Origin of the sequence: Paenibacillus hexagrammi (genome assembly GCF_021513275.1) — a bacterium.
Taxonomy (GTDB): domain Bacteria; phylum Bacillota; class Bacilli; order Paenibacillales; family NBRC-103111; genus Paenibacillus_E; species Paenibacillus_E hexagrammi.
This window is the reverse complement of record NZ_CP090978.1, coordinates 5528530-5585056: the sequence shown is the minus strand read 5'-3', so window position 1 is coordinate 5585056 and position 56527 is coordinate 5528530. Positions and strand designations below refer to the sequence as shown.

The 56527-nt window shown below is 49.5% G+C and carries 60 protein-coding genes, 2 pseudogenes and 1 riboswitch (1 of these 63 cut by a window edge); of the genes and pseudogenes, 51 read left to right on the top strand and 11 right to left on the bottom strand.

The window, feature by feature from the left end; all coding sequences use genetic code 11:
* The 8 genes in view from L0M14_RS25455 to L0M14_RS32090 are tightly spaced (at most 51 nt apart) and all read left to right on the top strand, a layout consistent with a single transcriptional unit that may run on beyond the window.
* Window positions 1-269 carry the 3' portion of a methyl-accepting chemotaxis protein gene (locus L0M14_RS25455; RefSeq protein WP_235119229.1) on the top strand. It extends 1306 nt beyond the left edge of the window, so the window shows 269 of its 1575 coding nt (coding positions 1307-1575); the start codon falls outside the window, past its left edge; the stop codon is at window positions 267-269.
* A 39-nt stretch (window positions 270-308) separates the two neighbouring features.
* Entirely contained in the window at window positions 309-725 is a 417-nt protein-coding gene (locus tag L0M14_RS25450; protein WP_235119228.1) for a chemotaxis protein CheW, read from the top strand.
* Window positions 726-733: 8 nt separating this feature from the next.
* Window positions 734-3358 carry a chemotaxis protein CheW gene (locus L0M14_RS25445; RefSeq protein WP_235119227.1) on the top strand — a complete coding sequence of 875 codons (2625 nt, stop codon included), beginning with the start codon at window positions 734-736 and terminating at the stop codon, window positions 3356-3358.
* Between the two features lie 21 nt (window positions 3359-3379).
* Complete coding sequence (locus L0M14_RS25440) at window positions 3380-3532, top strand: hypothetical protein (protein WP_235119226.1); 153 nt, start codon at window positions 3380-3382, stop codon at window positions 3530-3532.
* A 17-nt stretch (window positions 3533-3549) separates the two neighbouring features.
* Complete coding sequence (locus tag L0M14_RS25435; RefSeq protein ID WP_235119225.1) at window positions 3550-3720, top strand: STAS domain-containing protein; 171 nt, start codon at window positions 3550-3552, stop codon at window positions 3718-3720.
* Between the two features lie 8 nt (window positions 3721-3728).
* Window positions 3729-4073 (top strand): ATP-binding protein, encoded by a 345-nt coding sequence (locus L0M14_RS25430; protein WP_235119224.1) that lies wholly within the window; start codon window positions 3729-3731, stop codon window positions 4071-4073.
* Between the two features lie 51 nt (window positions 4074-4124).
* The gene (locus L0M14_RS25425; protein WP_235119223.1) at window positions 4125-4970 is read left to right on the top strand and encodes a PP2C family protein-serine/threonine phosphatase; all 846 of its coding nucleotides are present in this window, start codon (window positions 4125-4127) and stop codon (window positions 4968-4970) included.
* Complete coding sequence (locus tag L0M14_RS32090) at window positions 4889-5083, top strand: SpoIIE family protein phosphatase (RefSeq protein ID WP_350340483.1); 195 nt, start codon at window positions 4889-4891, stop codon at window positions 5081-5083. Before L0M14_RS25425 ends, L0M14_RS32090 begins: the two co-directional genes overlap by 82 nt.
* A gap of 118 nt (window positions 5084-5201) precedes the next feature.
* Here L0M14_RS32090 and L0M14_RS25420 read toward each other — a convergent pair whose 3' ends face one another.
* The gene (locus L0M14_RS25420; protein ID WP_235119222.1) at window positions 5202-5717 is read right to left on the bottom strand and encodes a WGxxGxxG family protein; all 516 of its coding nucleotides are present in this window, start codon (window positions 5715-5717) and stop codon (window positions 5202-5204) included.
* A gap of 240 nt (window positions 5718-5957) precedes the next feature.
* Between L0M14_RS25420 and L0M14_RS25415 the strand changes: the two genes are divergently transcribed.
* Complete coding sequence (locus L0M14_RS25415) at window positions 5958-6278, top strand: hypothetical protein (protein ID WP_235119221.1); 321 nt, start codon at window positions 5958-5960, stop codon at window positions 6276-6278.
* A 157-nt stretch (window positions 6279-6435) separates the two neighbouring features.
* Here the strand turns inward: L0M14_RS25415 and L0M14_RS25410 are convergent, their stop codons facing one another.
* A complete protein-coding gene (locus L0M14_RS25410; RefSeq protein WP_235119220.1) occupies window positions 6436-7401 on the bottom strand; it encodes an aldolase catalytic domain-containing protein in 966 nt (321 codons plus the stop codon).
* Window positions 7402-7611: 210 nt separating this feature from the next.
* Here L0M14_RS25410 and L0M14_RS25405 point away from each other — a divergent pair, with 210 nt between their 5' ends.
* From L0M14_RS25405 to L0M14_RS25395, 3 genes are all read left to right on the top strand, one after another.
* Window positions 7612-8430 carry an inositol monophosphatase family protein gene (locus L0M14_RS25405; protein ID WP_235119219.1) on the top strand — a complete coding sequence of 273 codons (819 nt, stop codon included), beginning with the start codon at window positions 7612-7614 and terminating at the stop codon, window positions 8428-8430.
* Window positions 8431-8493: 63 nt separating this feature from the next.
* On the top strand, window positions 8494-8913 hold the full coding sequence (locus L0M14_RS25400; protein ID WP_235119218.1) for a hypothetical protein: 420 nt from the start codon (window positions 8494-8496) through the stop codon (window positions 8911-8913).
* A 158-nt stretch (window positions 8914-9071) separates the two neighbouring features.
* Entirely contained in the window at window positions 9072-9902 is an 831-nt protein-coding gene (locus L0M14_RS25395) for a hypothetical protein (protein ID WP_235119217.1), read from the top strand.
* Between the two features lie 544 nt (window positions 9903-10446).
* On the opposite strand, the gene L0M14_RS25390 is transcribed toward L0M14_RS25395, so the two are convergent.
* Entirely contained in the window at window positions 10447-10611 is a 165-nt protein-coding gene (locus tag L0M14_RS25390; RefSeq protein ID WP_235119216.1) for a hypothetical protein, read from the bottom strand.
* A 1152-nt stretch (window positions 10612-11763) separates the two neighbouring features.
* Between L0M14_RS25390 and L0M14_RS25385 the strand changes: the two genes are divergently transcribed.
* Entirely contained in the window at window positions 11764-13041 is a 1278-nt protein-coding gene (locus L0M14_RS25385; protein ID WP_235119215.1) for a C39 family peptidase, read from the top strand.
* Between the two features lie 67 nt (window positions 13042-13108).
* On the top strand, window positions 13109-13579 hold the full coding sequence (locus L0M14_RS25380) for a hypothetical protein (protein ID WP_235119214.1): 471 nt from the start codon (window positions 13109-13111) through the stop codon (window positions 13577-13579).
* An 89-nt stretch (window positions 13580-13668) separates the two neighbouring features.
* On the opposite strand, the gene L0M14_RS25375 is transcribed toward L0M14_RS25380, so the two are convergent.
* Window positions 13669-14946 (bottom strand): BaiN/RdsA family NAD(P)/FAD-dependent oxidoreductase, encoded by a 1278-nt coding sequence (locus tag L0M14_RS25375; RefSeq protein WP_235119213.1) that lies wholly within the window; start codon window positions 14944-14946, stop codon window positions 13669-13671.
* 341 nt (window positions 14947-15287) lie between these two features.
* Between L0M14_RS25375 and L0M14_RS25370 the strand changes: the two genes are divergently transcribed.
* Complete coding sequence (locus tag L0M14_RS25370) at window positions 15288-15863, top strand: hypothetical protein (RefSeq protein ID WP_235119212.1); 576 nt, start codon at window positions 15288-15290, stop codon at window positions 15861-15863.
* A 111-nt stretch (window positions 15864-15974) separates the two neighbouring features.
* Here the strand turns inward: L0M14_RS25370 and L0M14_RS25365 are convergent, their stop codons facing one another.
* Window positions 15975-16832, bottom strand: coding sequence for an FAD:protein FMN transferase (locus L0M14_RS25365; protein WP_235119211.1), 858 nt, complete (start codon window positions 16830-16832; stop codon window positions 15975-15977).
* A gap of 266 nt (window positions 16833-17098) precedes the next feature.
* On the opposite strand from L0M14_RS25365, the gene L0M14_RS25360 reads away from it, so the two are divergent.
* Together L0M14_RS25360 and L0M14_RS25355 are read left to right on the top strand one after the other, a co-directional pair.
* Entirely contained in the window at window positions 17099-17782 is a 684-nt protein-coding gene (locus tag L0M14_RS25360; RefSeq protein ID WP_235119210.1) for a response regulator transcription factor, read from the top strand.
* Entirely contained in the window at window positions 17779-19326 is a 1548-nt protein-coding gene (locus L0M14_RS25355) for a sensor histidine kinase (protein ID WP_235119209.1), read from the top strand. Before L0M14_RS25360 ends, L0M14_RS25355 begins: the two co-directional genes overlap by 4 nt.
* A 23-nt stretch (window positions 19327-19349) precedes the next feature.
* Here L0M14_RS25355 and L0M14_RS25350 read toward each other — a convergent pair whose 3' ends face one another.
* The gene (locus L0M14_RS25350) at window positions 19350-19982 is read right to left on the bottom strand and encodes a DUF421 domain-containing protein (protein WP_235119208.1); all 633 of its coding nucleotides are present in this window, start codon (window positions 19980-19982) and stop codon (window positions 19350-19352) included.
* 173 nt (window positions 19983-20155) lie between these two features.
* On the opposite strand from L0M14_RS25350, the gene L0M14_RS25345 reads away from it, so the two are divergent.
* The 6 genes from L0M14_RS25345 to L0M14_RS25320 all read left to right on the top strand — a co-directional run bounded on the left by L0M14_RS25345 (window position 20156) and on the right by L0M14_RS25320 (window position 24335).
* Window positions 20156-20485: a hypothetical protein gene (locus L0M14_RS25345; RefSeq protein WP_235119207.1), complete on the top strand. Its 330-nt coding sequence runs from the start codon at window positions 20156-20158 to the stop codon at window positions 20483-20485.
* A gap of 82 nt (window positions 20486-20567) precedes the next feature.
* Window positions 20568-20813, top strand: coding sequence for a spore germination protein (locus tag L0M14_RS25340; RefSeq protein WP_235119206.1), 246 nt, complete (start codon window positions 20568-20570; stop codon window positions 20811-20813).
* Between the two features lie 13 nt (window positions 20814-20826).
* On the top strand, window positions 20827-21321 hold the full coding sequence (locus L0M14_RS25335) for a spore germination protein (RefSeq protein WP_235119205.1): 495 nt from the start codon (window positions 20827-20829) through the stop codon (window positions 21319-21321).
* Window positions 21322-21722: 401 nt separating this feature from the next.
* Entirely contained in the window at window positions 21723-22685 is a 963-nt protein-coding gene (locus L0M14_RS25330; protein WP_235119204.1) for a hypothetical protein, read from the top strand.
* A gap of 244 nt (window positions 22686-22929) precedes the next feature.
* The gene (locus L0M14_RS25325; protein ID WP_235119203.1) at window positions 22930-23433 is read left to right on the top strand and encodes a helix-turn-helix domain-containing protein; all 504 of its coding nucleotides are present in this window, start codon (window positions 22930-22932) and stop codon (window positions 23431-23433) included.
* 2 nt (window positions 23434-23435) lie between these two features.
* The gene (locus L0M14_RS25320; RefSeq protein WP_311198926.1) at window positions 23436-24335 is read left to right on the top strand and encodes an alpha/beta fold hydrolase; all 900 of its coding nucleotides are present in this window, start codon (window positions 23436-23438) and stop codon (window positions 24333-24335) included.
* Window positions 24336-24440: 105 nt separating this feature from the next.
* Here L0M14_RS25320 and L0M14_RS25315 read toward each other — a convergent pair whose 3' ends face one another.
* The gene (locus L0M14_RS25315) at window positions 24441-24845 is read right to left on the bottom strand and encodes a VOC family protein (protein WP_235119201.1); all 405 of its coding nucleotides are present in this window, start codon (window positions 24843-24845) and stop codon (window positions 24441-24443) included.
* Between the two features lie 266 nt (window positions 24846-25111).
* On the opposite strand from L0M14_RS25315, the gene L0M14_RS25310 reads away from it, so the two are divergent.
* The 7 genes from L0M14_RS25310 to L0M14_RS25280 all read left to right on the top strand — a co-directional run bounded on the left by L0M14_RS25310 (window position 25112) and on the right by L0M14_RS25280 (window position 35295).
* Complete coding sequence (locus L0M14_RS25310; RefSeq protein WP_235119200.1) at window positions 25112-26773, top strand: efflux RND transporter periplasmic adaptor subunit; 1662 nt, start codon at window positions 25112-25114, stop codon at window positions 26771-26773.
* A 27-nt stretch (window positions 26774-26800) separates the two neighbouring features.
* Entirely contained in the window at window positions 26801-27523 is a 723-nt protein-coding gene (locus L0M14_RS25305; RefSeq protein ID WP_311198783.1) for an ABC transporter ATP-binding protein, read from the top strand.
* Window positions 27520-28698: an ABC transporter permease gene (locus tag L0M14_RS25300; RefSeq protein ID WP_235119199.1), complete on the top strand. Its 1179-nt coding sequence runs from the start codon at window positions 27520-27522 to the stop codon at window positions 28696-28698. Before L0M14_RS25305 ends, L0M14_RS25300 begins: the two co-directional genes overlap by 4 nt.
* A gap of 306 nt (window positions 28699-29004) precedes the next feature.
* Complete coding sequence (locus tag L0M14_RS25295) at window positions 29005-31011, top strand: hypothetical protein (protein ID WP_235119198.1); 2007 nt, start codon at window positions 29005-29007, stop codon at window positions 31009-31011.
* A 95-nt stretch (window positions 31012-31106) separates the two neighbouring features.
* Window positions 31107-31793: a response regulator transcription factor gene (locus L0M14_RS25290; RefSeq protein WP_235119197.1), complete on the top strand. Its 687-nt coding sequence runs from the start codon at window positions 31107-31109 to the stop codon at window positions 31791-31793.
* Between the two features lie 140 nt (window positions 31794-31933).
* Window positions 31934-33997 carry an Ig-like domain-containing protein gene (locus tag L0M14_RS25285; RefSeq protein ID WP_235119196.1) on the top strand — a complete coding sequence of 688 codons (2064 nt, stop codon included), beginning with the start codon at window positions 31934-31936 and terminating at the stop codon, window positions 33995-33997.
* Window positions 33964-35295, top strand: coding sequence for an Ig-like domain-containing protein (locus L0M14_RS25280; protein ID WP_235119195.1), 1332 nt, complete (start codon window positions 33964-33966; stop codon window positions 35293-35295). Before L0M14_RS25285 ends, L0M14_RS25280 begins: the two co-directional genes overlap by 34 nt.
* A gap of 158 nt (window positions 35296-35453) precedes the next feature.
* On the opposite strand, the gene L0M14_RS25275 is transcribed toward L0M14_RS25280, so the two are convergent.
* Window positions 35454-36524, bottom strand: a complete 1071-nt coding sequence (locus tag L0M14_RS25275; RefSeq protein ID WP_235119194.1) for a metallophosphoesterase family protein — start codon at window positions 36522-36524, stop codon at window positions 35454-35456.
* A 101-nt stretch (window positions 36525-36625) separates the two neighbouring features.
* Window positions 36626-38071: an ABC transporter substrate-binding protein gene (locus L0M14_RS25270; protein ID WP_235119193.1), complete on the bottom strand. Its 1446-nt coding sequence runs from the start codon at window positions 38069-38071 to the stop codon at window positions 36626-36628.
* Between the two features lie 253 nt (window positions 38072-38324).
* On the opposite strand from L0M14_RS25270, the gene L0M14_RS25265 reads away from it, so the two are divergent.
* From L0M14_RS25265 to L0M14_RS25230, 8 genes are all read left to right on the top strand, one after another.
* On the top strand, window positions 38325-38624 hold the full coding sequence (locus tag L0M14_RS25265) for a LiaF transmembrane domain-containing protein (RefSeq protein ID WP_235119192.1): 300 nt from the start codon (window positions 38325-38327) through the stop codon (window positions 38622-38624).
* 42 nt (window positions 38625-38666) lie between these two features.
* Window positions 38667-39326 carry a PspA/IM30 family protein gene (locus L0M14_RS25260; RefSeq protein ID WP_235119191.1) on the top strand — a complete coding sequence of 220 codons (660 nt, stop codon included), beginning with the start codon at window positions 38667-38669 and terminating at the stop codon, window positions 39324-39326.
* Between the two features lie 8 nt (window positions 39327-39334).
* On the top strand, window positions 39335-39787 hold the full coding sequence (locus L0M14_RS25255) for a PspC domain-containing protein (RefSeq protein WP_235119190.1): 453 nt from the start codon (window positions 39335-39337) through the stop codon (window positions 39785-39787).
* Window positions 39788-39790: 3 nt separating this feature from the next.
* A complete protein-coding gene (locus L0M14_RS25250) occupies window positions 39791-40477 on the top strand; it encodes a PspA/IM30 family protein (RefSeq protein WP_235119189.1) in 687 nt (228 codons plus the stop codon).
* Between the two features lie 242 nt (window positions 40478-40719).
* Window positions 40720-42513, top strand: a complete 1794-nt coding sequence (locus L0M14_RS25245) for a GGDEF domain-containing protein (RefSeq protein ID WP_235119188.1) — start codon at window positions 40720-40722, stop codon at window positions 42511-42513.
* Between the two features lie 19 nt (window positions 42514-42532).
* Window positions 42533-43327 carry an extracellular solute-binding protein gene (locus L0M14_RS25240; RefSeq protein WP_235119187.1) on the top strand — a complete coding sequence of 265 codons (795 nt, stop codon included), beginning with the start codon at window positions 42533-42535 and terminating at the stop codon, window positions 43325-43327.
* Between the two features lie 17 nt (window positions 43328-43344).
* The gene (locus L0M14_RS25235; RefSeq protein WP_235119186.1) at window positions 43345-43809 is read left to right on the top strand and encodes a type 2 periplasmic-binding domain-containing protein; all 465 of its coding nucleotides are present in this window, start codon (window positions 43345-43347) and stop codon (window positions 43807-43809) included.
* 256 nt (window positions 43810-44065) lie between these two features.
* The gene (locus tag L0M14_RS25230; RefSeq protein WP_235119185.1) at window positions 44066-46180 is read left to right on the top strand and encodes a methyl-accepting chemotaxis protein; all 2115 of its coding nucleotides are present in this window, start codon (window positions 44066-44068) and stop codon (window positions 46178-46180) included.
* A 35-nt stretch (window positions 46181-46215) separates the two neighbouring features.
* Here the strand turns inward: L0M14_RS25230 and L0M14_RS32085 are convergent, their stop codons facing one another.
* Together L0M14_RS32085 and L0M14_RS25225 are read right to left on the bottom strand one after the other, a co-directional pair.
* On the bottom strand, window positions 46216-46335 hold the full coding sequence (locus L0M14_RS32085) for an IS3 family transposase (RefSeq protein ID WP_350340527.1): 120 nt from the start codon (window positions 46333-46335) through the stop codon (window positions 46216-46218).
* A gap of 20 nt (window positions 46336-46355) precedes the next feature.
* A pseudogene (locus tag L0M14_RS25225) lies at window positions 46356-46481 on the bottom strand (transposase); the annotation flags it as partial.
* 313 nt (window positions 46482-46794) lie between these two features.
* A riboswitch (cyclic di-GMP riboswitch) is annotated at window positions 46795-46886 on the top strand.
* Window positions 46887-46979: 93 nt separating this feature from the next.
* Here L0M14_RS25225 and L0M14_RS25220 point away from each other — a divergent pair.
* The 13 genes and pseudogenes from L0M14_RS25220 (at window position 46980) to L0M14_RS25165 (ending at window position 56402) form a co-directional block, all read left to right on the top strand.
* Entirely contained in the window at window positions 46980-47324 is a 345-nt protein-coding gene (locus tag L0M14_RS25220) for a DUF192 domain-containing protein (RefSeq protein WP_235119184.1), read from the top strand.
* Window positions 47325-47379: 55 nt separating this feature from the next.
* Window positions 47380-47562: a Flp family type IVb pilin gene (locus L0M14_RS25215; RefSeq protein WP_235119183.1), complete on the top strand. Its 183-nt coding sequence runs from the start codon at window positions 47380-47382 to the stop codon at window positions 47560-47562.
* Between the two features lie 120 nt (window positions 47563-47682).
* Entirely contained in the window at window positions 47683-48192 is a 510-nt protein-coding gene (locus L0M14_RS25210; RefSeq protein WP_235119182.1) for an A24 family peptidase, read from the top strand.
* Window positions 48193-48197: 5 nt separating this feature from the next.
* A complete protein-coding gene (locus L0M14_RS25205) occupies window positions 48198-48614 on the top strand; it encodes a TadE/TadG family type IV pilus assembly protein (RefSeq protein ID WP_235119181.1) in 417 nt (138 codons plus the stop codon).
* Between the two features lie 10 nt (window positions 48615-48624).
* Complete coding sequence (locus L0M14_RS25200; RefSeq protein WP_235119180.1) at window positions 48625-49557, top strand: pilus assembly protein TadG-related protein; 933 nt, start codon at window positions 48625-48627, stop codon at window positions 49555-49557.
* A gap of 11 nt (window positions 49558-49568) precedes the next feature.
* On the top strand, window positions 49569-50273 hold the full coding sequence (cpaB, locus tag L0M14_RS25195) for a Flp pilus assembly protein CpaB (protein ID WP_235119179.1): 705 nt from the start codon (window positions 49569-49571) through the stop codon (window positions 50271-50273).
* Window positions 50263-51114, top strand: coding sequence for a CpaE/TadZ family protein (locus L0M14_RS25190; protein WP_235119178.1), 852 nt, complete (start codon window positions 50263-50265; stop codon window positions 51112-51114). The genes cpaB and L0M14_RS25190 overlap by 11 nt, the downstream gene beginning before the upstream one ends.
* Before the next feature lie 14 nt (window positions 51115-51128).
* Window positions 51129-52567: pseudogene (locus L0M14_RS25185) on the top strand (CpaF family protein).
* A 1-nt stretch (window position 52568) separates the two neighbouring features.
* Window positions 52569-53525 (top strand): type II secretion system F family protein, encoded by a 957-nt coding sequence (locus L0M14_RS25180; protein ID WP_235119177.1) that lies wholly within the window; start codon window positions 52569-52571, stop codon window positions 53523-53525.
* Window positions 53526-53528: 3 nt separating this feature from the next.
* Window positions 53529-54449: a type II secretion system F family protein gene (locus tag L0M14_RS25175; protein ID WP_235119176.1), complete on the top strand. Its 921-nt coding sequence runs from the start codon at window positions 53529-53531 to the stop codon at window positions 54447-54449.
* Window positions 54450-54671: 222 nt separating this feature from the next.
* A complete protein-coding gene (locus L0M14_RS25170; protein ID WP_235119175.1) occupies window positions 54672-55568 on the top strand; it encodes a polysaccharide deacetylase family protein in 897 nt (298 codons plus the stop codon).
* Window positions 55569-55795: 227 nt separating this feature from the next.
* A complete protein-coding gene (locus L0M14_RS31260) occupies window positions 55796-55930 on the top strand; it encodes a hypothetical protein (protein ID WP_260115396.1) in 135 nt (44 codons plus the stop codon).
* A 52-nt stretch (window positions 55931-55982) separates the two neighbouring features.
* Window positions 55983-56402 carry a DUF3905 domain-containing protein gene (locus L0M14_RS25165; protein WP_235119174.1) on the top strand — a complete coding sequence of 140 codons (420 nt, stop codon included), beginning with the start codon at window positions 55983-55985 and terminating at the stop codon, window positions 56400-56402.
* Window positions 56403-56527 lie beyond the last annotated feature (125 nt).

Genomic DNA, 56527 nt, shown 5'->3' with positions numbered 1-56527 from the left:
CTGATACCGTTGAGATGTCGCAGCAGACAGGCGAAGCGCTGGACAGCATCATCGGCAAGGTCAACGAAACTGCGCAGCAGGTGTCGGAGATTGCGGCAGCCAGCGAGGAGCAGGCGGCTCAATCTAGCGAAGTGCTCTCCGCAATCGAAGCCATTGCTTCGGCTAGTGAAGAGGCAGCGGCTGCTGCGGAAGAGACAGCTTCTTCTTCCCAGTCGCTAGCCATGCTGGCTGAAGACCTGAACCGTTCCGTGTCCTTGTTCAAGATCTAGCAATATGGAAGTTCGGTTAGGTAAGGGGTGAACGTGTACGTGACAGGACAATATATTGAGTTTGCCGTCCAAGAAGAGAAGTATGGGATAGGTCTGGAGCACATTCACGAAATCATCCGCATGCAGGAAATCACACATGTGCCAGGAGCCAGGCCTTATATGGAAGGGGTTATCAATCTGCGGGGAAGCATTATCCCGATTATCTCTCTGCGAAGCCGCTTCAACATGGAGAAGATTTCATATTCAAAATCAACAAGAATTATCGTGGTCCATCGGGATGACATGCTGGTGGGGCTAATTGTAGACATGGTTCTTCAGGTGGTAGCCTTGACGGATATTGGTCCTCCTCCGGAGAGGATGGGGGTTATGGATGGCTGCTTGATCAGCGGTGTCGGGCAATCCGGCGGCGAGTTAGTCGGCATTTTGAAAGTGGAACAGATACTGGAGACGGGGTAGGGGAGAACATGACGACAGACCATACGAACTCAGCTTACCTCGGAGTGTATCTGGACGAGCTTGAGGAGCAGCTGCAAATTCTCGACGAGGAATGCTTGCGGCTGGAGCAGGAAGGCGCAATGGCGGAGACGATCCAGCGGATGTTCCGGGCGGCCCACACGCTGAAGGGCTCATCCGCGGCCATGGGTTTTCATTCCATCCAAGATATTACGCATAAAGTGGAGACGGTATTCGACGGGATCCGAAGCGGCCGTTTGGCTGTCGAATCCAAGCTGATCGACACGGTGTTTGCCGCACTGGATGTGCTGCGGCTGCTGAAAGGAGCGATCCTTACCGGCAACATGCATGAAGTTGATGCGAGTGCGGTTGTGCAGCGGTTAGAGCACTTTGCCAGAGCAATCGAGAACGGCGGCTCTGAAGGCTCAAGCGTTGCAAGCGTTGCAAGCGGTGATGCGGACGCAGGTGAGGCTTACAGCGCAATGGACGGAGTCGAGGAGAATCCCTGGATCCGGCTGGATGACTATCAACAAGAAGCAGTACGAGCAGCCATTGAGAACGGCTATAAAGTACAGGCTGTTTATGCCAGACTGCAGCCCGACGCGGCCATGAAACCGATTCGTGCACTCCTGATTTATAACAACCTTCGGGAGCTTGGAGAAATCATCGTCACCTTCCCGGATGCGGAAGCGCTCGAGAAAGATGAGAATTATCAGGGATATTTGATGTTTATCCTGATCACAACGGAATCCGAGCAGGCGATTATTCATTGTATGAATCAGATCGCCCAAATCGATACCTTTCATATTCAAGCTGTTACGCCTTGTAATTTGGACGCTTTTGAAAAGGGTACGCGTATTGAGGTTGTGCAATCCGAATGGAAGCAGGAGTCTCTTCATGAGCTGTCTGAACGCACGGTGAGCGATGCGGAGACCAAAGTGAAGGTCAATCCGACTGTACGGGTTGACGTGGAGCGCTTGGAGAGACTGATGAATTACGTAGGTGAGCTGATAATCGACAATACGCGGCTGCACGAGGTCAAAAACAGGCTCCATACCCACTATCGCGACGATAGTGATGTCGCGCTTCTCAGCGATATCTCCAATCATCTTAGCCGTGTCATCAGTGAGCTGCAGGATGGCATGATGAAGACCCGTATGCTCCCGATTGAGCAGCTATTCAGCCGCTTCCCGCGTGTTGTCAGAGATATTGCGCAAAAGTCGGAGAAAGAGATTGAGTTCATCATGGAGGGCAAGGAAACGGAGCTGGACCGAACGCTCATCGAGGAGCTCGGCGATCCGATCCTTCATATTCTGCGTAATGCAGCTGATCATGGTCTGGAGAAGGCCGATGAGCGGATGAAGTCCGGAAAGCCCGCAAAGGGACGGATCGTGCTGAAAGCCGCTCATCAGGAAAACCAGATCGTCATCACCATTACCGACGACGGCCGGGGGATCGACCCGCAAAGAATTAAACAATCGGCCATTAACAAAGGCTTCATCACGGAAGCGGAAGCAGCCAAAATGACCGATCGGGAGCTTATTTTCCTCATCTTCCATGCAGGTTTCTCCACGGCTTCCTCTGTTACGGATCTATCCGGTCGCGGTGTGGGCATGGATATTGTCAGATCGCATATCGAGAAGCTGAACGGAATTATCGATATTCATACGAAGCTGGGAGAAGGAACGGAGTTTACGATTAAATTGCCGCTTACGCTGGCTATCATACGTTCTCTGCTGATCAAGCTGGCCAATCAGACCTTTGCGGTGCCTTTGGTCAATGTCATTGAAATTCTGCGGCTTTCGAGCGAAGAGATCCGGCACTTGCAAGGTCAAGAGGTTTGTGTCATTCGCGGCTCGGTATTTCCGCTAGTCCGCGTTCATAAGAGGCTTGGTATCACAAGCAGCGCAGTATCCAAGCATAAACGCTTGTTTGTCGTGATGCTTGGTATCGCCGACAAGCGGGTATGCTTGGTCGTCGACGGACTCGTCGGCAATCAGGAGATTGTGATCAAAACGCTAGGCTCTTATGTAGGGAATGTGCCCTATATCGCCGGCTCTACCATTCTGGGCAACGGCAATGTGGCGCTTATTCTTGATGTAGGGTCGCTAGTCAGGGAAGAAGGCTCCATGCCCGTAGCAGGACATCAAGATCTGCTGAAGGAAGTGGGAGATCGAAGAGAGGAACGTCAGCTAGTCACCTTCACCCTCGATCAAGTCAGGTACGCCTTGGATATTCGGTCGGTTAGGGAGATTATTACTGTTCCTTATATTTCGAAGCTCGTTTCAACTCCAGAGCATGTCCTTGGCATCATTAAGCTGCGGGGCAATACGCTGCCCGTTCTGGATTTACGTTCGCACTTTCAGCTAACGAAGCAGGAGCATACAAGAAAGACGCGCATCATTGTCGTCGAGCTTTACGGCAAAGAGTTCGGATTGCTAGTGGATCAGGTGACGGAAGTGAGTAAGATTCGTCATGATGAACTCGTGCCCGTTCCGAAGGAGCTCGTCGAGCTGGGGAGAGACTTGATCGATCAGGTCTACGAAAGGGATGGAAGGTTCGTCATGCTGCTGCTATTGGAACGGCTCGTACCTTTGCAGCAGCTTGAAGGCTTGGCAGCTCATGCTTTTGCATAATGAAGAGGGATGTGACTAAGCATGAGAATCGAGAGTGTTCATGGTATTGAACAGCTGGTCTGGCAGCAGGACGTAACACTTAAGAATGTGGATGAATTTCGGGCTGCCGTTTCCCAATTGATGGAACGGGGGAAAGGAAGTACATCATTGATTTATCAGACGTCGCATATCTGAACAGTGCTGCTCTGGGCGTGATCGCGGATGCCGCTTTGCAGGCGGGACGCAGTGGCAGGCAGTTGGTTATATCCGGTGCTAGGGCGGCAGTAGCTGAAATCTTAGCTATCGTTCGCTTTGATACGTTTATGCATATCTTTACTAGCGTTGAGGAAGCCTACGAGTTCTATCAACTATCGGAAGGATGATCGGGTCCTTGAAGCAGCAGTGCAGGCAGCGGACGATCACGAGCATAACGGAAATACTGGAAGCAATGCAGGTATCTATGGAGTATTCCAGGGAAGCTGGATTTACAGGCAGCAAGCCTCATCTGGTGCAATTGATTACGGAAGAGGCCTGCACCAATGCATGGGAATACCAGGCGGCTGCAGGTCGCTTCGGCTTTGAGATACAATGGTATCTGGATGATATGAGTCTGGAGATCACCGTCTTTCAGCAGGAAGGCTGCTTCGCGCTTCCTCGAGTAGGAGCTCCCCCGAAGGATCCCGGGGACGGGGGCTTCTTCTTATTCAAAGCATTGCGGATGAGGTTCGCTGTATAGTCAGCCCGGCATTTACCGCGTTATGGATGCGTATGCAGAGAGGGGGCAGTCATGAAGGATAGCGGCAAAAGGAACCGAAAAGGACGGGGGCTTCGTCCTGCTGCGTCAGTCTGCGCTATTCTCGCTGTGCTCATCAGCGGTCCTGAACCATTGATTTTGTACAAGGCCGTGCAGCTGCTGCTCCTGACGCCGGCATTTGTGCTCATATGGCATAGGGGCAAAGGACATTCACAAGAAGGAGCTGCGGGAGCGGCAGGCGAAGGCGATGAATATACCTATGCAGACAATCGTCATAAGGATCTGCATCTGGCGAAGCTCATTCAACAAAGTCTGCTTAGCCAGCCCCTTCGTACGGAGGGGATTACGATCGAAGGCAGGTATATTCCTTCCCATCCTCTCGGGGGGGATATGTACGCATGGTATCAGCTGGAGGAGCATCGATATGGGATCATGATCATGGATGTGATGGGCAGCGGTGTTGCGGCATCCTTGGTCTGTATGTCGATCCGTTCACTACTCGAAGGCATCATACGTAAATGTGTAGATCCTGAGATCGTCATGATGGAGCTGAATGCTCATATGTACAAGCTTTTTCGCAAAACGAACAGTCCCTTGCCTTTTTATTTTACGGCTCTTTATGCAGTGATCGATACGCGAAGCCATACGCTGGAATATATCAACGCGGGGCATACTTCCGGGTTTTTGGTACACGGGGAAACCGGGATGACTGAGCTCGGCTCGACGTCTGTACCGATCGGCATGATGAACAGTCCCATTCTGAAAAAAAGACTCTCAGCTACGCCCGTCCAGGCCGTATGGTCCTCTATACGGACGGCCTTATCGAGGTTCCCGGTTCGTCCATTCAGGCTAGGCAGGAGCAGGTCAAGATTACGTTAGCTGCTCACCGTGATGTGCCGATGGAGGAATTTATGGACACACTGCTCCGGAGCAGCCAAGAGAAGCGAAACGGTCAGCCTGACGATATTTGTGTAATCGGTATTGATGTATAAGAGGCATTCTCGAGAAGCGGCTGATGGAGCCGCCGCCCGGGAATGCCTCTTTGTAACATGAGATGCGTTTCCATCTTAACAATCTCGCTCATCTGCCAAGTTGAGCTGGTCGTTCTCCTTATCTGACTTTGTTTCTGCCTGAGAGTCCGAGCAGTCCGATGAGTCCGAGCAATCCCAGCCAACCCCAGCCGCTTCGCGTGTTGGTATCCGCCGCATAAGCACGATAGCTGTTAGTTCCTGCATAGTTGGTTCCATAAGTCGAGAAGGAGCTGTTGGTTAAATTTTGTGCAGCAGAGTTCGCCTGATAGCCATTGTAGGTAGCGGCTGTAGCTGACGACATAGGCCTATAGGGAGCTGACGGGAGGCCGTAGGAAGCCGAAGTCCGGGAACTATAAGGGGAATTGCCGATACCGAAGGAGGTATAAGGATATACGCCAACGCCATAGGCGGAATTCGTAGTCCCCTCTGCATTTGCACCGTAAGCTTGATAAGGACCGTATCCGGATGAAACAATCTGTCCTTGGCTTGCTGCTTGCAGCGAAGGGTTTGTCGAGTAGGAATTGGTTTCCGCAGAAGCGGGCACAGCCGCAAACATAGATAGGCAGACCGCCGATAATATCGCTAGCTTCTTCATGCCATTGCACTCCTTTGCGTAATAGAATACTGCTAGCTTAGTATGAGCTCCGGCAGCCAAATCTATTTGAAAACTTGCCTCGCAGCTTTAACCCAATTACTGGTGCATAAAGGATTAGGCAAAGCTCATCCAGCCCGTCATTATAGATTTCTCATAAGGAGTGTGCTAACGCCTAGTCCATCTTTCTGGATTTGTTCATAAGCTAGACTGATGACGTGAACAAAAGGAGTACTGGTGAGCATGAGTATACTTCCGAAGAAAAAGCTTGAAGCTGTAAGAAGCACGCGTAGAGTTGCCATCGTGCTTCGAGATCAGGATGCCGTAGGCGTTGTGTATGCGGAGATAAAGGGTCAGCTTCCGGCTAGGGATAGGTTGCTGGAGGCAATCAAAAGTATCGAGAACGGTGAAATCTACAGCGATCAAGACTGCACGCAGTTAATTGACGAAGAGTACATCGAGGTGTTTCGAAGGAAGGGAGCAAAGATTATAGATAGGGATTTCGTCTTCCTTATCGAAAGGAAATATGCCGAGGATCATATTGTTAGTGTGAAGCTGGTCTAATCAGACAGGAACAAGGGTTCTCCGCATCCTGAGCGATATCGTTATAGGGACAGTACGTCATAGACCGGAAACCGGTATAAAGCGAAATGGCAGTAAAAAAACCCCCTTTGGTTAGAACCTAGAACCAAAGGGGGTTAGCCGCTGTGCACGACCTTATTTATGCCTTTTGAGCGGAAGGAGCAGTTTCTGGAGATGTCAGCTTGTCGTAAAACTCGACACATTTATCCCGGTCTGCGCTGTTGAGATGCGCCATAGCGGTACGCGGATGCTCGTCGAGGGCACCTACGATCATGTAAGGGATGAGATAGCCCCAATCCCACTTTTGACGCATACCGATCATATGCTTTTCGATAATCTCCAGCACTGGACGTACGTCATAGCGCGGATTTTTCAAATTGCTGAGCAGCAGCTCGGTTGTGCAGTTGCCCGCTGCCCGTCCCATTCCGTATACGGAGGAATCGAGGAACGTAACGCCTTTGTCTGCACCCATGAGGGTGTTGGAGAAGGCAAGCTGCATGTTGTTGTGCATGTGCAGGCCGAGCTCTTTTTCAGGAAGAAGGCGTTGGAATTTCGTTACCAAGTAGTCGATATCTTTGTAGTCCATGCTGCCGTAGGAGTCTACAATGTAGACAACGTCTACCGGGCTTTTGTTGATATCTTCGAATGCCTCAACCAATTCGTTCTCCATAACATGAGAGAGCGCCATGATGTTGAGGGAGGTCTCGTAGCCCATATCGTGGAACTTGCGAACAAGTTCAAGCCCCTTGTCTACATCCTTGATGTAGCAGGCAACACGGATCAAGTCCAGCAAGCTGTCTTCACGAGGCAGGATATCATTCTCATCGACGCGGCCGATATCGACAAGCGCAGAGAGCTTAGTGTCGGTCTTGCGGGTGATGACGTCGCGCAGGAAGGCTTCGTTCAGAAATCTCCAAGGACCTGAACTGCCGCCTTTCAGCAGTTTCTCGGAATTTTTATAACCGATTTCCATATATTCTACGCCGGCAGCGCTTAAGCCCCGATACATATCTTGGACAAACTCTACACTGAAATCCCAATCATTCACCAAGCCGCCGTCGCGAATGGTGCAATCCAAAATTTTGTGATGATGATGCTTTACCATACCTCTGTGTGCCCCTTCCTGCTAGAAAAAATTGTCGCTTCTGATTTTGCTATATTATCACTTATTCACAGGCTGCTTGTCAATGAAAGTATGGCGCCGAGTTGTATGCAACTTTCTGTCGGTTCCGGCGTTACACTAGTTAGCAATAGCAAGTGCATAGGGAAATGAATCCTATTTGGATTTGAAAAGAAACAGAACGGGGGAGTCTCTATGGAGCGAACGGTTTTTTTTGAGCTTACGGATGCCAGAGAAGTGGCTGTACAAGCAGCCCGGATGGCAGGGGAGTTGGCCAGGGGGAGATTTGGGAGCGAGCTGGCAATCGAGCAAAAAGGACATCGAGGAGATGTAGTGACAGAGGTGGATGTCCAGGCAGATCGGATGATTGTCGAACGGATTATGCAGGCGTTTCCGAGCCATCGTATTTACAGTGAAGAAGCTGGAGAAGGAGGATGCGCAAGCGACTATGTGTGGCATGTAGATCCGCTGGATGGAACAAATAATTACGCTCTGGGTATTCCTTTGTATGGCGTTTCCATCTCACTGAGCTTCCGTGGACAAGTAGTGGTGGGCGTGGTTCATGATTCGATGCTCCAGCTGACCTACTCCGCTGTAAAAGGCGAAGGGGCTTGGCTCGGTGAGCAGAGGCTGCAGGCGCAGCCTGGGGGAGATCTGGCAAAATCGACGATATCGTGGATTCAGGGCCATGCCGTTGGAAAGAAGGATCAGCAGGCTCTGAAGGTGAGGCATAATTTGGAGCTGCAGCTAAAAAGAGTGCTCCGCGTATGGGCGCCTTCGCTGACGTGGGCGATGCTGGCCAGAGGTGACCTGCATGGTATCGTGCTATACAACTCGGAAGGCGAGGATCTCTATGCGGGATTGCTGCTTGCGCAGGAGGCCGGAGTAAGGATCACGGATTTCGCCGGAAATCCGATCGATCGGGTGGAAGCAGGGACGGCACCTTACATGGTCGCCGCGGTACCCAACTATCACGATGAGCTGCTGCGAATTGTGCAGGAGGTTATAGAATAAGCAGAGTTGGCAAATGCTATAGGCATATTTCACATGAGGAAAGCAGAAAGGATGCCGGAGAGAATGGACAGCTTTGTACCGATTTTTTTTGAATTTGATCAGCAGCGGGATGCTTATCTGGCGCTAGACACATTGGAAGAGCTAGGCTATAAGCCTGAATTTGTGCAGGAGGCGGATAAGCCGACGCTTCATATCCATGTGGATGAGCAGGATATCACATCAGCTCTTGAAATCGCTCAGGCCCACGGTGGCAGATTGATGGAGAATGTAAAGACTCAGCGTGAGGAGGCGACGTACGCTATGGCTTATGATTTGGAAAATTCAATTCGGATACCTGCCCATACGGTTAATGAAGATTGGCCGGAAGGCTACGCTACACAGAACAGCGCCTACGCTTCAGATGAGGTTCCGACTGATGAGGAAGCTGCATTCGATCCTTCGGCGGACGATTACAACCATTTCAGTGCCGGGATCCGATTCTAAGGCATGTTGAAACGGACTTCCACCTTGTTAGGGCTTAGGCTTGCGTCAGTGCGCAGGTCTACAGCCTTTTTTTGTTGGGTATAGTAGGGCTATGCAACACTTTTTAGCAGGACTCGTCTGAGAGTGTACATAACGTTGAATCGGTAGGAGGGGTTAGTATGCGGTTTATGCTCATAGCAGGGCTCGCCGTAATGGTGATAGCAGGGACGGCGGGCTGTAAGGAAGCGAACGGTGGAAATGTAGGGAATGGAGAAGCATCCTCGTCATCTCCGCATGTGACAGCAATGCCAACCCCGGGAACCTCGATAGCGCCGTCCCCTTCGGCTGTTCCGACCGCATCAGCACCTACGGTGAAGCCTTCCAGTTCCGCAACGCCTGCGCCTGGCTCGAAGCCGGCGGGAGATGCTTCCGGTAGCGGTACGGCGGCTCCACAGAATAGCGGCAAGCCGGAAGATGCAGGGACCTCCGGCGAGGATCAGGCCAAGCAGCAGGTAGAGGGCAGAGCTGCAGAAGTGATTCAAGCGCTCCGCGCGAAGGATATGAAGAAGCTGGCCAGTCTCGTGCACCCAGAAAAAGGCGTGCAGTTCTCTCCTTATTCGTATATTGATCCTAAGAAGGATGTGCGAATCGAAGCGGGTAAGCTGCAAGCCCTATGGAAAGAGGGGACACAGATGACTTGGGGCAGCTATGACGGCTCAGGTGAGCCTATAACGATGGGACTTCAAGGGTATTTTGACAAGTTCGTCTACAACCAGGATTACGCCGCTGCGCCGGATATTGGCTATAACCGGATTATCGGCAAGGGCAACATGGTCAATAACGTATTCGAGGTCTATCCGAAGGATCGGTATACAACGGTGGAGTACCACTTCAGCGGCTTTGATCCAAAGTTTGAGGGCAATGACTGGTGCAGTCTTCGGTTGGTTTTTGAAAAAGTGAAGCAGGATTGGATGCTGGTCGCTGTTATCCATGATCAGCATACGATGTAGGGCTGGGGATTGCCGCTAGTACAATGTCAGCTTTGAGGCTGGTAGAATACTTCAAACTATATAAGTGCGATAAACAAAACGGCAAACGAATTCTAGCTGCACAAACTTATTCCTCAATATTTTACACCAACGTAGCACAAATCTTGGTTAACACGAGGTCTATCCCCTAATTCTATATTAACTAAAAATTCTGAATTTGGATTTCGCCATTAAAACCAAAGAGTCGAACAGCCATTAAAAATAGCTCTGTCCATTTGGTGAATTTATGGGGAATTTCATTATCTTATGTTTTTTCGACCTCGGGAAACTCGACTAGGCTTGCGCTGAATTCGGTCGAACCATTTATTTAATGGCTTCCAAAGCAATGCTTTTAACCAACGATACAAATCTAAAAGTGTGACGTTTCCGTTGCTCCTTGTTTTACTAAGAAGAATAGGCAAAATTCAATGAGTGCAATCCAGACTTGGTTCAGTACAGCACGTTCGCTGGTTTCATAGAATGACTTGACGTTGATTCATATCCACTTGAAAAAGGTCTCTATAGCTTAACGTTTACGGTACATTTCGCTAACTTCTTCAGCTCCGAGATCGAAAAAATTCGTCACGATTGCTAGTATATTTCCTTCAGTATCCGTCGTATGAACCAAGCGCAGTACATTCTCCATTCGCTTCTGTGGAGTACCCACATAGACCATTTCATCCGATAACACGTTGCTCTCTGAGGGAAGCTTAGAGGCATGAATGGGCCTAATGACGGCGGGTTTTCCTTAATTCGGAAACAAAGAGTAGCGATCAAATGCCGCATAATTGACATACCCACGTTCGAAGACGTTAGTAGCTCCTTCTTCGTCAATCAGAGCATCCACTTGGGTGCGGTCATTCTGTTTAGCCGGTGTTATGACAGATTTTGGAACAACGTCATGCTCATCCACAAAGACAAGGCGTAAGTGAATCTTGATGCCTGCCTTTTTTGCGAAAAACAGCCCACTTGTACTTTTGCAAACAAAGTCCTACCATGGTTGAACCGATAAATTTAAAGTCTATTCGATATTTCGTGAGACTAGCTGGTTTAAGAGTACGGGCGACGAGAGGTGCAAAGAGTCGCTCCAGTAAAACGGAATCTATCTGATTATGTTTTCGACTTAATTGCGCCGCTGAGATTGATTCAAGCTCGAGTTCCTTCTGGAATTCTTCCGATAGAACATCGTCAGCTATTTCTCGCAATCCAACCCGTTGCTGCAATTGAGCATGTAGGAATAACTTTAGGTAGGCCGATGTCGTCAGTTTTTCACGTACTTATCTTGATTAGCCTTAGCGATATGTTCTTTGGAAGTTTTGAAACAAATTGGCTCAAGCCGTTTACCAAATGAAGGTGCTGATCCTTTTCAGTGGATTATGGACAAGAACTACCTACCATTCCATTGTTTGTAAAGGATTTTATTTGTGTTTGGATTTAATAAAGTCAGAAGATTGTGAAATTTCGGAGAAATTTGATGAAAAGCTAGTGAATATTTTATCATTAAATTAGGATTTATTTACAATTCTAGCGATATTAATTTTAAGACAAAACGTTAACGGATATCCAAATAGCATTAGGAGTTGCTGATACAGATGCTATTTTGGTTATAGTATTCTTTGTGAGTAATCAAATATGAGTTCTTGTAATGCAATCATTTTTTTATAGTCTTATAGACTCTTAGATATCTGATGTTTCGTCAAATTTAAACAATACATATAGTAAAATCCATTTTGGTTCCATATATTTGGTTAATTTGGCATATATTCATTTTAATGCAAATAATGGTATAAATAAGTTGCGACATAACCTGCGCAGGTCAAATTCGAAATTATTGGAGGATCTCATGAAATTGTTTAAACCAGCAAAAATATTAGTATTAGCGCTCTCCATTTCAAGTATCTTTTCATCAATACCAGTATTTGCATCTGATCTTAAAGATAACTATGTTCCAGAAAAAATAAGCCCTGAAGCTGCAATGAAGGCAGCAGCATGGCAAATGATTTCGGAAACCAGAGACGGAAGTGATATAAGTGAATGGAGCAAGGATAATACTAAACTTAGAGTAGCCAAGCCAATTGAAGTTTATGATCCATCTGGGGAACATGTTGCTTACTTGGTAAATTCATTTAATGGAGATCGAGCCGCTGGTTATGTAATGGTAAGTGCATTTTTAGATGATGAACCAATTATAGCGTGGTCTGATTCTGGCGATGGAATAACCACAGATAAATTTAAAAATGCTCTTAATAAAAATAAAAATGAAATAAAAAAGCAAGAACTTGTATGGTTTGGTGGAGTCGATATAGGTGGAAAATTTATTTACAATGATAATTCAGTAAGTATGATTAATGTAGAAGGTAAAGAGTTAAAAGAAATTAAATCAAAAACAATAAATGAGAAGGATGAGAAATATCCTAAGCCTGTAAAAATAAACGATAATTATAGGGAAGACTGGAAAGCTATTAACAAAATAGTTGTAGGAGCGCCAGGACAAAATAATCCATCCGACGGTGTGTCGGACATCGATCCTAACGGGTGGGAGGCGAACTACCTTAGTATTGATAAAAATTACATAAACACCAGTGTAAACCAAAAACAGTGGTATTACACAACAAGTGGTGGTGTGCAACAGGCGACAGGTTGTTCTCCAACGGCTGGTTCTAATATAATGAAGTATTGGTCAGATAAGGGCTATACAAGTTTGGTTCCCGTATTTCAAACTCAAGTTGTGAGTGATTTAAGAGCAACAATGGGAACCACCCAAAGTTCAAACAGGACGGGAGTAACTTCTCCCTCAAATATCGATGATGGTCTTCAGGCGTACGCAAGGGCACATCAACGTCCAAGTGCTATTTCAAAAAATGATAATTTATCAAATTTTTCTGCAGTTAAAACAGAAATAGACGCACAACGACCTGCTCTACAAAGTTATTGGAATCAAACTTATTTTGGTGACCACACTGTAACATTAGTTGGCTACAAGCACTACATAAGGAATTTTTACACTCAGGATTCATACTATGTTGTAGCTCGAAATAATTTTGTAAACGATAGTACTTTCAATGTGTGGGTAAAGTGGGGAACTTGGAACACAAATGTATTAACCACATTCACGCCATAGTTATAATTAAGCAGGTGTTGCATGAATAGTTTATGCAACACCTAGCCTTACAACTAGGGGGTTGATCATGAAAAGATGGATTATAGGCATTATATGCCTGTTTGTTGTTTTAGGGGGAATTTATATCGTTAACTCAAAAAGGACATTTACGGTTGATGAAGTGAAGAGTGTACTCGCAAAGATGGATTTAGAACCCATTAAAATAAGATATAGCATGAATTACGCCCACAATGAGAGACCATGGTTAGTATTGGCTAAACATAAGATCACTCAAAAAGAATTTGTTATTATTATTTATTCAGATGGCACGATTGAAAGCACTGAATTGGGCACAACAAATGGAGATTTGTCATATTCTGAAATGCTAGATATAGCAAAAAGCTATGCCAATAACGATACGGGCTTTGTTGATAATAACCTATCGTTAGAGGTAACGACAGATAAGCTAGTCTATTGGACTCTTCCCATCAATGGAAGCAGCGGTGAATATTTGTATTTTACGCTTAAGGGAGATCAAATGAAGAATACACCACATTAGCATGATAAAGTTTATCCATTGGTAATCCACTTCACAAAATACTACATGCAACATGACATTATTAGCGAGTCATCTAACTCGCTTCTTTTTTACGTACTGGACGCGTTATTACTCCACTCCGCCGCGCTTTTGCCTGCTGTATAGCCGGTCGCGAAAGCGGCAGTGATGTTATATCCGCCGGTATACCCGTGGATGTCCAGAATTTCCCCGCAGAAGTATAGCCCTTTCATCAGCTTCGACCCCATGGTTCGGGGGTCGATCTCCTTCAGGTGGATGCCGCCTCCTGTCACAAAAGCCTCCTCGATGGACAAGGTTCCATGCACGGAGACAGGAAATGCTTTGAGCAGCTTGCACAGCTCCTGCCAGTTCGTCTTCGGAATATGATCATACGTCAGCTGCTCGTCCAGCCCTGATTTCTCCAATATAATAGGAAGAAGCCGCTCGGATACGATGGATTTCAGTACGTTTTTGATCGCTTTTTTGGAGTCCGCTTTGGCCATCCCAAGCGTCTCCGAGACCAGCTCGTCCAAGCTTTTGTCCGGGAAGAGATCGATGGTCGTGCGAGCCTCTTTTCGCTCGGCCTTCGCCAGCTCCTTCACGACGAATTGGCTGCAACGCAGCGCGATCGGACCGGACAGGCCGAAATGTGTAAAGAGCATGTCCCCGCGGTGCGTGATGATACATTTGCCCTTGGCGTTCCAGACGGACAGCGCCACGTCCCGCAGGGAAAGTCCTTGCAGCTCCCGGCTGCGGATGAAGGGCTCCTTCGAGGTCAGAGGGACCTCGGTGGGAAACAATTCCGTGATGGTGTGCCCCGCATCACGGGCCCATTCATAACCGTCTCCCGTGGAGCCGGTATGGGGCACAGAGCAGCCGCCGGATGCAATAATGACCGAGCTGCTGTGGAAAACTTCGCCCCGCTTGGTGAGGATGCCCCGCACCTCGCCCTCCGCGTACAGCACCTTGTCCACAGGACTGTTCGTGCGGATATCCACGCCCTGCTTGCGCACTTGATTAACGAGCGCATCTACGACAGTTTTGGCTTTGTCGGTAACGGGGAACATGCGTCCGTTATCTTCTTCCTTTAAACGGATGCCGAGATTTTCAAAGAAAGCGATAATGTCTTTATTGCTGAACTGGGAAAAAGCGCTGTGCAGAAAGCGTCCGTTGCCTGGAATATGTTTGATCAGTTCATCCAGCTCTTTATTGTTCGTTACATTACATCTTCCGCCCCCGGAGATCCCGAGCTTGCGGCCCAGCTTGTCTCCTTTATCAACGAGCAGCACACTTGCCCCGTCGGCGCTGGCGGCTATGGCAGCCATTAATCCGGCGGAGCCTCCGCCGATTACAATTGCATCAAACTTCATGAAGGACCTCTATTAGCTAGTTTTCTTCCATCATAGCATGGGAATGCGGGAGTTCAAAGGGGACCGGATGTGCAGGGAGCCTCTCAGAGAAAGCAGCCTTGCAGCTTCGGTAATTCCGAACGATAGCGAATCCTAGGTACCGTTGTAACTGCAGCGGTCAACCCCCTAGTTTTGGCTTTGCAAAGCCCAAGCGATCCTGAGCTTCTTGTCGAAGAAGGGGGGCTTGTAGGTTCAATTCGAGGGAATAGCAGATTTTCAGGAAACATTCATCTACGGTTCATCGGGCGTTCATCTGGCTTTGTTAGGGTAGAAGGCAGATTGAAACCATAAGGGGGATCGCCATGAATATTTCTAGCGCAAGTTCCAGTTATTTGTATAAGTCCTATTTGCAGACTGCCTCCGGATCCAATGCCCTTCAAACCAGCAGCTCGGATTCCAGTACGGCAGCAAGCTCCGACAAAACCTCGGATGATTCCGTAGAGCTTAGTGCGGAAGCGCTCCAATTGTACGCTCAGTTACAAGCCTCTTCATCTGATTCTTCGGAAACGGATGAGAGTGTTACTTCTATAGAGACAGAAGATACGGCCTCAGCCGTGTCCAAGGGACATATGGGCCCGCCGCCGGGAGGAAGACCTCCTGGTGGACCAGGGGGCCCAGGTGGACCTGGTGGGCCAGGCGGACCAGGAGGAGCAGAAGGAGCCTCGTCAAAGGACGATGCCACTTTGCAGTCTATCCTTCAATCGCTCAGTGATGACGATGATGAAGACGACGATGACAGCGATGATGATGACAGCAGCATCCAAGCTGCCAACAGCAATGCAGCTAACAATCTGCAAGAGCTGCTGAAAAAAGCCTACAGTGTAGGAAAAGTAGACGCATCCGCAGAGACTTCTGCGATCCTGAATCTGCAAGCTTAATCACAAAAACCGACGAAACGAGCGGCTGCACAAGCCTGGTTTCTGTCGGTTTTTTTTTTTATATATAGGGTGCTTTTATAATAGATATTCGCCATCGTGGCGTTGTCTCATTCAGGACGCTTCCCGATTAAAGTGATAATGATCAATCGTCATATCCAGCCAAGTTCGGTTCAGGGAATCCTTGCTGCCGATGTAATGGACCTCTTTGTTCGTTCCGATCAGCACCGCTTCGCACCGTGTCGCTCGCTTCGACAACAACTCGATGCCTACATCTAGGCCCAACGCGCATAGGGCTTTGGCCCATACCTGGCATTCAATGATATCCTCTCCCACTACCGTACACTGCTCCACATCGCTCCCCTTCGTGCTGGGATCCTCATATTTGCTGCAGGTGGACAGTGAACCCTGAGGGAGTGCAACGGCACCTACCTTGGCATGATTCCATGGATTCTGAATGCCAATGATCCACGGGTCTAAGTTTCTCAAGGTTCTGCCCCATACGGTTATATTGCCTCCTGCAAGAATAAGCCCCTGCTTGAGCTCCATCCCTCTTTGCATATAATCGCACAGCTTCTTCACCGACCAGCTCCGTTCAATCCCCCCGAGATCAATCGTGCCATGCTCCGGAATCATGACGGATTTCTGAATGGGATCGACCTGCCATGTCTGCGTCTCTGAGGGGTGAGGAAGAAAGCCGCCTGCTGTAATGGTATGGTAAGCCTCTACCAGATGAAGCACCTCCAGCATCGTATTGGAGACCTTGCACTTCTCGCCGGCAAGTGTATTTAACAGGTTGATTTCGCTTTCAGCCAGGCTGCGGTTAAATCGCTTCTCCGCGCTGCGGAACCAATCCACAGCTAGTTTTTCAATGATGAGAGCATCCTTGTCTTCGCACCGAAGCAGGAGTTCGATGTCGACCTGCAGGGCTTGAAAACGAAAAGGATGGAAGGACTCTGTGACTAGTTCCATACGCGTCTCCTCTTTTCTAATCGATCTGTTTCAAATAATGCTTTCATTATAAGGAGATATTCTGAACCCAACTTGATTGTTTGCTGAAAGAATACTGAAGATTGCCGCTGCCTATACGTGTGAGCTTGAAGGCAGACGAGTGGAGGAGCTGCATGTCTGCCGCCTTTTCAGCAAGCTTTCAGGCTGCGTTCAGAATCGATTCAGAGAATCATTGGATAATGGCGATAGATAAAGTGTACAATGAACTTGATAGGGGGATGCAGCGGATGAAACAGTTAAAAGGCATCAAAATCTTACTCGTAGATGACGAACAACATATTCTGGATTTTCTCGAATTAGGCTTGCAGAATGAGGGCTTCGAGGTGATGACGGCGCAGGACGGACTCACAGCCATTACGCTCTGCAACAAATTCCAGCCGCATATCGCGATTCTGGACGTGATGATGCCGGGCATGGATGGCTTCGAGGTATGCCGTATGATTAAGAAAACGGATAACGTAGCTGTCATCATGTTGACGGCTAAAGATGAAGTGGACGACAGGGTGAAAGGCCTTACGCTTGGAGCAGACGATTATATGGTGAAGCCGTTCAGCTTTGAAGAGCTGCTTGCCCGCATCTATGCCCGCATTCGGAACCATTTTCCGAACCTGTTCGGTGAAGTTGTCATTGGACCGCTGCGAATGGACGACCGGCGCAAAGAGATCAGCTTGCATGACCGGGTGTTGGAGCTGTCTCCTACCGAATATGAGCTGCTGAAATTTATGGCGATTAATCATGGGCTTGTTCTGAGTAAAACGATGATTCTGGATAAAGTATGGGGCTACGATTTCGGCGGCGAAGAGAACATAGTCGAGGTGTATATACGTTCTCTGCGAGATAAGCTCAATGACAAAGAGCATAAGCTCATCCGCACGATTCGCGGAGCCGGCTACCGGATGGATTTGGCATGAAGCGCAAGGGGCGGTACGCTGATTTGTTTGTTCCGCACTCTCTTAGATTTCAACTGCTATCCAGATCCCTGCTGATTCTTTCTCTTCTTTTACTTCTGATCGGTGTGTTTCAGTACATTTTTATGCAGAAATTTTTGTATAAAAATCAAGCGGATACGGTCCTCAGTCAGCTGAGATCCATTCCGCCCAACACCTGGATGCATGGAGGCCAGCCTTTTTTTAGAGGGGTTATGCCTAAAGGCGGAGGCGCGGATAAGACGAATAGCTCAGAGCAGCCGCGGCGTAATGAGAGCGAGACGGAACCGAGAGATGATGTGCCAAGGTTTTTTACACCGGACTTATCTGTCGCTATTATCGATGAGGATGCCAATTATAAATTATTGTCTACCTTGCACGACGTCATCTCTACACCTCAATTGTCCGCCCAAGAGTATAAGGAGATTATGAGCTCCAGGACGATACCGGACCCGCGGAAGATGACTGACAGCAATGGAAACGAGCAATTGGTCGTCTTCCATGTGGTGGGAGGGCCTGATCATACTCAGGGAATTATCCAGGCCAGCGCCAGCACCAAACCGATAAAGGATGTGCTGCTTAGACAGTTTGTCACCTTCCTGTCTCTTTCCATGCTTGCTTTGGTAGCCGGATTGCTGACATTCCTGCCGATTCTGCGAAGAACGCTCATTCCGCTGTCCAATATGATTGATACGGTAAAGCGAATCGATTCAGGAAATCTGGAGGAACGCTTGCCGGTCCACCAAGGACAGCTGGAGATCGACAGGCTTTCGGCATCATTTAACAGCATGCTGGAGCGACTGGAAATCTCCTTCGAAGCGGAGAAGGAAGCAAAGGAAGAGATGCGCCGTTTTCTGGCTGATGCGTCTCATGAGCTTCGTACGCCTCTGACGAGCATTCACGGATTTCTGGAGGTGCTGCTGCGGGGCGCATATACACAGCAGGAGCAGCTTCTCAAGGCACTGAAGAGCATGCACGGGGAATCCGAGCGCATTAACAAGTTGGTCAACGACCTGTTTCAGCTGGTGCGATTAGACCGTACACCGGCGTTCCATACGGCTGAAGCCCGGCTGGATGAGGTGCTGCATGATATGGAGCCACAGCTGAAGCTGCTGGCCGGTGAAAGAACGGTGCATCTCGACCTCATGCCGGGCACACAGGCTACAGTGGATACAGACAAGATCAAGCAGGTAGTGCTGAACCTGTTTCACAACGCGGTGCAGCATACGCATCCGACCGAGGGACGAATCGGGATACGCCTGGTTCACAGGGAAGGCGAGATCGAGTTGTCCGTAGAGGATAACGGTCCCGGCATTTCACCTGAGCACGCAGCGCATGTATTCGACCGGTTCTACCGCATCGACTCCTCGCGTGCGAGAAAATACGGCGGAGCAGGCCTCGGCCTCTCCATCACGAAGTCCATCGTGGAGCTCCATGGGGGCACCATTCATGTGGACAGCAAGGAAGGAACGGGCAGCACGTTCGTCGTGCGTTTGCCAAGCAACGTTAGCAAAGACCTTAATCCGTGAACTGCGGGTTAAGGTCTTCCTTTTTAGAAATTATCTGGTTCTGGGCCCTTTTGAGATTCAAAATCGACATCTACACTGCCTTTCTGATTCAACGTAGCTAGCGTGATTTTGGAAAGGTCATCTTTTTTTATTTGTTTAGACGCCAGCTTGTTCATCAGCCACTCCTCAGTTTTGTTTAAGTATTGGATATTGGGCTGCAGAATTTGTCCTTCAATAATTAACGGTATCGGAATAAATGCCTGCTTCACCGCTAAGTTCAAATCGCTTGGCTGCAGAGGACGGTAATCGGCTTTGGCAATCACGCTGATATCTCCTGATTCCTCCATCGTAGCTAATTCGACATCCTGAACACGGGTATAACCCTTCACCCGCAATTCTCCCAACAATTCATTGATAGTCAGCTTCGCTTTCTTAACTCCCTTTTCATCGATATCCCCGTTTTTTATCAGTACGGTAGGATCAAAGGTAAGAACCTTTTTAAGTCTTGTTCGCTGCACCAGCTCTGTGAGCACCAGGTAAATGAGAGCTATGCTAACGGAATAGTAAGAGGCGATACCTAATCGTTTTGTAACAATGGGCTCAGTAATGGTTGTCCCTAATATCAATATGGCTAGTAAATCAAAGCTCGACATTTCGGCTACCGATCTTTTGCCCATAATCCGAATTCATACATATCCGACAACAAATACTGATAGTGGTGTCCATAGGTACTGAAAGATACCATGCAGCATAGTGAATATGACCTCTTTTCGTAAGTGATAACAGGTAGTATATCCAACATTTATGAAATGCCTCAGGTGTAATTAAGAAGGATAAAGGGCGGGTAAAGATGAAACGGCTTATTGTGCTTGTGTTTATAATGTGCATAACGGGCTGCAGTGCTTCCTACGAGAGCGATATTACGGCTAACCTGCAGCTTGCGCAGGATTACCTGGAGGATCAGTCATACCAAAAAGCGCTGGAACAAATGAAAAAGGTGGAGGACGACTTTAACCTGATCCGTGCATCCTATCCAAAAGAACAACGGGATCAATTTGATAAGCTGATTGACGATTATGAAATGTCTAGCGCTGTTTTGGATCAGAAGCAGTCGGCTCAGCATGCACAGGAGCTTCAATTGCTTTGGGAGGATTTGAAGAAAAAGAAAGAAGGTACGTGAGGCGCGATCATCGGTTTTTATCACTAAGTTCCCCCAAGCTGCATAGGCTAACATATGGATTTAAGAATTGGGGGTAATGCTAGTGGCCGTAACCATCAATTTTTTGGCTATTAATGTGAACGCACAGGATACGAACGCAACGGTATCGATTGGTGAAATTGCCCAAAATTCATGGAATTCGCATAACAAAAATAACTTTGGTAACGGCATGTTCTTCGGGGCCGCTTTGACTCCAAATAACTTGGTCTTTATCAACGATAATGATTTTATTGACATGCCGGTGGGCGATAACGATAACGTGCCTTCCGCTCAGAATCAATCCTTGTAAAGGAGGGGGCCTATTGGAGGTAACCATTAATTTTGATCAGATTCAGGTGAAGTCCATGGACAGTTCCTCGGGGATTTTTGTCGGGCAAATCAATCATGCCTACGGGTGGAATTCGCAATCCAAGAGCAACATGGGCTTTGGCAAAATCGGTGACCATAACGTGATGGCCAACATCGAAAGTGTTGTGTATGATGATGATCATGTCGATGCCCCTATGATTAACAAGAGCGTTCTTACAGAAAACAAAGAAGAGTCGGGCGCGCATCATTCAGAGATTAAATTTGCAGCCATTGAAGTTGGGACTATGGATACGAATGCAACCGTCTCCGTGGGCGAAAGCTCTCAAGCAGGATGGTCCTCCCAGGCAAAAAGCAATTACGGTAACGGCACGTTCGTTGGAGACAGCGTGCTCACACATAATAAAAGCATCATCAAAGACGATGATGTAGTAGATTCGCCTGTGAACGATCAGGATCGAGTCAGCAGCAGTATGATCCAGCAAGGATAGAGTGATGACTGCACTAGCGGCAGGAGGCCTAAATGATGGTTTAGACAGCAGGTATGCATGGGGTTCGTACATAGGCAAGCAGCACTAGGCACTGTTCCTGATTAGGGGAGGTGCTTTTTTGTTGTGTTTTCCTTCCATATTCAGCCAATCTTCAGCCAATGCTCATGCTTTCTTAAGTTTGTACTCAGGGGGAATTCAGAAAAGGGGTCTATACTTCGAAATGTAAACAAAAATAAAATGAAAAAGGTGGAACCCATGATGAAAACTTTGAGCAAAAAATTCTTGCAGGTACAATCGCAGCATCCTTTGTTCTTGGAGCAGGCCTCGTTGGAACGTTACATAATCAAGCTTTCGCTGACACCGTCAGCAGTACAACTAAACAGAAGGACGGCGCAGGCAAAATGCGCGGCGGCTTCCAGGGCGGACCTGCCGGCCATCAAGGCGGTTTCCACGGCGGAAATATCGTCAAAGAGACAGCTACCGTACTAGGCATAGAGGAAAGTGCTGTGCAAGCTTCTCTCCAAGAAGGTAAGACACTCCTCGAAATCGCTACGGCAGCTGGCCTAACAGAGGATGATTTCGTAGCCAAGCTGGTAGCAGCTGAGACAGCTGCCATCGACGAGCAGGTGACGGCGGGCTCACTAACGCAGGACCAAGCGGATCAAATTAAAACAGACCTATCTTCCCGTGTGAAGCAGCAGGTTGAAAATAAAGGTTTTGGAAACAGAGGAGGGTTCCCTGGCGGCAACGGCGGACCAATGGGAGGTCAACGAGGCCCGGGCGGCTTCGGCGGAGGTCTGGAGAAGGAAGCGGCAACGATTCTCGGCGTAGAGGAGAGCTCAATTCAAGATTCGTTGAAGGACGGCAAGACACTTGTGCAAGTGGCGGAAGCTGCCGGAATGACAGAAGCCGACTTCTTGGCGAAGCTGGTTGAGGCTAAACAAACGGCGATCGCGGCAGATGTGACAGCGGGTAAAATAACACAAGAGCAAGCGGATAAAATGACGGGAAATCTTTCCGATCATCTGAAGCAGCAAATTGAGAACCCAAGACCGCAAGGCGGTCCGGGCGGACGTCCTGATGGCGGCCGTGGCTTTGGCGGCGGCATGATGGGCAGCTCCGAGGCACTGACTACGATTCTGGGCATGACACAGGATGAGCTGAAAACAGAGCGTGATGCCGGCAAATCCATCGTTGAAATCGCAGCTGCTAAAGGCATCAGCGAAGACGACCTCATCAGCAAGCTGAAAGAAAGCATGACGGATGCTTTGAAAAAATTCGTTGAGGATACGCATCAGAAGCCTGCAGCTCCAGCTCCAGATGCATCGGCAGCTCCAACTGCGGACAGCTCCGCCATCAACTAAAAGTTGGAGTACCAAGCACCTTTGGCAGTATTGTTATTACCTTAGAAGACTCGTATTTCAATCGGAATGATTCCTTTGTATGTCGCTGCGGGTGGTGGGACGAGAAAAGGTTGTTTCGTTGAACGTGCAGATTGCTTGGAAATGAATCTGCAGGACAAACTGAAGACATAAAATACGTCGGGATAATTGACGTATTTTATGTCTTTTGCTATAATTGACGTAAATTACGTCAAAGGGTGGGACGATGAATACTCCAAAGATGTTACATGCGAAAACCACATTAGAATATCTCGTATTGGTCAATGAACAATCTTATTCAGCGATCGGCAGGGAGTTACATATTACTCCTCAACAATTTTCGGATTGGATTAAAAAACGCAGACCGATCCCGCAAGAAAGATTAAAAGCACTTAGTGATTATTTTGATATCGATGAATCGTATCTAGTCGATGAGCATAATTTCACAAGAAATCTTGACCCCATGAATAAGATTGATATTCAAATGGTGCTTATTAAGAAAACAATAGATGAAGGGGTTGAGGATAAGGAGTCTTATCTAGAACGGATCCAAAAGCTTCAAAAGGAAAAAGCGAAGCAAATTCGCATCGGCAGATTGGCTTCTATACTTCATTATGATGATGAAGAGATAGACAGGGGAATCGATCAATTCTTGAAAGAAATGGAAGCACGGATAAAGGAAAAACGAATTCCCGATACTGATACCGATTCACACGGAGGTGCACAATGACCATGGACATGCTGAAAGTTAACGGCGTCGATTTGGCCTATGACAGCTTCGGTAACGAAACCGACGCGGCGATTCTCCTAATCGCCGGTCTTGGAACCCAAATGATCCGATGGACGGTTCCGTTTTGCCAAATATTAGCTGAGCGGGGCTTTCGCGTGATCCGCTTTGACAATCGCGACGCGGGCTGCTCGACGCACTTTAGCCATCATCGGGCGCTGGATTTTGACGCACTAGCGGCTGCTCTCATGTCCGGACAACGACCGGACATCCCTTATACGCTCGATGATATGTGCGACGACGCTATCGGTTTACTCGATGCCCTTTCTATTGACCGGGCACATTTCGTTGGCAGGTCGATGGGCGGAATGATCGCCCAGATTGCAGCTAGTAGGTACCCTGAACGGGTGCTATCTCTTACCTCCATTATGTCCAGTTCCGGTAATCCCGCTCTTCCGCAATCCGCCCCGGATGTTATGGCAATGATGACAAAACCGGCGCCGAATCCGTTCGAGGATGAAGCAGGATTTCTGGCGCACAGTCTCTCTTTTGCCAAACGTATCGCCGGCACCGGCTATCCGTTTGAAGAGGACACTTATCGGGAGCTTATTCTGGAGGAAGTCCATCGAGCCTACGATCCAGGCACTTTCGGACGGCAAATTGCAGCGATCGCTGTCTCCGGTGACCGTCGTCCGCGGCTAGCGACTATACAAGCCCCAGCACTTGTTATTCATGGGGGAGATGATCCCCTGTTCGTTCCGGCGTGTGGCGAGGATACGGCTTCTGCTATCCCGGGCTCCGAGCTCATGTTGATTAAGGGCATGGGACACGACCTCCCACACCAGCTGTACCATGTAATTGCCGATGGCATTGAACGAACGGCGAAGCTATCCGATGTTAGATAAGATAGCTAAGGAACATTCGATGTATATGAGGGACTTTAGATCTAATTAGTAAGGAGCAGTTGGCGCCTCGGCCACTGCTCCTTTTGTCATTTGCATGAACTCAAATTATGAGCGTTTCGGCATTTTGCTCGCATCCATGTACAGCAGGTTCCAGCGATGGCCGTCCAGATCGGCAAAACCGGCGCCGTACATCCAGCCGTCCGTTTCGCTCGGCTTGCCAAAGATGCTTCCTCCAGCTGCCTCTACCTTTTGAATAAAGGTGTCTACCTCTTCTCTGCTTCCAGCCCCGATAGAAAATATGACCTCAGCGCTATGGGAAGTATCCGCGATTTTTGAACCTGTAAATTTCTCAAAAGCCGCATCTGGGAACAGCAGAATCGTCGTTTGGCCTATGGCAAGCTTAGCTCTCTCGTTACCATAGCTCTCTGCAAGGAATCCAATCTCATTGAAAAAGGCAGTAGATTTCTCGACATCTTTGACCGGCAGGTTGATCCAAATATCCTGTGACATGGCTATATCCCCCTAGCATATATTTTCAACTAATTTTACTATACTCTACATCGAGCATGAGAAGCGAATCTTTTAAATCGTTTTTCGGCAAGGATGCCTCGCCTCCCAAAGGAAACGGGCATTCAGCAAATCTTCAGCTTCCGTTCAACTTACTTTCAGCCTACACTCAGACGCGATTCAGTTACAAGCTCTACACTTGAACTTGTGAAGCGATATGACAGGGAAACATTCATTTTCCACGAGAGATAGGGAGAGGGGAATTACGGATGAAGGTTCGCAATAAAAAAAGATGGATCATTGTAGTATTAGCGGCGCTATTGTGTGGATCCGGCACTTATTACTATGTACATACAAGTGCCAAGCCTGCTGCTACAACAACGCAACAGACAGCTATGAAGGTGACGAAAGGCTCCATCAGCTCGACGATATCGGGGACTTCCCAGCTGCAAGCTCAAAATATGCAAAATATCGTAATTCCTGTAGACGGAATGATTAAAACGATGAATTTGACCAAGAATCAGGCCGTGAAAAAGGGTGACGTGCTCGTCGAGCTATCGGTGCCTTCGACGGAAACCAATCTGAAAGAAGCGCAGGTTAGTTTGGATCAGATGCAAAAGGACCTGGCTGAACTAGAGTCCGAGCAAAATCACATGACGGTATCCGCGCCGATCAGCGGGAAATTGACGCTCAGCTCGAATCTGGACGCGGGCAGTCAAGTGAGCAAGACAACGAAAATCGGGACGGTGTCCGACACATCGGAGTACAAGGTCAAGCTTCCTTTTACACTGCAGGAAGCCGTACAGCTGAAAAAGGGCGATTCGGTGGAGCTGTCCGTAGACGGCTACTTGCTATCGAAAGTCGGGACGGTAGACTCGATCGGACGGGAAGTTACGGCTGACGCAAACGGTAATAAAATCGTGAATGTGGAAGTCCATGTGAAGAATGACGGCACCCTCTCGGAGGGGATGAAAGTAAAAGGCAGCATCGGCAGCGGTGATGACAAGACGGAGTCCACCGATCAAGCGGCGCTTGAATATATTCGTACTTCGGCAGTATTTGCAGATGCGAGCGGTACGATCAAAACGATGAAGTTCAAAGACGGGGACACGGTGAAGCAGGGCGATCTGATTGCCTCCTTGTTCAATGACGATCTTCAGGACGAAATCATCAGTAAAGAGGCTTCCATTGAAAGCCAGAAAATTAAAGTGGACGATGCTCAGCAAAAGGTGGATCAGCTGACGATTACGGCACCTTTTGACGGCATCTTCTCCGCAGACTTTGCCAACAGCAAAACGAATGTGCTGAATAGCTATCCGGTTGGCGCGCAAGTCGAGGCAAACACGACACTAGGGGCTGTAGCGAGTCTGAGTACCATGCAGCTTGCGGTTGCGGTCGATGAGCTTGACTTTACTAGCGTGAAGGTTGGACAGAAGGCAGTCGTTAAAGTCGATGCGATCTCCGGCAAAACGTTTGAAGGTGAAGTCACGCAGATTTCTAATGTAGGTACGACTACGAATGGAGTTACCACTTATGACGCTGTGATTTCCATTCAAAATACAGACGCCAACGATTTGAAGTATGCCATGACGGCAACAGCGGAGATTTACATCCAAGACAAGAAGGATATTTTGGTAGTACCTTTGCAAGCTGTGACCACGACCAAAGGCAAGAGTACGGTAACGGTGAAGAAGGCCGATGGCACGACAGAGGAAAAAGAAATTACGATCGGCATTCGCAGCAAAACGCAAGTGGAGGTCGTGAAGGGACTTAACGAAGGCGACGAGGTCGTCATGCCGACGAGAAAGACGACGACTACCAATCAGCAGCAAATGATGGGCGGCTTCCCTGGAGGCGGTATGCCGGGCGGAGGTTTCCAAGGCGGCGGCAACTTCGGCGGTGGAAGCAGCGGGCGCAGCGGACGTGAATAATCAGTTACAGGGAAGGAGCCACCTAACATGAATATGATCGAACTGAATCAGATCACGAAGAGTTATACGCGCGGTGAAGAAACGCTGCAAATTCTAAAGGGAATTTCGCTAAGCATCGTGGAGGGCGACTTTGTAGCGATTATCGGTCCCAGCGGCTCCGGTAAATCTACGCTTATGAATACGATCGGTTTGCTAGATTCCCCGACCTCGGGCACGTACATGCTAGATGGCGTTGCTACCGAGAACATGTCCGACAATGGGCTGGCGGAGCTGAGGAACCGTAAGATCGGCTTCATTTTTCAGCAGTTTAATTTGCTTCCCAGACTTACCGCTATCGAAAATGTAGAGCTTCCTATGATTTATGCTGGCATTCCGGCTAAACAGCGCCGCGAGCGGGCGCAGCTGATGCTTGAGAAGCTGGGCATGGGCCAGCGCGGTCACCATAAGCCGAGTGAGCTTTCGGGCGGCCAACAGCAGCGGGTTGCTATCTCCAGAGCGCTAGCCATCTCGCCGTCGCTCATCCTGGCGGATGAACCAACAGGAGCTCTCGATTCCAAGACAGGCATCGAGGTGCTGGAGCTGATTCAACAGTTGAATGAACAGGGCAATACGATTGTCCTGATTACCCACGATAATCACATTGCCGATAATGCGCGGAGAGTCGTAACCCTCAGGGACGGAGAGATCATCAAGGATGTGCGGAATCAGCCGCTTCCCGCTCAGGTAAGCAAACAGGAGGCGTTGGTATGAGAGCTTGGGAGTTAATCCAGATGGCGCTGGCAACGATCCGCGCCAATCCGCTTCGCACGGTGCTGACTATGCTGGGCGTGATCATCGGCGTCAGCTCGGTGATTACGCTGGTCGCGATCGGTCAAGGCACCTCCAAAGCGATTGAAAAGCAGTACGAAGGGCTCGGTACGAACCTCCTTACTGTGAATTTGATGGGGAACGGGCGCGCCACACAGCTGAATTACGACGAATTCATGCAGCTCGAAGGTACGGCGGGGATCCAATCCATAGCCCCAACCATGTCGAAGAACAGCGCCAATGTAAAATATGATCGTGACGAGGAAACGTACAATGTCACTGGTACCAATGACCGCTATCTGGAGCTGCAAAAAGGCGAGATGGCAAGCGGCCGGTTCCTCGCGCAAGCGGACCTGGATTTCCGCAATCACGTAGCGGTTATCGGCAGCGACGTCGCGAAACAGTTTTTCGGTACGGAAGACCCGCTCGATGAAGAGCTAAACGTGAACGGATATATGTATACCGTCATCGGCGTGCTGAAGAGCAAAGGCTCCAATACGAGCGGTACGTCGCTCGACAGCGCCGTACTTGTCCCTCTGCCGACGATGAGCCGGGACTTCAAGCTTGGTTCCATTCGCTCGGCTTATGTAGAAGCGGCTTCGGGGGAACAGGTGTCCCGCGTACAGACGGTGCTGGAAGCATATTTAACCAACAAGTTCAAGAGCACCTCAGGGTGGAACATTTTCAACTCTTCTGAATTAATCAGTACCAGACAGTCGGCTTCCAGCTCGCTAACCAATCAATTGGTTGCGGTAGCAGCGATCTCTCTGGTGGTCGGCGGTATCGGGATTATGAATATCATGCTCGTAACTGTGAGTGAGCGGACGAGGGAAATCGGTATCCGCAAGTCGATTGGTGCCAAGCGGCGCAATATCTTGCTGCAGTTCCTGGTCGAGGCGACGTTAATCAGCGGCATGGGCGGATTAATAGGGCTGTTGGCAGGTGTCGGTCTTGCCTTAGCGTGGCCGTATATCAATCCAAGTCAGGAAACGAGCCTGTCGATCAGCGTTGGCTTGTATGCGTTCCTGTTCTCCGCTTTGGTCGGCGTCATCTTCGGTCTATATCCGGCGAACAAAGCTTCTAAGCTGAAGCCAATTGATGCGCTGCGCTTCGACTAACGTTTGGTTAAGCTCGTCAGCCTACATCTAAAGCTCGAACATCACTGGTTCCAAATCTGACGAAAAAACTAGGAGGTTTCTCACTATGATTCGTAAACTTTCATCCCTTTCCATAAAACATACAAGCTTGGCTCTGCTGCTAACCGGAAGCATGACTGTGATGTCCTGGGCGGCTCCATCGCCGGCGGCCCACGCGGCCCGGAAGGTGTCTTCATATCCGGCTCCTCCTACTTTACGCTGGAGCAAGCATCGCTATCGTCGTCTTCCTTGCAATTTGCCGTCAATCTCCATAATGGAGACAGCTCGGTGATTGATTTCAATAACTACGGCGTTCGGGTAACGGATACGTCGGGACGCAGCTTCACTTCCAAGCTTAGCGAGAAGAAGAGCGCGAGTGTGGAGCCTGGACAGGATCAGACCTTCCGTTTCTACTCCAGCCTTCCAACCGGGGAGAGCGCCGACCAGCTGCAGGTTGAAGTGTTCCGCTGGGACAGCAGCCAGTCCGATTTCATGAATCACCTCGGCAAGCTGTCCGTAGCAGCTGTGGCCCAGGCGAATGAGGGCTCTGCGCCGGAAGAAATTCTGAACCTGCATACGCTGGACAGCACGCTTGCTGACGATGCTTCCGTCTCCTTCCGTTTGGGGCAAAGCGTCAAAGCGTCTGAGGATGGCAAATGGTACACCTTTACACAGCTGTCCGTTCAGAACTTAGGTTCCTCCAGCTTGAAGCTGCCATCGGGACTCCAGGTTCGGCTTGTAGATGCAAGCGGCTTGGAATACACAGCTTCCATTGCAGACGGCTCCGACCAAACGCTGCTTCCGAAGCAAACAGGCTTCATCACGGTGAAGTCAGAGGTATCCAAGCAGCTAGCGGATTCAGGACTGAATCTGGAGTTCTATTACATGAACCAAACGGAAGAGGTTACTCTGGGCACGATGAATATGGGAGGCTCCTTCACGACGGTTGCGCTGGGTGACAAGACAGGCTACGCAGGGCAGCATGACGGAGAGAACCTGACGGTCAAAGCGGAGAAATCGACGTATACGACGCAAGCGGACGGCATTCATATTCAAACCGTCGTTACGCTAACGAATGAAGGCGATGCCGTTGCTGAGATTCCGACCTTCCTGGCTTCCTATGAGTTCGGAGACGCAGGAGCATCCGTATCCTCCAGCGATAATTCGGCAAGAGATACGTACCTGGATCCAGCGAAATCGGTCTCCTATTATTTCAATGCGGTTCTGCCAAGCGGGGTTGACCCGAATACGGCTCAGCTCGTGCTCTGGGAGAAGACTTCCACGAAAAGCACAACAACGTCTTCGTCGACAACCAGCAATGCTTCAAGCTCGAGCGCAAGCAGCACGACGGCAGCGTCTTCTACGACGGGGACTTCGACCTCCTCCACTTCGGGAACGGGATCGTCAACGTCATCGACGGCTTCCTCCTCGTCAAGCAACAGCTCGAGCAACCAGATGCCGGTTGCGATCTTCAAGTTAAGCGGGGCGACTGTTGCGGCAAGCGGATTTACAGCTGCGAATGCCTATACGCTGGGCGATAATCTGACATTTGCAGATAACAGCGTCATTGATAAGAACCTGGACATCTCTCTAGTGGAATTCCATGTACACGAGAATGATGATCTCGGCTACAAGACGGCGATTGGTAAATATAAAATTACGAACAAAGGCTCAAGTCCCGTAGCCATGCCTGAGCTTGCGAACGAATTGGTCGACAGCAAGGGGAATTCCTTTACCGGAGTCAGACAGAGCTCGGCAGCGACGCAGGTTACACCTGGAACCTCCTATGTGGTCAGCTATTCCTACCTGCTGCCGCAATCAGAAGAGGACGATAGCTTCGCTCTGCGGGTATTTGATGACAAGTCGGTATCCCAAGGCAGCGTAACGCTTGGTGATTATCAAGTCAGCATGCAAAAAGAATCGGACAGCGACACCATTTCGTTCTATCCGTTCCAAGTCAAATTCAACGACTATAATCTCAGCTGGACTTACAATAACGGATCATACACGTATCAGCTCGACCTTGAGTTGGATTTGCAGCATCCGGATCCGGTTATCGTCGATTCGAATTTCTCCGGTATGGAATTTGATCTGGTCGACGCGTTCGATCGTGTAGTGGGTACTTCCGCTATGACCTTCACAGGCGAGAATAAACTCATCAGCGGCAAGCAAAAGATTGTATTCTCCAGCTTGAAAGAAGAGCAGGGCTCGACCAGCTACCATGTCAACGTGTACGAAACGATTCAGACGCCAAACGGCACGGCCAAGCGTCTTGTCAAGCAGCTTCAATACTAAGAACAAGCCGCGTACCGTCAGGGGCGTTGTATACGCATTGTGTACAAACGCCCTTTTGGCGTGTCTGCAAATGATCAAACAGGGGGAGGATTGGGATGGCGCAAATACTGATCGTGGATGAAGATGAGTCGGCACAAGGCTATATCAAGCATACATTAATGGAAGAGGGCTTTGGTGTGCTGTGCGCATCTCATGGCAAGGAGGCGCTGGCTATGCTGGAGCGGGCGCAGGCCGATCTGATTATTCTGGACGTCATGCTGCCGCAAACAGACGGCTGGCAGTTGGTTCGCGAGCTTAGGAGGATTGTGAGTGCCCCGATACTGATTTTGACGGCGAGGGGGGAATATGAGGATATTATTCGCGGCTTTCAGCTGGGTTCGGATGATTATTTGACCAAGCCTTTTCACCCGGGAGAGCTGGTCATGAGAGTGAGAGCGCTGCTGAAGCGCTACCGGATTGCAGCTTCTGCAAGAATTGAAGTTGGGGATTTGATGATAGACCGCTCCATGCATGAGGTTCGTATCGGCCAAGTCAGTATGTGCCTCCCGCTCAAGGAGTTCCAGCTATTATTCACGCTGGCCAGCTATCCGGGCCAAATCCTGACAAGGGGTCAGATTATCGAGCAAGTATGGGGTGTCAATTATGCCGGGGACGAGCGTACGGTAGATGTCCATATCAAAAGGCTGCGCAGCCGAATCGGAGCCATGAGCAGCCGTATCGCGCTGACGACGGTCCGCGGGCTAGGTTACCGCTTGGATGTGACAGGCCCTGGGACAGCATGATTCCGCCATTCGATAGAAATCGACAAACATTCAGCGGGAGTTCAGCTTCCGTTCATGAGTTGTTCATCTGCTCCTGTCACAATATGGCGAAGAGTACCATGCCTAATCAGGCCGAATAAGACATGGAGGGGTAGGAACGAATGGCGAAGCCAGCGGCATTTTCAAGAAAGGTGTTTATCTTCTACGTTTGCTTGACATTGGTTATGCTCACTAGTATCTCAGGTGCTTGGGGAGCAGGAAGGGCATATGCCAGTGAAACGATCTCACGATTGGTGCTTTCAACCAATAGTCTGACACTGTCGGTGGACGATTCTCAGACGCTTACGGCGACGGCGATTTATGCCAGCGGCTCTACGGATGATGTGTCGATTTTGACAGATTGGAGCTCAGGGGACACGTCGATCGCAACGGTCTATAACGGCACCGTAGTAGCCAAAGCCGAAGGGACTACCGTGATAACGGCTACTTACTTGGCTAAGACAGTGGTCGTCAATGTGACGGTCAAGAAGAAGGTAAGAAGTCTAACGAAGAGCAAGTCCACAGTTAACATGCGGATAGACGCAACAGAGCAGCTGAATTTGACGGCAACCTACACGGACAATTCGACCGAGAATGTAAATGCATTGGCGGAATGGTCGATCGATAACGATGCAATTGCCACAGTTTCAAATGGGCTCATCACGGCGCTCTCTTCAGGACAGGCCGTCATTACCGCCAAGTATGGCAATAAATCGGTCACGATTGCTGTGAATGTCGATGTGGCAAGGAGGCTGGACATCGATCAGAGCAGCTTAGAGCTGCGTACAGGCGGAACCCAACAGTTGAAGCTAATGGCGACTTTCGACGACGGGTCGGTCGTGGACGTTGCGGACAAAGCGGAGTGGAGCACGAGTCAAGGCAATGTGGCGGACGCTTTTAAAGGGTTGGTTACAGCCTACGGTTCCGGCGAAGCTGTACTTACCGCGGAGTACGGGACGAAGACAGCAACGGTATACGTGGATGTCGAGATGGCCAAACGCCTTGATGTGAATAAGAGCGATCTGTTCATGAAGGTGGATGAATCCGAGCAGTTGACGCTAAATGCCACCTTTGCAGATGGAACGGTGGAGGATGTGACCAGCAAAGCGGAGTGGTCGTCGGACAATGAGGATGTCGCTTCCGTTACAAGCGGTAAAATCACCATTTACAGCGTAGGCGAAGCGACGATTACCGCGCAGTACGGCTCCAAGACGACGACTGTTTCGGTCAATGCCGGCGTACCTAAAACGCTGGAGGCTGGAACGCCGACGCTGAATCTGCATAAAGGTGACAAATCCGCCGTTACGATTACAGCTACATATATGGACGGAAATCAAGAAGATGTGACGGATAAAGTATCTTGGACTTCCGATAATGAAGAAGTCGCGTTTGCTTCGGATGGGAATGTCTATGCGCTAACTTCGGGCCAAGCTAACCTAACGGCTGAGTACGGCGGGAAGAAGGCAGTCATTCAGGCTCAGGTTGATGTGACCAGAAGCCTGACGGCTAGCGAAACGTCTCTGTCTCTGAAGTCCGATGAATCCAAACAGGTAACTCTGAAGGTCGTATACACGGACGGCACGAGCGAGGATGTGACCAGCAAGGCGAGCTGGAGTACCGACAATACGGATACGGCAGCCGCTCAGGCAGGCAATATTACGGCATTGAAGCCGGGGCAGGCGACGATCACAGCTTCTTATGGCGGCCAATCTGCTGTCATTACGGTGAATGTGGATCAAGTCAAGAAGCTGACCTCCAGCGAGACGGATTTGTTCCTGCAAAAGAATGGCTCCAAGCAGCTTAGCTTGACGGCTTATTTTGACGATAGTACAAGCGAGGATGTGACGAGTAAGGCGACGTGGACATCCGCGGATGAGGACATTGCTTATGTGACAGGCGGAGCGATCCATGCCGTTTCGACGGGCAGAACGACGATTACGGGCACTTACGGGGGCAAAAGCGTCATTGTTACTGTGGATGTAGCGGTTGCACGTAAGCTGGAGTTTAGTACCAAGCTGCTGTCGCTCCGCAGTGGAGATACGGCTTCTCTAACCTTGAAAGCGACCTTTGCGGATGGCACGAGTGAGGATGTGACCTCCGAAGCGGTCTGGAGCTCTTCCGAGGATGATGTGGCTTATGCGGCCGCGGCAGCGTGCAGGCCTATAGTTCGGGTGAAACGATTGTAACTGCTCAATACGGCGAGAAAACGGCGACGATGACCGTACAGGTCGATGCTGCGAAAACGCTGCAGGCGAAAGAGGAGAAGTACCTGCTCCAGCCGGGTGATGTTAAGCAGGTTGCGTTGACGGCGACATTCGAGGATGATACGACGGAAGATGTGACGGATCAGGCCGTATGGACGGTGAAAGACGCACAGGTTGCGACCGTGCAGAACGGACAGATTACGGCGGTCTCCAGAGGTGCTACGACGGTAACGGCTTCATTCGGACTTAAAAGCGTAGACATCACTGTAAGCGTAGGTGAGATCACACGAATAGCCATGAGCGAGAAGAAGGTGGCTCTGTCCGACGGCGGCTTCAAACAGCTGGGCTTGACAGTGTATTTTAAGGATGGAACAACCAAAGACGTCACAAGCTCGGCGAGCTGGTCTTCCTCATCAAGCAGTATCGCTGCGGTGTATGACGGGCTGGTTGAAGCTGTCGATTCCGGGAAGGCAACCGTTACAGCTTCTTATGGCGATCAAAGCGCAACAACGGCGGTAGAGGTCAATATCGCGCAAGCGCTGACCTTGAACAAGAGGTCTTTGATTGTGAAAAATGGCGATACCTCGCAGCTTTCACTGACGATGACCAACAGCAGCGGCGACATCACGGATGTAACAGATAAAGCGGATTGGACAGTTGGGTCCACAAAAATCGCAGAGGTGAGCACTGGCGGCCTAGTGACGGCCTACGATCAAGGCAAAACAACCGTATCGGCCAAATATGGCGGCAAGACGGTCAGCATCCCGCTGGAAATTGATGTGGCGACGAAGCTTGTCCTGAGTAAGAAAAGCTTGCAGCTCAAAAGCACACAAACGGAGAATTTGACGGCTACGGCCTATTTCTCCGATGGTTCGTCCCGAGATGTTACCTCTGAAACGGAATGGAGCTCGTCCAAAATAGCGGTAGCCGATGTTGAAGACGGGACGCTGACAGCCTACTCCTACGGAAAGGCTACAATTAAAGCGAAATTCGGCGGCAAAACCGTGACGCTTCCAGTAGAAGTCGACAAGCTGAAATATTTAAAAGCGAGCACCACAAGAGTGGAGCTGACGGCGGGCTCCGCGCAGCAGCTGACCCTGACGGCGACGTATGCCGACGGCTCAGAAGGCGACGTAAGCCAAGCGGCTCTTTGGACCAGCTCCAATGAGAAAGTGGCGGATACCAAGGACGGCAAAATTACGGCAGTCTACAAAGGCCTCTCCCGCGTGACGGCCAAGTTTGCGGGCAAGACTGTGACGATTGTAGTGGTCGTCAAATAGCCAGATAGCCATATCGAATGAAGAAAGACCGTAGAAACTTGTTCTACGGTCTTTTCTTATCCTAGAAGCCCCCTGCAAAGTAATTGAATCAGCTGTGGTGTCAAAGTGCCACTAGAAGCGACGGGGAAGTATGGATATTTTTGTAGAGTTACTTGATCCTAGCTAACGTCGTAGCCTTTATTAATAGATGGCTGAATCCAGCGGCGCTTGGAATGCTCTCTGCGGTTGATGATGACGTGGTCTTTGTACACATCCACGACCAAGCTTTGACTGAGCGAGCGGCTCTCTGGCTCGTTCTGTCCATTCCATACCTGCCGGATCGACGCGCTCGATGCGGCGAGGAAGCGCAGCTGCTTCACCTGCTGCGTCGACTCCAGGTTCCAGTGCGTGTGCCCGCTGAACAAGATGACATTCGGATGTGCGTCCAGCAGCGCCCGCAGCTCTTGATGCTGCACGATGCCGCGTTCCCGGTCCGTTCCGTCCAGCGTTCCCGGCAGCGGCTGGTGCAGGAAGACAAACACCGGCTTGTGCGGATCCTCCGCCGCAGCCGCTTGCAGCCTCTCCCGCAGCCAGCCTAGCTGCTCAGGGGACAGGTAGGCGTCCTCGCCTACCGTAGGCTGCACATCGCGGTAGGCTTCACCGCTCAGAAACAGAAAGTGGTACCCCTCGCTCACCAGCTCGTGGTACGGCTTATCATAGTGGAACATTCGCATGAATTGTTCCACGGCCTGCTTGCTGGACCAGGCGGGATTCAGTCTGGTCGTATCCATCTTCCCGTCCGGTCCCCGCCACAGACGGTAGTAGTCGTGATTGCCCATCGTCGCATGAACCGGCGGATGGGCGGTGTGGTTCAAGATCGCCAGCAAGCTGCGATAATCGGCTTCGTCGCCATCCGTGAGGTCGCCGTTCAGCACGAGAAGCTTGCTGTCCTTGCGTATCTCCGCGTGATCGGCAAGCGCCTCCCGCAGCCTGCGATGAGCCTCCGCATCCCACGAGGTGATGTGAATGTCGCTCAGCACAGAGAAGGAGAGGAGAGGCTCGGACTCCAGCTCCGGCTCGGCAGCCCAGGTCTGCCGCACAGCTTCCGAGGTACGGACGCTGCTGCCTGTATGAACGCCTTCCCTTCCGGCTGAGGAGGCGTGAACATAGTCCATGGCCGCTTCCGTTCCGGCTCCGGCAAGGAGCAGACCCAGAATCGTTAGAATAAACGCGCGAATCCATCTTTGCATGAGTACAATACCTGCCTTTATTAGCTCATAATGGCATAGTCTGCACTCGATGCAGGTGAATTTATACACCGCGGGTCGGAAGAAATAGGGCCTTCTTTACATCAGGAAGAGGGCTGAGAGGCTGCTTCTGCCGCTTTCTTGCTATCCTCTGCTTGCTTGGCCTTCATCAGTGCTTCCTGGCCCTTATTTTGCATGGCATTAAGGGCTTGCTCAGCGGATTGTTTGCCGTCAATGACCGCTTTTATTTCTTGATTGGCCAAGCCGTTAAAGCTCTGGAAGAAATCCGTCGGAATCTTATCGTACCCTTCATAGGGTGAATCTGGATTCGGTTTAAGCAAGTAGAAGGCTTCTAAGCTGTGTCCGTCTTTTTCCTTGGAATAGGAGGTGCGGGTCTGCAGATTCTGCGAGGATTTGGACATGATACGCGCAAATTCATCTCCATTGATGTACTTGACGAACTCCCATGCAGCCCGCAAATTCGAAGATTGCGCATTGATGCCGAAAATCTGCGTTACCGTCACGCTTGTCGAGTACTCTTTATTCTGAGGATTAACGGGAACTGTAACGGTATCCCAGTTGAAAGGCTTGAACTTATCTTTTAATCGTTCCTTGGCTTCCTGAAGATTCTGCATGATATAATTGCCGTCTATCGTCATAGCCGCTTTACCTGCGACAAACTGGTTCTGTAAAAGGAAATCTTCATAAGAGCCAGGGTTGTTCATGCTTTGGTTATCGTTGTTTCTGATGTATAAGACTCCGGACTTCACAGCATCTACAGCGGTCTCCAGCGCTTGTTTCCAACCATCGGTCTGAAGCGTGACTTGCATGTTCTCCGGGTCCAGATAGGTAAGCCCCTCTGTCATTCCGATCGAGTTCATAAGCTGGTACCCAATCCCATCTCCCATGTAGGAAAAGGCGGAAAGACCATACACTCTCTCGTCGCCCTGTCCGTCGGTTGGAAAACGCTTGGCCAAATTCAAGACGTCGTTCCAGCTCATTTGATTGGAAGGCAGGGGAACGCCATATTTTTCAAACAAGTCTTTATTATAATAGAGTGCCTGACCATAAAATTCGGGAGACAAGCCGAACAGCTTTCCATCTCCTTTTGCCCGTATAGCATCGACAACCGCCGGCAGTAAATTCTCGATGTCGAACTTATCCTGCTTGACTACATCGTCCAGCGGATACAACCGCCCCTCCTCAATAAATTGGCCGAACTGCTCGGGAGATTGAAATAACAGAACATCGGGTTTTTCCTGATCAATTAATGTCTTTAGCTCCTTCTCGGGGTCTTTATTCGGACCAGAGACGGATTGAGTGGAGATTACATCTACGTCGATATTGGGAAATTTGGACATAAATAAGTTTCCATATTGCTGAAAGAACGAATTCTTATCGTAATACAGTACTTTAATCGCCGTTTTCTCATCCTTCCCCAATTTGTTTAAAATCCCATTGGTTCCTCCATTCGCCGGCTCCGAGCTGCTGCAGCCTGTAGCCGCCACTGCAACGGCACTCGCCGCGATAACACCTACCCATCGTTTCATGACTACTTTTCCTCCAACCTTCTCTCTTATTTCGGCAAATCAGTCAATTTACCGACTTTATCATACACCTTTTATCTATTATTTTACAAATTTTACCTAATTCTAGTAGAGTCTATATGCAGGTCTGAGACACGCCCCGACTTAGGTCTAGGTTCAAAAACCGTCGCGGGTCCGTTTTGGCTGGAGCCTCTTTAACCTAGAATAAAGACATGAACGAGAGGTCAACATCAACAGAAAGGCGGTGACAAATTCGATGAAAAGAAACTCAGGTCTTGCCGTACTGCTAATTGCATTCGGAGCTTTGATTCTTCTGCATAAGTTCGGCTACCATATGGGACCGTTCATCGGCTCCATCATGGGTTACGTCATTCCGCTCGCCATGGTCGGACTTGGCTATGTAGGAATTAAGAATGGCAGTAAGTTTGGATGGATCATAGCGGTGCTTGGCGCGATAATTCTGCTAGGCAAGCTGGCTGGCTGGGCTATTATCCTGCTGGCGATCGGTTTGATCGTATATGGGGTATCGCTGTTAACCAGAAGATCACAGTATTAATCGCTGTAAAGAATATAGAGAGCATAAAGGTGGTATGAGGAAATGAGTTTGATCAAACGCATGAGAGATATAACCGTTGCAACGCTGAACGAGCATCTGGAACGGTCGGAGGACCCGGTTCGATTGATCGATCAATACTTAGCTGCACAGCGTGAGCAGCTTCATCAATCCGAGAAGCTGTATCAGCAATGCGTCAGTCACGCAGCCTCGCTTCGGCAGCAGTACCTGACAGCGCTGGAAACCAAAGAAAAGCGTGAGCATCAAGCTATGCTTGCCTTGAAAGCCGGCGAAGAGCACATAGCCCGCATCGTCCTGCAAGAGAAGCTGCAGGCGGAGGAAAAAAGCGAGCAGTACCGGGAACTTTACGATCAAGCCAAGCAGTCCATCCTTGATCTGGATGAGGAATTGCAGCAGCTGAAGGCCGACTATAAGGAAGTGGCCGACAAACGCAGCTATTACTTGGCCAGAATGGAGTCGGCTCGTCTGCAGCAGCGTCTGCATGCAAGAGCGAGCAGCTTTGCGCACGATGCAACGCCGCGTATGTTCGGACGTCTGGAGGAACGCGTGTCCGACATGGAGCTGAATGCCAGATCGCTCCGGGATGTAAGAAGAATGAGCCGCGAGAGTTACTATGCGTCCAGCAATCCGGCTGTCGACGCGGAAATGGAAGCTTTGCGGAATAAACTGAAACAGGAGGGTTAAGGACCATTATGAGCAAACTGTATCGCTCTAGACGAGATAAAAAAGTAACCGGCTTGTGCGGCGGTTTGGCGGAAGCCATGAATGTGGATGCCACACTGCTCAGATTGCTGGTCGTGATTACAACATTTTTCACAGGGGGTACGGTGATCTTTATCTATTTCATCGCTTCACTGGTGATCCCGAAGGAACCTGGCTTTGATCCGCCTCCTTACGATCCTTACGGCACGTTTGGACGCCATTCCTACAATGGCGCTTATACACCGCATCCGCCGCATTCCGGTCCATCCGCAATGGGAGCGAGTCCTTATGCAGGCTCCTACGAGCCTCATGCGAAATCCGGCGGGATCGATGAAATGATGAAGGATATTGAGAAAAAAGCGCTGCAAAGAGAAATCGAAGAGCTCAGAGCCAAAGTGGCTCGTTACGAAAATAAGAATGACCAAAACAAAGGAGACGTGTAAACCATGGGAGTATTTAGCAGAATGAAAGATATGACAAAAGCTTCGCTTCACGAAATGCTGGACAAAATCGAAGATCCGATCGTGATGCTGAATCAATATTTGCGCGATATGGAGCAGGAGATCGCCCAAGCGGAAGTGACGGTTGCCCGTCAAATCGCCAATGAGCGTAAACTCAAGCAGCGCCTGGAGGAGTCGGTTCGCCTAGTAGCTGACCGCGAAGCCAAAGCTGCAGCAGCACTCAAGAACGGCCAAGAAGCTATTGCCCGCCAAGCGCTGGAAGAGAAGCTGTATCACGAGGAGAAAATCGCCGAATATACCGACATGCATGCAGGTTCCAAGGCTCAAGCCGATGAATTGACACAGCAGCTGCATGAGATGAAAGACGAGTTCTACAAAATGCGCAACAAGCGCAACGAACTCGTATCCCGCGCTCAGCTTGCCAAAGCCAAGAAACAAATGGCGCAGGTCTCCTACAATGGTGTAATTGAAAGCGGCAGCGCAGCTCGCGGGTTCCATCGTATGGAAGAGAAGATCATGCAGCTTGAGGTTGAAGCGGAAATCGCCCGCAAGCCGTACGTATCCGCCGGAACAATCAGCAGTTACACGCCGGTAGATGCAGTGAAGCAAGCTAAAGTCGACGAGCAATTAACTCTATTGAAGGAAAAGCTGAGCGGCGGCTCTAACGAATAATTACACGTAAAAAACTCTCCAGTGCGATCTGCGCTGTGAGAGTTTTTTTGTACCATTTTCCGACTGCATTTCCTGGGAAATAATGTTTGATGTTGTCGTATAGCTTCTAATGAAGAGGAATGTCTCCGTTCCGTGTCAAAATTGTAACCATGCATAAATACTCACTGAAGAGAGTTGAAAGAATGGGCTGGGACAAACAGAAGACACCATTTTCATGGATATATATGTGTGTGTTTGGGATAATGGCAATTTTACTAACGAAATATCCCTTGCACTTGCTTTATGGCATCGAAAGTTATTTCCTAGGTTCGATAGCTTGGTTCACAGTAAGACGCGGCGGATATGGGCAGGCCGTTGCTATCTCCCTAATAGGAAGCGCAGCAGGGGTCTGGCTGTGGGATCAAACACCGCTTGTGCTAGTAATTCCTCTTGAAATTGCTTTAGTCGGACTAGTATTTAAAAAGCGCAGGAGGCAGCTCGTGCTGCTGGACCTTGTTTACTGCTGCTCCATAGGAGCTGCGGCTCACCTCGCAGGGTATTATGGCTTGAGTCAATTTGGCTTTGGATATTCCTTGATCTATGTGATGTTTCAAGGCGTCACTAGTATTCTGAATGCGGTGCTCGGAGATATGGCCGCGGAATATTTGCCTAGATGGAGCGGGAGTGCCCTGCACCCACAGGCTTTTATCAAAGAACGGCTGAAGATTGGACGTGTGATGACTCATATGTCCATCTCTATTCTTGTTCTTCCGCTCTTTATTTTTTTATATCTAAACAGTCAGTTTACGAATGAACAAAATATGAAGAATACCTCAGATAAATTCGATTCTATCGCGAGTCATGTGAGTGAGAGAATCAATCAGATGTCACGACTGGAGCTTCGGGATTTGAAGCTGCATTCGATGCTGCAGAGGGCGTCGATGAAAGAAACGTTTTACAACGTAACATCGGCATCAGACATTAAGCTGATTCTAGTCGATGAACATAATCAAGTATTTGCCTCTAATGATCCGAAGATTGAGGACGGTCAAGAGGATTTTGATTGGCAGCCTGGTGGAATTGTGTCCAGCGTAGATGATCGGCTTTACCTGTTTCAGCCTGAGCATACACCACTCTACAATCCCATTGCCCTTTGGAGCCAAAGTGAATATGTAAAGGAATATCAACTCGTTCGAATTCCGTACAAGCTAATCATCAAACAGCCGATTGAAGAGTACCAACAAGAAGTGTTCCAAATGTATACGTACAGCTTGGCGCTGATCTGTATTCTTTTTGCCATTGTCGTATTGATAGCAAGTCGAGTAACAAGGATGTTGGAACGCCCATTGTTTGAGTTAGGGAGCATTTCTACAGGGCTTCCCTTTAAAATAAGAATGAACGAACGTGTTACGTGGAGAGAAAGTCGAATCCATGAGGTGAATCTGCTTAAGAACAACTTTGAGCATATGTCACAGGAATTGGCGTCGATGTTCGCGGAAACGGATCAAAAGAATCTCATGCTGCGTGATTCAGAGGAAGCTTTAAGGAAATTAGCGCACTACGATACACTAACTGGGTTAGCGAACCGGTATAGCTTTAGCTTGTTTTTTCCTGAGCTTATTCATGAGGCCAAGCTGAAAGGGGAAAGAGTGCTTTGTTTATTCATCGATCTGGACCGATTCAAGTTGATTAACGATACGTATGGACATGATGCCGGAGATACCGTGCTTCGGACATTAGGGGAGCGATTGAACCCTTACAACAATGAGCAAACACGGGTGTTCCGTTTGGCTGGTGATGAATTTGTCATCATTACGAGGGAGCCTCTGCCGATTGATGCGGAGGGCTGGGCGAATCAAGTTCGTCTAGCCGTCGTCAAGGAGCCGGTTCAGCATGCAGAGAAGGCCATTTCTTTACAGCTTAGCGCAGGGCTTAGTGTGTTCCCGGAGCATGGGACGGACCTGGAATGCCTGCTTCGCAACGCAGACTCCGCCATGTATGCAGCGAAGGTGTCGGGACGCAATCAAATTCGCACCTATTCCAAACCAATGTCGTAATTGAAGGGGGCAAGACACCATGAGTATGCGCAGTGCCGTCATGATCATCCTGACGGTAATACTGACATCCGCATGCAGCTGGCAGCATAAGCCCAGTGCGGAGACGGTTAAGTATGATGAGGTCGCGAGTGAGAGCCATCCCATTACAGAGCCTCAAGGTGAGTTGACGATATGGGCTCCTGATCGGATGTTTGATTATGAAATTGAACAATTTCAAAGACGATTCCCGAAGGTGCATATTACATTGACAGTTTTGGATAATGTACCGCGGTTAGCGGATTATTATTTGAACGCACTGGCGGAGGACAAAGCTCCCGACTTGATGGTGCTAAGGGATCGAATGCTGGGCGACTTTAATACGACGGATAAATTGGAGAATCTTCTAGCTGCTCCCTATCGTGCAGGCAAATATCAGAGCAGCTTGGGAGAAGGTATATGGAGGCAGCACTCGTCTATGGACGGTAAACGCCTTGTTGCAATGCCTTATCAGTCTCAACCGATGGTTACCTTTTATAGGGCGGACGTGTTGAAGGAAGCCGGGCTGCCGGACGACCCGGAAGCTCTTGCCGATTATATGGAAGAACCGGACCGCTGGCTAGCCATGGCGAAACTTTTACAAGAGCAGGATAAATGGATCGTGCAGTGGAGACGGGACACCGTAGATATACTTAATAATGGGGATTATTTTTTCGATAATCGGCTTGATTATGAACGAGGAAAAGAATCCTATCTCAAGAGCATGAAGGCTGCTAAGCAGGTAAGAAGCTTGACCCTGAATATGAGCATGTGGATCCCGCCGGGCAGGATGCTATAAGGCAAAATAGGCTTGTTATGCTGAATCTTCCAGCATGGGGAGAACAAAAGCTGCAAGAATGGGTGCCGGAGCAAAAGGGGAAATGGAGAGTGACAAGGCCTCCGTTTGGAATTATAGGCAATGACATGGATAGCAGTAATAGCATTGCTCTTACTTCACAAAGTAAGCAAAAGGAGACGGCATGGCTCTTTATTCAATATGTATGCGAGCAGAGCGGCACGATGAATTGGTACATCAACCCGAAGCCCAGTGAATTTCTGGGTGGGCAAAACGCGCAAGAGCTGTATAGGACGCTGACCGGACTGGGTTCTTCCGGAATGCCGACTCCTTTAGATCGCAAAGCATCCGAGATATGGAATAGGTCCATCGATGAAATTATCAATAAAAACACAAGCGCGGAGGACAGCCTGTCGTTGCTGTACCAAGACATAATGGACGAGGTCTCCATTCCTTATCAGCAATTACTGAATTATAAAAAATAGATCCAATCATAACGCAAAGAAGGTCGGTTCCATGGAACGGGCCTTTTTATTCTGAGATACTAACGTGAGGTGTTAGATTGTTTGAGGTATTTTTATGCCTCTTTCTTGCTTTTCGAATGTTTTTAAAGAAATGAATTTGAAAAGAAGGGTTGCTGTCGTAACTTGTCGAAATATTTAGAATGTATGTAATAATAAATCACACGAAATATTATGTTAACTCCATATTCATCCATTATTAATAACAAAGGTGGTTTTTATGCTTTCTCTTTTACTGACTCCTTTTACAGCCCTGATGACTCGAATGAAATACGCTCAAAAGTTTGTATTGATTAGCCTGCTATTCTTAGTACCGCTAGGTCTGCTAATCGGGATATGGTCGAAGGATCTGCAAAATCAAATACAAGATTCGAAGAAAGAATTGTTGGGCAGCGCTTATATTCAGGGGCTCATGCCACTTATGCTGGATATTCAGCAGCATCGTGGTTTAGCAAACGGGATTTTAAACGGAGACACAGCCTCCAAGACGATGCTAGCTGATAAAGAGAAAGCAATCGAGGCGAGTATGGCGCGTGTGGCTGAGATGAATGCACAAAACGGTGATGAGCTGCAGACCGCTACTGCTTGGCAAGCCATTCAGAATGACTGGAAGAACCTCGAAGAGCAGACACTTCAGCTTCCGGCCAAAGAATGCTATGACCGTCACACGGCCCTAATCGGTGACATTCTGGACTTCATTGTCCATATTGCCGATGAATCGAACCTGACCTTGGATCCTGAGGTCGATTCCTACTATATGATGAACGTCATGGTCCACCAGCTTCCGCAGCTCATCGAGTTTACCGGACAGGCGAGGGGCGATCTTAACGGCGTGCTTGCCAGTAAGAAGATAACGGACGATGGAAAAGTGAGCGCTCGAATCGAAAAGGCGCTTATCCAAACATCCATTCAGAATATCGAAAAGGCACTAAATATTATTTCGGAATCCAATCCGACTCTTTCCGCTGTTCTCGAAGGACCAGGTGGACAAAGTGTGCAGTCAAGCAAGGGCTTTCTTGCGACCATTGATAAAAATGTCTTGAATGCTGCTTCCTTAACTATGAAGCCGAGTGATTTTTTTGCGGAAGGAACCAATTCGATTGAGATATCAAATCAATTTTTTCAAGTCGTCTCAACCCAGTTGGATCAGCTTCTGCAGCATCGGGTTGACCGGTTGAGCAGCGATCGTGCGAAGATGATGTCTCTGGTAGGTATTACGATTCTTCTTGCGGCGCTCTTCTTTCTGGCCTTCTACCGAAGTGTAAGAATGACTATTAGATCCTTGCAGCATGGGGCCGAGAGGCTCGCGGGAGGAGACCTGTCCAAGCAGGTAGAGCTGCAAACGAGAGACGAGCTCGGTGAAGTTGGTGTTGCTTTTAATCAAATGACAGACTCGTTAAGAGGGATTCTGCGCATTAATCAGGATATATCCGAGCAGGTTGCCGCTTCATCGGAGGAGCTGTCAGCCGTGTCTACGGAATCGACGTCGGCCATGCAGCAAATCGCGATGGCGGTTCAAGTCGTAGCAGAAGGAGCCGAGCAGCAGAAGAAAGCCTCTGAAGAAAATGCTCTCGCCATGAATGAGATGGCAATTGGTATTTCGAGAATTGCTGACAGCGCTTCGGAGGTTTCTGAGCTGGCGGTTGATGTATCGGATGGAGCACGAACCAGTGAGGAGAAGCTGAAGGTTGCGGTCGGTCAAATGCAAACGATTCGTCATGCGGTTCATGAATCTGCGGATGTCGTAACGCGGCTTGGCGAACATTCGAAGGACATCGGGGCGTTCGTCTCCACGATCAAGCACTTATCTTCGCAGACGAACTTGCTGGCGCTCAATGCCAATATCGAGGCGGCTCGGGCAGGGGAATACGGCCGTGGCTTTAAAGTGGTCGCTTCGGAGATCGGCAAACTGGCCGGACAGACGCAGGAATCGGTTGAATCTATCACGTCAATTGTGAGTTTGATTCTCGACCTCGTCGAGGGGGCGGTAGTTTCCATGAAGGAAACGGCTGCCGAGGCGGAGCTCGGATTATCGGCGATCCAGCAGACGGATAGTGCGATTAGCTCCATCCTGGACTCCATCCGCAAGGTAGCCCACCAAATCCAAGAGGTTTCCGCAGCATCCGAGCAAATGTCTGCCAGTGCCCAGCAGGTTACGGCATCTACCATGGATATGGTAGGCTTTGCACGAAGCGCCTCCGACCGTACCACGGAAATGGCGGCGGCTGCTCAGGAGCAGCTCGCATCTATGGAAGAAGTGCAGGCTTCCTCGGATGCTCTGGGCAGCTGCGCTCAAGACCTGCAGGACGAGTTGAGAAAATTTACTTTGGCATAGGTGGATAGCGCAGCCTAATAACTGCGATACCCTTTCTATGAAAAAGCACATCTTGTGAAATGCTTGGACACAATAGATGATTCCTGTACTGAGTACTGAACAGGGGTCATCTTTTTTAATCCACATTGATATCTGTGATGGTTGTAATATTTGATTTAGCGGTCTATCTCATCTTAGCTTTAGCCATGCACTTGTAAGGATTTGCTTTTCTGTGCGGGCACACAAGATTTAGTTGTTTCATAAGCCGACGGATTCTCTTTAGGTTGTAGGTGATGCCAAATTCATTCTGAAGAACCATCTTAGACCTGACTATGCTCTGGTTGAATTTTTTTAGCTTTAGGGGATTAGCCCATAATTTACTTCAACTGAAAGGGTCATAAATCCCATTGGATGAAAATGGATTAACATCGAATGTCTGTAAATTCGGGATAAACAGGATTCCTTTTATAGTCATATAGGGATTAAAGGGATGCGAATGCAGAAGATGATAGGAAAGCAGTACCATGAATAATAGTCTGAAAATTGTGAACTTAGACCGATACAAGAAAACGCTTACATGTCTTATGATGATATCAACACATCGGATTCGACCTAAAGCGACAAGCTTCGACGAATCTCGATAAAGGCAAAACTGATGAAAATCAGTGACGCAAAGCTACAGGGGCTAACGCGCATGAAACAAGCGCCATGCCAGCCAGCTGCCGAAAGATTTGAAGGGGGCTTGTTTTTTATATGCCAATATTCCCTTCCTTTCGGAGAAGGTGGGTTATTTCAGACAAGAATGGAGGGGATAGTCCGCATGAAGTTAGTCCTGCCTGAGAGCGGACACGTCGTTGCTGAAGAGGTTTGGGTGGCGGCAACGTTTTATCGGAGATTGAAAGGGCTGATGTTTTCATCCGAATTGCCTGAGGGCTGCTGTATGTACATAAGGCCGTGCAGGTCCGTGCACACCTTCTTTATGAACTACAGTATCGACGTCGTTCATCTCGATGCAAAACACCGGGTCGTAGGATTGGAACAGGCTTTGGCGCCGGGGAAGATAGGAACATCATTTCCGAATTCCGAATCCGTAATTGAGTTTCCCGCAGGAAGCATCGAACGAAATGCTCTGCAAGTGGGCAGCATGGTTCAATTTGAAAGCTAAACTTGGAACCTAAACTTAAACAACTAAACTAACCAATACAAGGGAGCGATTACTCATGATGAACAAATTCAAAGCGCTGGTTACACAAGAACAAGGTCAAGGTATGACAGAATACGGTCTCGTGCTGGGGCTAATCGCGGTGGCTGTAGTAGCTACTCTGGTAACCCTTCGTACAGAAATCGTGAATATCTTCCAAGATGCATTATCAACCGTGCAAAGCCGTAATACGACTCCGTAAACGTAAAGCAAGCAATAACAAGACCAAGATTGCCGATACGTACCAAAAGGTCTTACGTGTTCTACCGCGTAGGGCCTTTTTTCACAAATTTGAGCTTTACTAGGCAACGGAGGTAGGGAGATGCTTTTTACTATCATGCTATTGACCGTGCTGTTGATCTCGGTTGTGACCGATGTGAGGAGCAGAAAAATACATAATAAGGTGATATTTCCCGGAATAGCAGCTGCATTAGGCGCACATACAGCAATGGCCGGATGGACCGGATTAGGGGCCTCTCTTGCAGGCTTCCTCGCAGGGTTAGGCGTGCTGTTGATCCCGTATCTTCTTGGGGGCATAGGTGCTGGCGATGTCAAGCTCCTGGCATTAGTGGGCGCAATGAAAGGGACTTCTTTCGTATTGATGACTTCCGTATATATGGCTCTAATCGGAGCGATATTGGCCGTATTGGTCATTGTTTTTCGGAATGGAGCGATGATCAGAATGAAGTGGATCGGTATCTGCATGTACAGCTTCCGCTATGGCGTCCTGTTACCCGTAAACGCTGACAAAACAGTCCTAACCGCAACGTATCCATACGGAGTAGCCATAGCAGGCGGCGCCTTGGTCTGCCTGTGGTTTAAGGGATGGTGAGGACCATGCGAAAAGCGGATGCAGCATTCGCCTGCCGGAATTTGCTGAAAAACGAGAAAGGGCAGTCGTTGACGGAATTCGCTCTGCTCGTCCCGCTGCTCCTTTTGATCGTTTGCGGCATGCTGGATGTCGGGCGGGTTGTGTTCACGTATCTGCAGATGAATCTGGTCGCTCAAGAGGCGGTCAGGCTTGGAGGATTAGGCAAAGGGGACGCGGATATCACGGCATTCTCGAGAGCGAATGCACAAGTAGATAACCGCAATGCGCTTCAAGTAACGATCTCTCCGGCACAATCGACAAGAAAGTCGGGAGACTATGTGAAAGTAACTTTGCAATACAGTTTGCCTTATATCACCCCGCTGATTGGAAGCGTACTTCCAAAACCGCTTATATCCGCGGACTCTACCATCCGGGTGGAATAGGAGGCAGGTTATGAAGATGGAACGAGGCAGCAGGTACATACATGGACTATGGCGGGAAGAGCAAGGAAGCTCCATTGTGCTGATCGGACTTATGCTGATGGGGTTACTGGCGGCATGTGCACTAATCATCGATGGCGGAACTTTATTCGCCGAGCGCAGCCATTTGCAGAAAGCGGCCAACGCTGCTGCGCTCTCCGGCGCGCAGGAGCTTACAGGGCAATCCCAGACTGTAACGGCTATTGTCCAAAAAATTTTGCAAGAGCATCAGGAAGCGGGCAGCCTGAAGTCAACCGGCATTGAGCTTGGGAAAAGCATTAGGGTCAGTCTGGCGAAGCCGGTACCTCTTCATTTTGCCAAACTGCTCGGATGGGATGAAGTAACAGTAGAAGCCGAGGCAGCCGCACAAATTCTGCCAATGGGAAGCGGAACGGGCGTAGCGCCTCTTGGCATCGATGATTCCATCGCTTTGGAATATGGAAAGGCGTACAAGCTGAAGGTCGATCAAACACAGAGCGTATCCGGCGTTTTCGGAATCCTGGCTTTGGGCGGCAATGGCGCCAATACCTACGAGTACAACTTAATGCATGGGTACAGCAATGAGGTGGACATTGGGGATATCATTGATACGCAAACCGGTAACATTGCGGGCAATACAAGGGATGCGGTTCAGTACAGAATTAATGCGGATCCTTATCCGCCGGCAGATCTCTCGCACCGGGACTCGCCAAGGATTCTTTTGGTGCCGACATACAAGCCGTATAATTTCACAACGAACCAGATGAAACAAATTCAGGTGACCGGCTTTGCTTACTTTTACATCACAGATCCAATGAGCAGCAAAGATACCGCCATCAGCGGCATCTTTATCAAAAGGACGGGGAAAGGCACGGCGAAGCCGGGAGCCATTGATAAAGGGGCTTATGCCATCAGACTTATAGAGTAGGAGAGCCGAATATGCGATCAAAAGCGGTTTTGATACTGGCGGTTATCATGGGGTTGTTAACAACCTTTCTTTTTATCAAATATATGAAAAAATTCGATGAAGCGGCAGTTATCAATACCAACATGACGGATGTGGTTGTGGCGAAGCAGCCCATCAAGCGCAACACTGTGATTGATGCAGGTGCTATTGAAATTGCGCAAGTGCCCAAGAAGGCGCTGCACCCAGAGGCCGTACTCACTATAGAGGAAGCCGCGGGAAAAATCGCCAACAGTGATCTGGCTCCGGGAGAGATGCTGCTGAGCCACCATCTGCAAGGGCAGAAGGAAGAAGCGCTGCTTGTCTCGCGGAAAGTGACGGACGGCTATCGGGCTGTGTCTGTTGGAGTCAATATCGTCAGATCAGTTTCCAACTTGATCGAGCCCGATGATTATGTCGATGTGATTTCGAACCAAACGGATAAACAGTCCAATGGGCCGCTTGTTTCCACGCTCATCTTGCAGCATGCCAGGGTGCTTGCCGTTGGACGAAGAATGGTCGAGGCAACCACGGAGACGCCTTATGTGGAATACTCCTCGGTAACGCTTGAAGTGAAGCCGCAGGACGCAGTAGCGTTGGTTAATGCGAGTGAAGCTGGAAGCGTGAGCTTAATGCTGTATAGCCGGATCCAGCCAAATGGAGAGACAGAATCGAAAGGAGCAGGCGGAGATGAAAAGTAGCGATACAGGTATGGAGGGGCCGCTGAAGGAAAAGCGAGGCGAGATGATCGCCATATGCAGCAGTAAGGGCGGCATCGGCCGTACTGTACTCGCTGTCAATCTCGCTGTCGCGCTTTCCAAAAGCAATATTCAGATCAGCATCATCGATGGGGATCTGCAGTTTAACGATGTAAGCTTGGCGATGGATTTGCATCCCACTTTCACGATTAAAGATGTGGCTGAAAGTATCGATACGATCGACAAGCACACGCTGCCTAGCTACATGATCCGCCATAGCAGCGGCGTGAAAGTATTGGCTGCGCCTGAGCGTCCGGAATTTGCAGATTTAATTAAACCGGACGTGATTGACCGGGTTTGTGAAATGCTGCTGGCTCAGCACGATTATTTAATTGCCGATACAGGTGTAGGCTTGCAGGAAAATACGATGCAGTTCATTGAGAAAGCAGATCAAATCTTCGTGCTGACCACACTTGAAATGAGCGCAATCAAAAACACGAAGCTGATGCTGGAAACATTAGATGCGCTGGGCCTCAAGCATAAGGTGCAGCTCGTTATTAACCGGTCTACGATGGAAAGCGCCATCAAGGCTTCGGATGTGCCGGATATTCTTGGGGCGGAGAATCCCATCTACGTGCCGAATGATTTTCAGATTGTCTCTCAATCTATAAATATCGGGATCCCGTTTGTTCTGAATCAAGGAAAAACGGACATCGCGAAATCGGTGTTCAAAATGGCCGAGCAGCTCATCTCCCGGAGGGAAATCTCGCTCTTCAAACCGAAGCCTGCATCCATTTTTCATATGCTGTTTAACAAAAATAAAGGCAATGCACCCCAATCGTAAGGAGGAGACAGCGAATGAGCTTACTGGATAAAATACAAGCCCGTGCCGGACAAATCGACCCGAATTCGGAAGCTGGTGCCGAAGGGGAGCATGCAGATACCCTCCAGACAGCGCAGCCCGTGAAAAAGGATTTGCTCAGCACCTTTCGCGATATACGCCGCTCCGACTCTGCGAATAAGGAGAATCCGCGTGAAATCAGCAAGCATCAGGAACTGAAAAATAAGCTGCATAAGCTTATTCTCAGCGAAATGAAAGACGATGATGTCGAAGCGATCGTGCCTAAGCTTGACGCGATGGCGGTCGAGATTATGAAAGAAGACGAAACCTTCCGCGGCAAAATCGATCGCAAAAAGGTCGTTGAGGAGCTGATCAACGATTTGACCGGCTTCGGGCCGATTAATCCGCTACTGCTTGATCCTGATGTGTCCGAAGTGATGGTGAACGGACCGAATCAGGTGTACGTCGAACGCAGCGGACGAATCGAGCTGTCGTATGTCCAATTCAGGGACGATGAGCATGTCATGCATGTGATTGAAAAGATCGTTGCGCCCATCGGCCGCCGCATCGATGAAAGCAGTCCGATGGTGGATGCCAGACTGCCTGACGGATCCCGTGTGAATGCGATTATTCCGCCGCTGGCGCTTAACGGACCAACGATTACGATACGTAAATTTTCCAAAGATCCTTATACGATCGAACATTTGATCCAATTTGGCACCGTATCCCGGGAGATGGCGATTTTCCTGGAAGCCTGTGTCAAAGCGAGACTTAACATATTTGTCAGCGGAGGCACGGGCTCCGGTAAGACCACCACACTGAACGTGCTCTCCTCGTTTATTCCCAGCGATGAACGAATCGTTACAATCGAAGATGCTGCCGAGCTGCAGCTCTGGCAAGATCACGTCATATCGCTAGAATCGCGCCCGCCGAACATCGAGGGCAAGGGTGGCATCTCGATCCGCGATCTGGTGCGCAACTCCCTTCGGATGCGTCCAGACCGCATTGTGATCGGCGAGGTGCGCGGAGGTGAAGCGCTGGATATGCTTCAAGCGATGAATACCGGCCACGACGGGTCGCTGGCGACCGGTCACTCAATAGTCCGCGCGATATGATAGCGCGTCTGGAAACGATGGTGCTGCTCGCCGGCATCGAGCTGCCGGTCAAGGCGATTCGGGAACAGATCGCCGGAGCGGTGGACGTCATCATTCAACAGTCCCGTCTGAAGGACGGGTCGCGCAAAATTACGAACATCACCGAAGTGCAGAGTATGGAGGGTGATGTGATCGTACTGCAGGATATTTTCACCTTCCAGCAGACAGGAATCGGAGAGAATGGCAAAATCATCGGAAGATTGCTGCCGACGGGCATTCGTCCCAAGTTTTATGATCGGTTGGAGCATTCAGGCATCCATATCCCCACCTCGGTATTTCTGGATGGAGGCGAGGACTTGTGAGATGGCTGATCCTGATATTGTTTGCTTTCTCCAGTTTTCTTTTTTTATGGCCGTGCTGCAGTCGCTGTTCTCGTCAGACAAACGAATGGAGAAGCGAATCAAGCGGTATTTGGACCTCCAGAACCGCAAGAAGCTGAGTGCGGGCAAATTCAAGCAGTTAGTTCAATTACAGCTGTATAAGCAAACAATCCGGGAAAAAGTGCTCTCCAAGAGCAAAACGGATAAGCTGAAAAACATGCTGCAAAGCGCTGGTGTTCCGCTGAAACCCGAAGAGTACATTCTGTTTCAATGGATTGCGGCTGCGCTTGGCGGAGGTCTGTTGTACCTGCTTTCAGGTCGCTTCTTTTTTCTTCTGATCGGCGCCGTTGTCGGCTATTTACTTCCCAAATGGCTGGTCGCCCGCAAGGAGCGGGAACGGATTTCCAAATTCAATGACGGCTTGCAGGATATGATTACAACCATTATCGGCTCCCTGAGAGCCGGATTCAGCTTCACGCAGGCGCTAAAAACGGTAATGGACGAAGCATCCTCCCCGATTCAGGAGGAGATTGAAATGGTGCTGCGGGAGATGCAGTACGGGAGCAGCATGGAGGACGCGCTTCATGAATTAAAGGAGCGCATGCCCAGCGAGGATTTGGATCTTATGATCCAAGCGATCCTGATTCAACGGCAGATCGGCGGCAATTTGGCTACCGTACTGGAGACCATTGTGCAAACGATCCGCGACAGGAGCAAGATTCAACGGCAGATCCAGACGCTTACAGCACAGGGACGGCTCTCGGGTATGGTCATCGGCCTGCTGCCGATTGTGCTAGGGGTGCTGATCTATATGATCGAGCCCGAGTATATCGGAGCGCTCTTCAACCATCCAGTAGGCATGCTCATGCTGGCTTGCGGAGCTATCTCAGGCATCATCGGATTTGTATTCATACGTAAGCTGACAACAATTGAGGTGTAGCTGATGGTTTATGTGACGTTCTTTTTTACAGTCACCTTGCTGGTGTACGCGCCTTTTATATGGAAGCAGGACCGCCGAAAGCATATGCAGCGCAGAATTTCCTGGATTACGGAGAAGGAGGATACAGCCGAACCGCAACAGCAGGAGATCAAAACCAAAAGGAGACTGCTGCAAAGACTCCTGCTCTTCTTGTGGAAGGAGCTGAAGCGCGGTTTTGGCAGGCGTATGCCGGGCCAAAAGGAAGCCAAGCTCGAGCTCAGGCTGATGCAGGCCGGGCATCCCTTCGGGCTCACTCCCGTCGATTTCCGAATCGCCGAGATTGCTCTGCTGCTGCTCTTGCCATGCTTGGCAGGATTGTACGCCGGCCTTATCCGGTTAGGTCCCGGCGGTATCTTTGCTTTTGCCGGCGTGGGGCTCGTCATCGCTTTTGTGCTGCCCCAATTTTACTTGGGGCTTAAGATCAAACAGCGCAGCAGGCAAGCTCTTAGGGAGCTGCCGGATGTGCTGGACCTGCTGACAGTCAGTCTGGAAGCAGGACTGGGTTTTGACTCTGCGCTGAGCAAGCTGATTTCGAAGAAAGAAGGCGTTGTGACCAGTGAATTTCAGCGCTGTCTGGAAGAAATACGGCTTGGCAAGACCCGCCGTGAAGCGCTTCAGAGTGTGCGTGAACGGTTGGAGCTCGATGAAATGAAGGTGCTGATCAGCAGCATCCTGCAAGCGGAGAAGCTGGGTATCGGGATGGTGCAGGTGCTGCGGGTGCAGTCGCACGAAGTGCGTGAACAGCGCAAACAGCGGGCAGAAGAGGCGGCGATGAAGGCGCCGATTAAGATGCTGTTCCCGCTCGTCTTGTTCATATTCCCCAGCCTCTTTATTGTGCTGCTGGGACCGGCGTTGATTCAATTCATTCAGACATTCTCGAAGTAAGTGAATAGAGCAGAGAGGATAAGCCTCGACCGGCCAAGTGCCGGTTTTTTTGCGTTGATATGAAAGTTTAAGTTTGTATACATCGCAATGAACTCCGCTTTAACTCACGGGTATCATTCGTCTCAATTTGCCTCCCCCAGAAAGTACCAGCCCGCCCCTTTGGGAAGAAAGCCATAATAAGGATGTCAGGACTTGGTCATATGATCTTGAGGGGGGACATGCATGAATAGAATGGCAGAATGTGTACGGTTTTGCTGTCTGCTAGCGGTCATCTTGATGCTTGGCATGTCAGTTTCCGGCTGCAAGAACAGTAACGGACTTGACCCTACACCGGATAGTAAGACTCCGCTTCACCTGCAAAGCCAGCAGCAAGCCCGAGCCATATCACCCCCGATCGACGATTCTATTGTAGAAACGCAGCATTTCTATTCCGGCTCGCGCGAGCTTCTTCGTGCCCACGCTTTACCCAAGCCTGCCTTATTAGGCGGTAAAGTCGCATATTTGACTTTCGATGACGGACCCTCGCAGAGTACAAGTAAGATTTTGCGCATTTTGAAGGAACAGCACGTGAAAGCGACTTTCTTCGTCGTAGGCAATGAAGGAAGCGAGGGCAAGGCGCTTTACAAACAAATCGCGGCTGACGGCCATGCGCTTGGCAATCACACGTACTCGCATGAATACAAGACCATTTACCGGTCTGTAGATGCTTTTCGCCGAGATGCACGCAAGCTGGACCGTCTGCTGGAGGAGACGGTAGGCGTGAAGCCAGATATTATCCGGTTTCCCGGCGGCTCGAATAACCATTTAAGCTGGAAGCCGGGCGGGAGAGGGATTATGAGGAAAATCGCCAAAGCCATGCAGGAAGACGGATATCAGTACTTCGACTGGAATGTCAGCTCCACGGATGCCGCAGCACCTGTTCAAGATAAAGAGATGATCATTGCCTCCGTGATTGGAGCAAGCAAGGGCAAGCAGAGTATCATCGTTCTTATGCACGACAACACCCATAAGACTACGACGGTCGAGGCGCTTCCCGTCATCATTCAGAAGCTGAAAAGCGATGGGTTTCGCTTTGAGACGCTTTCGCGTTCTTCGTTTACTTTTCAATTCTTATCATAGAGATTGCGTACAAGAGCGAGAGTGGACCTGCGCCTCTCAACCTTTCTTTCGTATTCGTTGCACGGTACCGTAAGGGCCCTGATGGTAAATCTGTCCTGAATGCTATTGTGACCGCGTCAGGACATTCGCAAGGCGCAGGGGATTCTTCTGTCCGCAGTCATGTCTGAATCTGGAATGCTTCTCTTCACGAAGGCGCATAATACAAGCAGAAAGGAGCTGAGAAAAGCATGAACAACAACGATTCCAAAACGCAAATCCAGCAAGAAGAGCAAAACAAGCAGCGTCAAAATCAAACTTCCACAGTTGGAAAAGAGGGCTTTGTCGACAAGAAGCTCGATGGTCCGAATCGGCCAGCCGAGTAAAAGTGAGCAGGCGAAAGCCGCTCTCTGAAGTGGCATCTGGAAGGAGGTCACCATGAACGATCAACAGAAACAGAAGCAGACGAAAGCAACCGAAGCAGGGGGGCAGCCCGAACTCGACCCGTTTGAGATTAATTTTCTGCCCGAGTTTCAGCAGGGCCGCGGGCCGCGCGAGGCATTTGTCAATGAGCACGGTATCGTGATCGGCGACCATGACTATGAATCCGCGAATTCTCCGCTGGAACAGTGGACGGAGGATACAGATCCCGCCGTTATGGCAGGGGATGAGTGGGTCCATCCTTATAAGGATATCGGCTTCCAAACGGCCGAGAACCGGGACTATTTTGAGAAGGGCATCGCCCCTCAAAGCGGCATTTTCATGCATCCCGACAAGGATGTCGCCTACGAATACGATCTGGGTCAGGCTGACCCTGGTAAAGCAGCCAAGAAACAAGACAGCAGGGCGAAGCAATAGCTTGGGCCTTGCTCCATATTGGACCTTTACGTCCCGCAGAGATTCCGGCAGTGAGCTTGAGCAGCAGCCGGTCCGCTCTGCGGGCGTATTCGCGCTTTGCTTTCCATCCATACGGATGTATAATA

What these genes read in the sequence shown, in the direction of transcription:
- L0M14_RS25445 (WP_235119227.1), top strand. Translation starts at nt 734, where the DNA reads ATGACGACAGACCATACGAACTCAGCTTACCTCGGAGTGTATCTGGAC.
- L0M14_RS25440 (WP_235119226.1), top strand. Translation starts at nt 3,380, where the DNA reads ATGAGAATCGAGAGTGTTCATGGTATTGAACAGCTGGTCTGGCAGCAG.
- L0M14_RS25425 (WP_235119223.1), top strand. Translation starts at nt 4,125, where the DNA reads ATGAAGGATAGCGGCAAAAGGAACCGAAAAGGACGGGGGCTTCGTCCT.
- L0M14_RS32090 (WP_350340483.1), top strand. Translation starts at nt 4,889, where the DNA reads ATGGTCCTCTATACGGACGGCCTTATCGAGGTTCCCGGTTCGTCCATT.
- L0M14_RS25420 (WP_235119222.1), bottom strand. Translation starts at nt 5,717, where the DNA reads ATGAAGAAGCTAGCGATATTATCGGCGGTCTGCCTATCTATGTTTGCG.
- L0M14_RS25415 (WP_235119221.1), top strand. Translation starts at nt 5,958, where the DNA reads ATGAGTATACTTCCGAAGAAAAAGCTTGAAGCTGTAAGAAGCACGCGT.
- L0M14_RS25410 (WP_235119220.1), bottom strand. Translation starts at nt 7,401, where the DNA reads ATGGTAAAGCATCATCATCACAAAATTTTGGATTGCACCATTCGCGAC.
- L0M14_RS25405 (WP_235119219.1), top strand. Translation starts at nt 7,612, where the DNA reads ATGGAGCGAACGGTTTTTTTTGAGCTTACGGATGCCAGAGAAGTGGCT.
- L0M14_RS25400 (WP_235119218.1), top strand. Translation starts at nt 8,494, where the DNA reads ATGGACAGCTTTGTACCGATTTTTTTTGAATTTGATCAGCAGCGGGAT.
- L0M14_RS25395 (WP_235119217.1), top strand. Translation starts at nt 9,072, where the DNA reads ATGCGGTTTATGCTCATAGCAGGGCTCGCCGTAATGGTGATAGCAGGG.
- L0M14_RS25385 (WP_235119215.1), top strand. Translation starts at nt 11,764, where the DNA reads ATGAAATTGTTTAAACCAGCAAAAATATTAGTATTAGCGCTCTCCATT.
- L0M14_RS25380 (WP_235119214.1), top strand. Translation starts at nt 13,109, where the DNA reads ATGAAAAGATGGATTATAGGCATTATATGCCTGTTTGTTGTTTTAGGG.
- L0M14_RS25375 (WP_235119213.1), bottom strand. Translation starts at nt 14,946, where the DNA reads ATGAAGTTTGATGCAATTGTAATCGGCGGAGGCTCCGCCGGATTAATG.
- L0M14_RS25370 (WP_235119212.1), top strand. Translation starts at nt 15,288, where the DNA reads ATGAATATTTCTAGCGCAAGTTCCAGTTATTTGTATAAGTCCTATTTG.
- L0M14_RS25365 (WP_235119211.1), bottom strand. Translation starts at nt 16,832, where the DNA reads ATGGAACTAGTCACAGAGTCCTTCCATCCTTTTCGTTTTCAAGCCCTG.
- L0M14_RS25360 (WP_235119210.1), top strand. Translation starts at nt 17,099, where the DNA reads ATGAAACAGTTAAAAGGCATCAAAATCTTACTCGTAGATGACGAACAA.
- L0M14_RS25355 (WP_235119209.1), top strand. Translation starts at nt 17,779, where the DNA reads ATGAAGCGCAAGGGGCGGTACGCTGATTTGTTTGTTCCGCACTCTCTT.
- L0M14_RS25350 (WP_235119208.1), bottom strand. Translation starts at nt 19,982, where the DNA reads ATGGGCAAAAGATCGGTAGCCGAAATGTCGAGCTTTGATTTACTAGCC.
- L0M14_RS25345 (WP_235119207.1), top strand. Translation starts at nt 20,156, where the DNA reads ATGAAACGGCTTATTGTGCTTGTGTTTATAATGTGCATAACGGGCTGC.
- L0M14_RS25330 (WP_235119204.1), top strand. Translation starts at nt 21,723, where the DNA reads ATGCGCGGCGGCTTCCAGGGCGGACCTGCCGGCCATCAAGGCGGTTTC.
- L0M14_RS25325 (WP_235119203.1), top strand. Translation starts at nt 22,930, where the DNA reads ATGAATACTCCAAAGATGTTACATGCGAAAACCACATTAGAATATCTC.
- L0M14_RS25320 (WP_311198926.1), top strand. Translation starts at nt 23,436, where the DNA reads ATGGACATGCTGAAAGTTAACGGCGTCGATTTGGCCTATGACAGCTTC.
- L0M14_RS25315 (WP_235119201.1), bottom strand. Translation starts at nt 24,845, where the DNA reads ATGTCACAGGATATTTGGATCAACCTGCCGGTCAAAGATGTCGAGAAA.
- L0M14_RS25310 (WP_235119200.1), top strand. Translation starts at nt 25,112, where the DNA reads ATGAAGGTTCGCAATAAAAAAAGATGGATCATTGTAGTATTAGCGGCG.
- L0M14_RS25305 (WP_311198783.1), top strand. Translation starts at nt 26,801, where the DNA reads ATGAATATGATCGAACTGAATCAGATCACGAAGAGTTATACGCGCGGT.
- L0M14_RS25300 (WP_235119199.1), top strand. Translation starts at nt 27,520, where the DNA reads ATGAGAGCTTGGGAGTTAATCCAGATGGCGCTGGCAACGATCCGCGCC.
- L0M14_RS25290 (WP_235119197.1), top strand. Translation starts at nt 31,107, where the DNA reads ATGGCGCAAATACTGATCGTGGATGAAGATGAGTCGGCACAAGGCTAT.
- L0M14_RS25285 (WP_235119196.1), top strand. Translation starts at nt 31,934, where the DNA reads ATGGCGAAGCCAGCGGCATTTTCAAGAAAGGTGTTTATCTTCTACGTT.
- L0M14_RS25275 (WP_235119194.1), bottom strand. Translation starts at nt 36,524, where the DNA reads ATGCAAAGATGGATTCGCGCGTTTATTCTAACGATTCTGGGTCTGCTC.
- L0M14_RS25270 (WP_235119193.1), bottom strand. Translation starts at nt 38,071, where the DNA reads ATGAAACGATGGGTAGGTGTTATCGCGGCGAGTGCCGTTGCAGTGGCG.
- L0M14_RS25265 (WP_235119192.1), top strand. Translation starts at nt 38,325, where the DNA reads ATGAAAAGAAACTCAGGTCTTGCCGTACTGCTAATTGCATTCGGAGCT.
- L0M14_RS25260 (WP_235119191.1), top strand. Translation starts at nt 38,667, where the DNA reads ATGAGTTTGATCAAACGCATGAGAGATATAACCGTTGCAACGCTGAAC.
- L0M14_RS25255 (WP_235119190.1), top strand. Translation starts at nt 39,335, where the DNA reads ATGAGCAAACTGTATCGCTCTAGACGAGATAAAAAAGTAACCGGCTTG.
- L0M14_RS25250 (WP_235119189.1), top strand. Translation starts at nt 39,791, where the DNA reads ATGGGAGTATTTAGCAGAATGAAAGATATGACAAAAGCTTCGCTTCAC.
- L0M14_RS25245 (WP_235119188.1), top strand. Translation starts at nt 40,720, where the DNA reads ATGGCAATTTTACTAACGAAATATCCCTTGCACTTGCTTTATGGCATC.
- L0M14_RS25240 (WP_235119187.1), top strand. Translation starts at nt 42,533, where the DNA reads ATGAGTATGCGCAGTGCCGTCATGATCATCCTGACGGTAATACTGACA.
- L0M14_RS25235 (WP_235119186.1), top strand. Translation starts at nt 43,345, where the DNA reads ATGCTGAATCTTCCAGCATGGGGAGAACAAAAGCTGCAAGAATGGGTG.
- L0M14_RS25230 (WP_235119185.1), top strand. Translation starts at nt 44,066, where the DNA reads ATGCTTTCTCTTTTACTGACTCCTTTTACAGCCCTGATGACTCGAATG.
- L0M14_RS25220 (WP_235119184.1), top strand. Translation starts at nt 46,980, where the DNA reads ATGAAGTTAGTCCTGCCTGAGAGCGGACACGTCGTTGCTGAAGAGGTT.
- L0M14_RS25215 (WP_235119183.1), top strand. Translation starts at nt 47,380, where the DNA reads ATGATGAACAAATTCAAAGCGCTGGTTACACAAGAACAAGGTCAAGGT.
- L0M14_RS25210 (WP_235119182.1), top strand. Translation starts at nt 47,683, where the DNA reads ATGCTTTTTACTATCATGCTATTGACCGTGCTGTTGATCTCGGTTGTG.
- L0M14_RS25205 (WP_235119181.1), top strand. Translation starts at nt 48,198, where the DNA reads ATGCGAAAAGCGGATGCAGCATTCGCCTGCCGGAATTTGCTGAAAAAC.
- L0M14_RS25200 (WP_235119180.1), top strand. Translation starts at nt 48,625, where the DNA reads ATGAAGATGGAACGAGGCAGCAGGTACATACATGGACTATGGCGGGAA.
- cpaB (WP_235119179.1), top strand. Translation starts at nt 49,569, where the DNA reads ATGCGATCAAAAGCGGTTTTGATACTGGCGGTTATCATGGGGTTGTTA.
- L0M14_RS25190 (WP_235119178.1), top strand. Translation starts at nt 50,263, where the DNA reads ATGAAAAGTAGCGATACAGGTATGGAGGGGCCGCTGAAGGAAAAGCGA.
- L0M14_RS25180 (WP_235119177.1), top strand. Translation starts at nt 52,569, where the DNA reads ATGGCTGATCCTGATATTGTTTGCTTTCTCCAGTTTTCTTTTTTTATG.
- L0M14_RS25175 (WP_235119176.1), top strand. Translation starts at nt 53,529, where the DNA reads ATGGTTTATGTGACGTTCTTTTTTACAGTCACCTTGCTGGTGTACGCG.
- L0M14_RS25170 (WP_235119175.1), top strand. Translation starts at nt 54,672, where the DNA reads ATGAATAGAATGGCAGAATGTGTACGGTTTTGCTGTCTGCTAGCGGTC.
- L0M14_RS31260 (WP_260115396.1), top strand. Translation starts at nt 55,796, where the DNA reads ATGAACAACAACGATTCCAAAACGCAAATCCAGCAAGAAGAGCAAAAC.
- L0M14_RS25165 (WP_235119174.1), top strand. Translation starts at nt 55,983, where the DNA reads ATGAACGATCAACAGAAACAGAAGCAGACGAAAGCAACCGAAGCAGGG.